This window comes from Vibrio mediterranei (genome assembly GCF_013364395.1).
Classification (GTDB): Bacteria; Pseudomonadota; Gammaproteobacteria; order Enterobacterales; family Vibrionaceae; genus Vibrio; species Vibrio mediterranei.
In genome coordinates this window covers 1,211,101-1,268,771 of record NZ_JABXGK010000008.1, presented here as the reverse complement: position 1 = coordinate 1,268,771, position 57,671 = coordinate 1,211,101, and the positions used below count along the sequence as shown (strand labels likewise).

The window sequence follows — 57,671 nt, the reverse complement described above, 5'->3', positions numbered from 1 at the left end:
GTTTATGGTGGCTCATTAGCAGCAATACTGCTCAATACCCCTGGAACACCAGCATCAGCTGCGACCGCTCTTGATGGCTATAAAATGGCGTCGCGGGGCGAGGCTGGTCGAGCACTTGGAATCTCCACGTTCAGTTCTTTCATTGGTGGTTTAATTAGCTGCATTTTCCTAATTTTGATCGCACCAGTATTAGCTGATTTTGCGCTGAAGTTCAGTGCTCCAGAATTTTTTATGCTGGCCGTATTTGGCCTATGCATTATTTCTTCAATATCAGGTAAATCCATTTTCTTGGGTTTGATCAGTGGCTTTATCGGTATGTTCATCGCCACGATAGGTCTTGATGATATTACGGGTAATATGCGTTTTACTTTTGATAACATTAACTTATATTCAGGCATTAATTTCATACCAGTCATGATTGGACTGTTTGCAATGTCTCAGGCATTTATTGGTGTCGAAGAAATTGGTGTTAAAAGTAAAGCGACAGGAAAAATTAGACGCGTGATCCCAAAAAGTTCAGATTGGAAGGTCATTTTTAAAAATGGTGTTCCATTTGGTAGCTTGGGTGCGTTTATCGGAACCATTCCAGGTGTTGGCGCTGACATCGCGTCATTCATCGCCTATGGACAAGCAAAAAGCATTTCTAAAAAGCCCGAAGAATTTGGAAACGGATCACCAGAAGGTGTGTCTGCTCCAGAAGCGGCAAACAATGGCGTGACGGGGGGAGCGCTCATCCCGATGTTATGTCTTGGCGTTCCAGGGGATGCTGTTGCAGCAATTATGATTGGTTCTTTGACGGTTCAAGGTATTCAGCCTGGCCCGTTACTATTCCAAAATGATGCATCAACGGTCTACGCCATTTTTATAGGTTTATTAATTGCTAACGTGTTCATGCTCATTTTAGGCTTGAGCTCCGTTCGAATTTTCACGAAGGTTCTGTCTGTCCCTAAACCAGTGTTAGTACCAACCATAATGTTGCTGTGTTTTGTGGGTAGTTACGCCTTAAACAACAATATGTTTGATGTTGCTGTGATGCTGTTTTTTGGTGTAGTGGGATACTTTTTCCAAAAACTTGAGATATCCGCTTCCCCTCTAATTTTAGGTTTGATTTTAGGCCCAATGGCAGAAAGTAACTTCAGACGAGCACTACTGATGTCTAGAGGGGACTACTCAACATTTTTATCTACCGGAATTTGTTGGGCTTTCTTCACTCTTATCATCATTTCCCTCCTATTCCCAATAATTAAAAAAAGAATGTTGAAGAAGCAGAATAACAACGTAAATACACATGGCCTTGAGAGAAATTAATGAAAATTATAGACGTAATTCCACACGCAATTTCAGTTCCATTAGACAATCCGTTTTATTTTTCTCAAGGATGGGCTAGCAACCGAAGTGCGGTGATTGTTGAGGTTATCACTGACGAAGGTGTGATTGGCTACGGTGAATCGCTATGCCATGGGCTACAAAGTCCAATGATAGCCGCTTCAATTATTGAACATAGCTATAAGCCTTTGCTAATTGGGCGAGACCCATTCGATGTCGAATGTCTATGGGAAGAAATGTACAACCTTTCTCGACCATTTGGACAAAGTGGTGCAACGGTGAATGCCGTGAGTGGTGTCGACATTGCGCTTTGGGATGTTATCGGTAAGTCACTTAAAAAACCAATTCATAAATTACTAGGTGGTGCCTTTAGAAGTGAAGTTACCCCTTACGCAACAGGGTTCTACCGCATTGCTGATGGACATTACCCACAAGATTCACAAGTAGAAGCAAAACTGCACGTTAAGAATGGGTTTAAAGCATTTAAACTAAAAATCGGCTTTGGTATTGAAGAAGACATCAAACTGATTAAAGCCGTGCGTGCAACTGTGGGAGATGACATTAAAATCATGGCTGACGCCAACGGTGCTTACAATGTTGCTCAGGCGCGTAAGCTTATTAATGAAACTGAAAAGTACAATTTGCACTTCCTTGAAGAGTTGCTTGCTCCAGAAGATATCGACGGTTACAGAGAATTAAAATCAAGTTCACCGACGGCCATTGCGGCGGGCGAGCAAGTCTTTGGCAAGATGGGTTATCGCCCATGGCTTGAAAAGCGTTCGCTAGATATCATCCAGCCTGACTTATGTTCAAGCGGTGGTTTTACTGAATGTAAAAAAATCGCTGCGATGGCACAAGCTAGCCATACTACGTTGATTCCTCATGTTTGGGGCTCAGGGATAGGTATTGCTGCTTCACTGCAATTCATCGCGTCTATTCCATGTAATCCACTATCTCTTAACCCGACTGAGCCGATGCTTGAGTTTGACCAGTCGTCTCACCCATTTAGAAAGGCTCTTATTTGCGATGGTATTCATTACGCGGATGGAAAGGTAACAATCCCGACTAAACCAGGTATTGGTGTGGATGTCGATATCGACATCATCAAGCAATACAAAATTAATTGATTAGTGAGTTCTAACAATATGTTATCAAAAAATGATATTGAGTTTCTTATTGTAGATTGGGGCACAACTAACTTTCGAGCGTTTGCAATTAATCATGAAAATAAAGTCCATACGCATATCGAATTACCATTGGGTTTGAAACAAGTTACCGACAATGAGTTTGCAAATGTGCTGGAGCACGAGCTAAAAGCTTGGATTGTAGATTATCAAGAACTGCCTATCTATATGGCGGGTATGGTGGGCAGTGCTAACGGATGGGTAAATGTGCCTTATGTCAGCACCCCTACGAGTGTAAGCAAATTGGCGAACGAAACGTACCGGTTTACGCTTCCTTGGGGAGCAATGGCCTATATCGTTCCAGGTATTAGCCACCAGACGGGTAATGGTGAATTTGATGTTATGCGAGGGGAGGAAGTACAAGTATTCGGCCTTATCAATAAGCTGAGCAGTGGCTCTTTTACAGCGGTTTTACCAGGCACGCATAGCAAGCATGTTGTTGTTCAAAATGATGAACTTGTGTTGTTCGATTCCTTTATGACAGGGGAGTTGTTTTCGGCGATCAGAGAACACACCATTATTGGGAGAGATCTTCCGGAACAAAAACAATCGCATACTGCATTCGTGAAAGGCGTGCTGTCTGCACAAAATGGCGGTGCGACGAGTCAAATTTTTAAGGCAAGAACTGGAAAAATATTCGCCCAAATAGATGAGACAGAAGTGGATGACTTTCTGTCGGGAGTACTTATTGGAAGCGAATTGAAAGAGCTTACCAGCGAATCAACCTACTTGGTAGGAAATGGAAAACTATGCAACCGCTATCAAATTGCGTGTGAAACCACTCATAAAATGAGTGAGTTCTTTAACGGCGATGAGTGCTTTATTGATGGCATGCTACTAATAAAACAGGAAATTGGAAATGACTCAGCGATTTAATCCAAAAACAGATGTTCCGCTTATTGCGATTTTACGAGGTATAGAACCTAAAGACGCGCTTCGTGTCGGTCACATCCTGATTGATAGTGGTTTTAAAGCCATTGAAGTGCCACTAAATTCACCCGATGCGCTAAAAAGCATTGAGCTAATGGTAAAAGAATTTGGTAACCAGTATTTGATTGGAGCAGGGACAGTAACGACGCCCGAACTTGCCAAGCAAGTCATTGCGACGGGAGCTAAGCTTATTGTTACACCAAACTACAGCGAAGACGTTATCAAACTGGGTATTGAAGCGGGCTGTCAGGTGTACCCAGGTGTGGTTACTCCAACGGAGGCATTTAATGCACTTGAGGCAGGTGCGAGTGGCATTAAGCTGTTTCCAGTCACATTGCTTGGTAACAGTGGAGTCAAAGCATTAAAGTCTGTTTTACCTAAAGAGACACTCTGTTTCGCTGTTGGCGGCATCAACCCTGAGGTTAACAGCATGAAGCCATATCTGGATATTGGCATTGATGGTTTCGGGTTAGGAGCTTCCTTATATTCACCTGATCTTTCAGATGAAGAAATTAGACAAAACGCGCAGATGTTTATCAAATCATATAACGAAGCAAACTTGAAAGAAGGGTAATTATGGCTACTTATTTAATCACAGGTGCAAGTACAGGAATCGGTGCAGAGACAGCGAAGGTGCTCGCTGAAAACAACGATTTAATTCTCACTTATTACCACTCTTCTGATGAGGCTTTCACTTTACAATCGGTTCTATTGCAAGACTATCAAGCTAAGAGCGTTAACTTCGTCAAAGCGAATTTAAGCACAGAAGAAGGGTGTATTGGACTCTTTGAGCAAGTGACTGGCATGACGGATAAACTCGATGCCTTGATCAATAATGCGGGTGGGATGGTGACAAGAGAAAGTATTGATAACTTTAGTTGGCAAACGATGGAGTCGATTTTTAACTTGAACACGTTTAGCCTATTTAAAGTAACCTCTCTGGCTCTTCCGCTATTAAAGAAATCAGACTCCCCTAGTATTGTGAATTTAACCTCGATAGCATCAAGACTTGGCGGCCCTAGTACAACGTTATACGCAGCGGCAAAAGGAGCGGTAGATACATTTACCAGAGGTGCAGCTAAAGAGCTTGCACCAGAGATCAGAGTTAATTCTGTCTCTCCTGGAATCATTGAGACTCCGTTTCATGAAAAGATGAGCACCAATCAGCAAGTTTTAGAATGGCGTGAGAACAATCCACTAAAAAGAAATGGAACCGCTTATGATGTTGCTTCTGCTATAAAATTTTGTGTAGAGAACACATTTGTGAACGGTGAGTCGATTGATGTGAATGGTGGACTTCACACTCGATAAATCTCAATGTTGTGTTTAGTTTAGTGATTAAAGCTAGAGTATAGTCTCTAGCTTACCTGTCTACTTATTTCAATCCTTGTTAACTGCTTTGTTCCAGATAGATAGGAGACAAAGATAAACGATTTTCCACGTCTCCAGTTATTCATTAGTTGCTAATTTAGCTGCGTCATTAACTCAATTTGTCGATTATGTAGCAGATCAAATTATCATCGAACTCTTGTTAATACATATTTACCATCCACAAATATAGTATGTTAGCTAGAGAAATGTTCCCTTTTATATACCATCAGAAAAATACTTTAATCAAATACGTTAGAGGGAAAAACGATTTATGTAAGAGCATACTCGATAGGCGCTAATTCGGTACCAATCAATAAACACAGCTAGGTGCATATCAAAAGCACTGTGTCTGTATAGAAGTGTCAGGTCTGATCTGAAAAATTGATCTTGAACAAGTTATGCTAATGAGATGTTATATCCATGTATTCACATAACAGAGAGTAAAGGTATAAATATGGCACAAGTAACTTTCCAAGGTAACTCTGTAAGTATTGCGGGTTCTATTCCTGTCACTGGTGATTCTGCACCTGAGTTTTCTCTTACAGCGTCTGATTTATCGGACCTTAAATTATCAAGTTTCTCAGGTAAAAACGTAATTCTTAACATCTTCCCAAGTATTGACACTCCAGTGTGTGCGAACAGTGTAAGACGTTTCAATGAAGAAGCTGCGCAGGTGATCTGTATTTCAGCTGATTTACCTTTTGCCGCTGGTCGATTCTGTGAAATTGAAGGTATTGATAATGTTCAGCATGCGTCCACTTTCCGTAGTGCAGATTTTGCAGAAACTTATGGAGTGGCGATTCCTGAAGGTGCTCTGCGAGGTTTGACGGCTCGTGCAATTGTATGTGTGAATAAAGAAGGCGTGGTGACTCACAGTGAATTAGTTTCTGAGATAACTAATGAACCAAATTACGATGCTGCAATTGCGGCGATTCAATAATAAGTCTTAAGAAATAGTACGAGCTGCGAAGAGTATTAGTTTTTTATTGGTACTCTGTTGATTTATAGCTTTAGGTATCGAATCAAAGCGCCTCAGTCTATGGGGCGCTTTTTGATTTAATGAGTCGTGGCTTACTGTTGTAGTGTCACTGTTTAGCCTGCATCTTTAGCAAGAGTTACTTGGCCGTTAACGCTACACCATCAAAGCGAATGCCATCCCAGCCATGCTGGATAAAGTTACGGATATTGGCATGGTCGCTGCCATTTGGATTTTTCAACACGTCATCACGATAGAACTGGCCGAAGCAAGCCAGAGTTGATGGTTTGTCTAATCCTTGTATCTGAGCAAAAGCAAAAATCTTACAAGAGCCATTGTTTTGTCCTGCCTGATTTTCGGTTTCTCCGTTTACAAAGCTTACTGGGCTAAAGTCAAAATGTTCGTCTATAACCTGCATTGTTTGCTCGAAAGTGACTTCATTAGGCTTAGTTGCCAGTAGCTTTAGAAATTTATCCATTTTACTTTATCCTTGATACTTGTTTAGAGTCGCTACTATAACACCCAGCCAACAGAATGTGACGATATCTATATAGAAAAGTACTAGTTTACGGGGAGTTACGGTTCGTTCTTCGCAGTTTGTATGCCTGATGGCAGAGCTTTTAAAGCAGCCCATTGGTCCTTAAAATAAAAAAGCGAACCGATTAAGGTTCGCTTTTGAGTATCACTTGTGGCATAGAACACTAGTCTTCGTAGTTATCAATGCTTGGGCAAGAGCAAATTAGGTTACGGTCGCCGTACACGTTGTCTACGCGGTTAACCGTTGGCCAGTATTTCCAGCTCTTAGTCGCGCTTGACGGGAAGCAGCCTAGTTCGCGAGAGTACGGGCGATCCCATTCTTCTTTTGATAGGTCTACTTGTGTGTGAGGCGCGTTAACAAGCGGGTTGTTATCTAGTGGCCAAACCCCTTCTTTAACTTGTGTCATTTCGTTGCGGATCGCAATCATTGCATCACAGAAACGATCTAGCTCTTCAAGGTCCTCTGACTCTGTTGGCTCTACCATTAGCGTGCCAGCAACTGGGAACGACATCGTTGGTGCGTGGAAACCGTAGTCCATTAGGCGCTTAGCGATGTCTTCTTCACTAATGCCTGTTTCGTCTTTCAGTGGACGAATGTCGATAATACATTCGTGCGCTACGCGGCCGTTAGTGCCACGGTAAAGAACAGGGTAGTGTGGAAGTAGACGTTCCATTACATAGTTCGCGTTTAGAATCGCGACTTTAGTTGCGTCAGTCAGGCCCGCCTCACCCATCATTGCAATGTATGCCCAAGAGATTGGTAGGATAGAAGCACTGCCTAGATCTGCTGCGGATACCGCGTAATCGCTACCTTCAACACCATTTTCAATGTGGCCTGGAAGGAAAGGTGCTAGGTGTGATTTTACACCGATAGGACCCATGCCTGGACCGCCACCACCGTGCGGGATACAGAAGGTTTTATGAAGGTTCAGGTGAGAAACATCAGAGCCGATGAAACCTGGGTTAGTCAGACCAACCTGTGCGTTCATGTTCGCACCATCTAGATAAACCTGACCGCCAGCTTCGTGAACCATTTCGCACACTTCTTTCACATGCTCTTCGTACACACCGTGTGTGGAAGGGTAGGTGATCATAATGCTTGATAGGTTTTCGCGATGTTTTTCAATCTTCGCAGCTAGGTCGTCAGTGTCGATGTTACCGTTGTCGTCACACTTCACTACTACCACTTTCATTGACACCATAGACGCTGTCGCTGGGTTAGTACCGTGTGCGGAGCTTGGAATCAAACAAACGTTACGGTGACCTTCGCCACGGCTTTCATGATAGCGTTGAATCGCAATCAGACCTGCGTACTCACCAGATGCACCTGAGTTAGGTTGCAGTGAGAACTCATCGTAGCCTGTGATTTCACATAGCTTCTTCTTAAGGTCAGTCGCTAGGGCTGTGTAGCCCGCCGCTTGGTCAATTGGAGCGAATGGGTGAATAGAACCAAACTCTGGCCAAGTTACAGGAATCATTTCAGCTGCTGCGTTTAGCTTCATGGTACAGCTGCCTAGTGGAATCATACCGTGCGTCAGTGAGAAGTCTTTGTTCTCAAGCTGTTTTAGGTAGCGCATCATCTGTGTTTCGCTGTGGTGCGTGTTGAACACAGAGTGAGTTAGGTAGCGAGAAGTACGACGGCAGTTCTCTGGAATAGCAGCAAACTCATTACCAGCGATTTCAGCAGATAGAGTTTCTACTTTCTCTTTAACTTCGAAGACGGCAAATAGGACGTTGATATCTTCAATCGTTGTTGTCTCATCGAAGCTGATACCGATTTGACCATCTAGTTGACGTAGGTTGATGTCAGATGCCACGGCTTTTTGAAGCAGCTTATCTGTGTTCTCACCAGTGTTGACTGTGATGGTGTCGAAGAAGCTGTTGTGAGCCAGTTCGTAACCAGATTTAGTTAGACCTGCTGCTAGGATAGCTGTCATGTGGTGTGTACGGCGAGCGATAGTTTTAAGGCCTTCTTCACCGTGGTAAACCGCGTAAAACGCAGCCATGTTAGCAAGCAGTGCCTGAGCAGTACAGATGTTCGATGTCGCTTTCTCGCGGCGGATGTGTTGCTCACGAGTTTGCATTGCCATACGAAGTGCTTGGTTGCCGTTAGTATCGATAGAAACACCGATAACACGACCAGGCATAGTACGCTTATGCTTATCTTTTGTTGCCATGAACGCTGCGTGTGGACCGCCGTAGCCCATCGGTACACCAAAGCGTTGTGCAGAACCGATAACTACGTCTGCACCCATTTCACCCGCAGGCTTAAGTAGAGCAGAAGCAAGAAGGTCGGTGGCTACCGTTACTAGCGTTTTGTTTGCTTGTGCTTTAGCAATGATGTCAGTTAGGTCGCGAACTTCGCCTGTTGTGCCAGGGTACTGTACTAGTGCACCAAACACGTCTTGTTCAGGTAGTGATTCAAGTGAACCAACTTGAACCTCGAAGCCGATGAACTCTGCACGAGTTTTCACAACTTCTAATGTTTGTGGGTGTACATCGTCAGCGACAAAGAAGACTTTGCTCTTACTCTTACCAGCACGCTTACATAGGGTCATCGCTTCTGCCGCTGCAGTTGCTTCATCAAGTAGCGACGCGTTAGCGATTTCCATACCAGTTAGGTCCATGACCATTTGTTGGTAGTTTAGAAGTGACTCAAGACGGCCTTGAGAGATTTCAGGCTGATAAGGTGTGTAGGCTGTGTACCAGCCTGGGTTTTCCAGAACATTTCGCAGAATCACGTTTGGCGTGAAGGTGTTGTAGTAACCCTGACCGATGAATGTGCGTTTAACTTGGTTCAAATCCGCGAACTTTTTCATTTCAACCAGCATGTCCGCTTCGCTCATTGGAGCGTCTAGCGTCATTGGCGTTTCAAGGCGGATTTGCGCTGGGACAGTCTCTTCAATTAACGTATCTAGGTTGAGTACGTTAATCGCGTCCAGCATCTTTTGTTGGTCAGATTTGTTTGGCCCATTGTGGCGTGCAACAAATTCACTTTGCGTGCTTAGGCTTTGAAGTAATTCAGTCATGATTCCTTTACCTTCTCAAAGATCCTCTGCGAGATCTTTAAAATCGTTGCTCGAATTTTTAACGTCATTCTTACTTTTTACGTCATTCCTGCGCAGGCTGAAATCACTAAAAGCATGTGCCCAACTAAAATAAGATCCCTGCCTACGCAGGGATGACGACGCTGTTTTACGGATGCGTCGGTTCAAGTTAGGCGACACTAAAACAGACAAGCAACGTCTGTATATTGCTTACTCGTCTTCGATAGAAGCTTGATACTCTTCTGCACTCTTAAGGTTTTCAAGCTCAGAGGCGTCAGACATTTTCACCTTAACAATCCAGCCGCCTTCGTACGACTCTTCGTTGATAAGCTCAGGGCTGTCTTCAAGCTCTTCGTTGATTTCAACGATTTCACCTGAAACTGGCGCGTAAATGTCGGAAGCTGCTTTCACTGACTCTACTAGAGAGAAGCTTTCGCCCGCTTCGATTTCGTCTTCTACTTCTGGTAGGTCAACGAATACTACGTCACCTAACATCTCTTGAGCGTGCTCTGAAATACCGATAGTCACAGTACCGTCACCGTTGTCACGTACCCATTCGTGGCTGTCAGAAAACTTCAAAGTGTTATCCATTGCTTTATCTCCAAAATTAAGGATGTTTTATTCTTTAAGTGTAAAGTGGGAAGCGAGCACACAGTGCCTTCACTTCTTTACGAACACGTTGTTCGACTTCTGGGTTACCCTCAGGGTTTTCTACCAGACCGTCAAGAACATCGCCAATCCACTCACCGATGAGTTTGAATTCTTCAGTACCGAAACCGCGAGTGGTTCCAGCTGGCGTCCCTAAGCGAATACCAGAAGTAATCATAGGTTTTTCTGTATCAAACGGGATGCCATTTTTGTTACATGTGATCCCCGCACGCTCCAATGCTTCTTCTGTTTTGTTGCCTTTCAGACCCTTAGGTCGTAAGTCAACAAGCATAAGGTGCGTATCTGTACCGCCAGTCACAATGTCACAACCGCGAGTTTGCAATACTTCGGCTAGAACTTTTGCGTTAGCGATCACTGAATCGATATAAGTTGAGAACTGAGGGCCTAAAGCTTCGCCAAATGCCACAGCTTTTGCTGCGATGACGTGCATTAGTGGACCACCTTGAAGACCCGGGAATACAGCAGAGTTAATCTTCTTAATGATGTCTTCGTGGTTAGTCAGGATCATGCCGCCACGAGGGCCGCGTAGTGTTTTGTGTGTTGTCGTAGTGACAACATGCGCATGCGGTAATGGACTAGGGTGAGCACCTGTTGCGATAAGACCTGCGATGTGTGCCATATCTACCATCAGGATTGCACCCACTTCGTCAGCAATTTCACGGAACTTGGCGAAATCAATAACACGTGGAATGGCACTACCACCTGCGATAATCATTTTTGGTTTGTGTTCAACGGCTAAGGCACGAACGTCGTCGTAGTTAATTTCTAATGTATCTTTATCAACGCCGTATTGAACAGCATTAAACCATTTACCAGACAGTGCTGGACGTGCGCCGTGAGTTAAGTGACCACCTGCATCAAGCGACATACCCATAATGGTGTCACCCGGCTGTAAAAGGGCTAGCTTAACTGCGCCGTTTGCTTGTGCGCCAGAGTGAGGTTGAACGTTTGCGTATTCACACTTAAAAAGGGTTTTTGCACGTTCAATAGCAATAGCTTCGACTGTATCTACGTGTTCACAGCCACCGTAGTAGCGACGGTTTGGGTAACCTTCTGCGTATTTGTTGGTTAGGCATGTGCCTTGTGCTTGCATTACCGCTTTAGAAACGATGTTCTCAGAAGCGATAAGCTCGATTTGTTCATTTTGACGGACAAACTCGGCTTGTATTCCGGTGAATACTGCGTCGTCTGTAGCAGACAGGTTGGTTGAGAAGAAGCTTTCTAGGCTGTGATTTTGGTAGCTTTTCAAGTACTGAGCATTCATGGCGGTGAACCTTCCATTGTTCAATCAGTGCCTTTTATTACCTATTGTTGGTACTGACTGAGGCTTGTCTTAGTACTGCTTGGACGAAACAAAAGTCCAATGTTGCAGCGCGAGAATGTCCCAAAAAGTAGGACTAAATCATTCAAAAAAACGGCACAGGTTGGAGTTAACAACGCAACGGACCTGTACTCGCTAATGCATCTCTTCATCTAACAAGCCGATAACATACCTCGCTCGGCACCAACAATCAATCAAAAATTTCCTATAGGAAACACAGTTTCCAAAACTGTTACGGAGAGCACGCTTTATTTTTGTACATGGTCTTTAATAAAGACACAGCTTCATGCAACAATGAAAATGAGTCACAGGAAGTTACTGGTAGAAGAGGGAAAGCATGTCAGAAGACATCTATGATGAATACCCATCGCTGACTTTAGCGAAGGAAGGTGATGAGAACATTGAGCCTCTAAAACTAGGCGAAAGAATTAAAGATATTCGCGCCAAACTAGGACTGACGTTAGAAGAAGCGAGTCAAAGAACTGGCCTTGCACGTTCAACGTTAAGTAAGATTGAAAACGAACAGATATCGCCAACGTTTCAAGCCATGCAAAAACTTGCATTGGGCTTGCATATAGATATGCCGCAACTATTTGAACCGCCTAAGAAAAAGGTGGCAACCGGTCGTCGTGATTTTACTCGTCGAGGTGAAGGTAAACCTCACCCAACACCTACCTACGAGCATGAGTTACTTGCCACTCAGCTATCAAACAAAAAGATGATGCCTTTTAAGAGTACTGTTAGGGCTAGAACCTTCGAAGAATATGGTGACTGGGTACGACATGATGGTGAGGAATTTTTGCTGATTCTCTCAGGGGAAGTGAAGTTCTTTTCTGAGTTTTATGAGCCGATGATAATGTCGGCGGGAGATAGTGTGTATTACGACGCAAATATGGGTCATATGCTGATATCCGTCAGTGAAGAAGATGCCCATATTTTGTGGGTGACGGCGAAATAATCGTCAAACGAGATAGTTTCCTATAATAAAGGCAAACGTTTGCTTTTGTGTTTAAAAGTCGTGAACGAGCGTGGTTTTGATGAAAATGTCGTCGAAACCACGCTTTTTTCATGCCTGTTAATCTGTGAATGGAATGTTAAATGTCACATTTTTGAGTGTTCATATCTTGTTAAAGGTGAAAAATGGGCGCATTCTTGTTTATTATAGGAAACAAGGTTTCCAAATGACGAAAATCTAACTTCGTATAGGCGTCAACTATAAGACGTAAGGTGCGATAACTCATGCTCCGCCATTCCTACTGCAAAGCAGATAAATTAGGGATAGCGGAATTTAGACATCCCCGATTTAGGAGCAGGGCTAATTAATGCAGCCCGACCCAATGGAGAATACAATGGCTCAAGAACAAGCAACCCAAGATTTGTTGAAAACACCACTGCATGCATTACACGTGGAAGTGGGGGCGAAGATGGTTCCTTTTGCTGGCTATGATATGCCAGTTCAGTATCCACTTGGTGTGAAGAAAGAGCACTTGCATTGTCGCGATGCGGCTGGTCTGTTTGATGTGTCTCACATGGGACAAGTGCGTTTATACGGAGAAAACGCAGCGAAGATTTTAGAGTCATTGGTGCCAGTTGATATTATCGATTTACCGGAAGGTAAGCAGCGTTATGCTTTCTTCACTAATGAAGAAGGTGGCATCATGGACGACTTGATGGTTGCGAATCTAGGCGACCACTTGTTTGTAGTCGTAAATGCTGCATGTAAAGAACAAGACATCACTCACTTGGAAGCGCACCTTACTGATGGCGTAGAAATGGAAGTGATTGAAGATCGTGCTCTGCTTGCGCTTCAAGGGCCAAAGGCCGCTGAAGTGTTGGCTCGTGTACAACCTGAAGTAGCAGATATGCTATTTATGGACGTGAGAAAACTCGACATCAATGGCGTTGAGTGCATTGTTAGTCGTTCAGGTTACACTGGAGAAGATGGTTATGAAATTTCGGTACCATCTGCAAATGCAGAAGCACTGGCGAAATCTCTAACAGACTTTGAAGAAGTAGAGTGGATTGGTCTTGGCGCCCGTGACTCACTTCGTCTGGAATGTGGCCTGTGTCTATATGGTCATGATCTGGATACGACGACGACACCAGTTGAAGCGAGCCTGCTATGGGGCATTCAAAAGGTTCGCCGTGCTGACGGTGAGCGTGCTGGTGGCTTCCCGGGTGCAGACATTATCCTAAAGCAAATCGAAACTAAAGATGTAGCACGCAAACGTGTTGGTCTTGTTGGTCAAACCAAAGCACCTGTTCGTGAAGGTGCGAAGTTGTTTGATGCTAATGATAACGAAATCGGTATCGTGACAAGTGGTACTGCTGGTCCTACAGCAGGCAAGCCTGTATCAATGGCTTATGTTGCGACTGAATTCGCGGCAATCGGTACCGAAGTATTTGCTGATGTTCGTGGTAAAAAGCTGGCTATGACAGTAGAGAAAATGCCATTCGTTCCTCAACGCTACTACCGTGGCTAAACACAGTTCTACAACACAGAACTAGATGATAATAAGCATCGCATTAGCGGTGCTTTTTTCATTTTAGGACATTGTTTCTATGAACGATAGAAAAGGCCACAAAATGAAAAAACCGTATGGTATTAAATAATTAGTGAGGTAACCCCACACAAAAGTCATATCTTGTTTGCATGTTTTTGGCGAGAGTGATATCAAAAGAGAATGAATCTCAGTTCGTCGATAGTGTACAAGGAGTAACTGTCTAGTGATTCTATCATTACCTTATAAACGCGCTGCATTTACATCGCTCGCGTATACAGTGCTAGCGTTTTCTATCACTTCACCGGCTAACGCTCAAGTCGAAGTCACACCTTATATTGTTAACGGTAGTACGGCGAATGTTGCCGATTATCCGTCGTTTGTTAGCTTATATTTGGACGGTCAAGAGTATGGAGTGGGTTATTCTTCCTCTCCTTATTGTGGGGGAACACTTCTTAATTCTGAATATGTTTTGACCGCGGCGCATTGTGTTTATGGCAATCGCGACTCGCAGCTACTTACAATGGCTGCACCTAACTTGCAGTATGAGTCAGATTACGTTAACTCGGAAAAAAGACGTGTAGTTGAGATATTTTATCCATCTGACTATGTGGATGATATTAATAAATTATTACCCAACGACATTGCGATACTTAAACTAGAGTCTGCATTAGGAGTGGGGACGGCAATAAACCGTCCAAATAATGAAAGCTATCGCAATCCTGCGAGCGTGTTTACTGCTGTTGGCCATGGCAATACAAGTTATGGTCACGATGCGTTTGATGTACTGCAGAAAGTGAATCTAACGTATGTGAACAATACTGTTTGTGCCGGTGCGTTCTCGGATGGTAGTCATCTATCACCGGAGAAGCAAATTTGCTTCACCGGTGATTACAGCAACGCGACGAAATTGTTAGCAGGTACTTGCCAAGGCGACTCAGGTGGACCTATTTATTGGGATAACAATGGTCAACAAGTTCAGGTTGGTGTTACAAGCTTTGGGCCCGTACCTTGTGGCGACAAAAATCGCTCGGTAACCGCGGTGTTTACCGAAATAGCGGATTATTCTGATTGGATTAATCGTGTCCTTAATGGACAAGAGGTAGCTAAACATGTGTCCAACGATACTGCGAGGCGTAATTATCTGATCAGTAAAGGCTATAACATTGGTTCATCTGGCAATAATGGTTCTTCTTCGAGTTCCTCTTCGGGCTCTGGAGGTGGTGGAGCGGTGCATTTTTCTTTTGTTGTGTTACTGGTTGGTTTGGGCTGGATGAGACGTCGAAAGACAATTCAAGTCTGAGTCTTACTTTCGATACTGCTGCTTAACAACAATTTCTCGAACTCCCTTGGTTGAGCTCTATACTTATTTATGAACGACCGCTCCGATGGCGTCGTCGATAAGTTGGGTTGCAAAGGGAGTTTTTTATGAAATCATGGTTCGCCAACCATTCCGGTTCGTTACTTGCCCTTTTAAGTTCATTAAGTGTTTTGACGTTACCAACTAACGCGGATGAAATTGATATTGCACCTATGATTGTTGGTGGGGAAGACGCTTCAATCAACGACTTTGATTCTTTTGTTAGCTTATACATTGATTCTACGGATTACGATGGTCGCTACTCAAGTGGAGCCTATTGTGGGGGAACGTTCTTAACGTCGGAATATGTGATGACGGCGGCTCATTGTATTGAAGGTGATATGGGAGCGTTACTTTTCACATCCGCTGTTGCCATGTTGGAAAGTGAACGAGATTTCTTGAATGCGGACCGGCGCCGTGTCACCGAAGTATATGTTCATCCTGATTTTAACAACAACATTACCTTACTACTGCCTAATGATATCGCTATTTTGAAACTGGAATCACCCGCGTCTTCAGGGAGTAATGTTAATCGTGTTACGACGCAAAGCTATCGAAACGTCAATGAGACCTTTGTTGCTGTAGGGCATGGCAACACACGCTCCGGTGTAGATGGCACACCGATTTTGCAAAAGGCGAATTTGTTTTGGGTAAGTAATGCGGATTGTGCTTCAAACTTTCAGAATGGCAATAATTTAACAGATAAGCAGGTTTGTTTTAGTGGCGATGTTAGTCAATCAACTGGGCTGAAAGCGGGAACGTGTCAGGGAGATTCCGGTGGTCCTATTTACTGGAACAATAATGGTAGTTACCAGCAGGTTGGTATTACGAGTTTTGGTCCAGCGACGTGTGGTGACCCTCAATCTTTGGTAACGGCTGCATATACAGAAATAGCGGATTATGTGACGTGGATTGATAGTGTGTTAGCCGGATCGGAAACGCCGTTTATTGTTTCCGATGAACAAGCGCGATTGGACTATCTATCAGTTAATGGTCAGGTCATCTACACTGGTGGCACGACTTCCTCCAACACATCCTCAGGTGGCGGTGGTGGGGCACTGACCTGGTTCGCATCGCTAGCGTTACTTATCATCGCGGGATACAGACGTCGCCTTGGCTAAGTTATGAGTCCTTTCTGATTCTTGTGTAAAGTCGAGTCGTTGTACTCGGCTTTTTCTTAGGTGCAAGTTTAATCACACTTTTTTGTAGCATTAGGCTATTTGGATAGGTAATTAAGTTGCCATTGTCGTGCCTAATTAAGACGTGGAACATTCGTATGTCTTGAATAATGCCAGAAATATCCTCGTCTTTATCAACCACCTTAATTCGGTCACCAACACGATAAGGAAAGACGAAAAAGATCAAGAAACTCGCGGTTATGTTGCTCAACATTGACCACTGTGCGACGAGAGCGACACCTAATACTGCAAAAACTGAGGAGAAGAACAGTGATAAGTCGCCGTATCCAACACCCACAGTAATAGAGAATATGGCAATAAATATGAAGGCAAAAGCGATATTGAAAGTTCTCAGGATAAAACTGCTTCTAGCGGCAGATACTTTCTTGGTTTCTGATAACCGTTTAATCCAACCATTTACCAGCTTAGTAAACAGGTAATAACCAAGAAATAGCACGATCGCAAGTAAGATTTGGACCGAGAGGGTATGCGGAATTGAGTTCGCTAGGCGTAGTAAATGTTCCATGGTATTCAGAGTTCGTTAACAAGTCATAAGGAATATGGAGCCCAAAGGGACGGAATACAAGCTAATAGTAAAAACACAAAAAAGCGCTGCGAGGAGCAGCGCTGAAAATGCCTATTTGGGGGTGGCATAGTGCCAAGTGAGTAGGCTCACTTGGACTTTTAAATGGGTTAGGCTGTCGCCACTTCTTTGCTTTCTTCACGACGCTTTAGGAAAGCGTAAGTGAAGCCAGTTACTGCCGTACCTGCCGCGATAGCCACTAGGTACATAAGCACTGGTGAGATTGCACCTGGAATCAGTAGAACAAACAGACCACCGTGTGGCGCCATTAGTTTCGCACCGACTAACATAGATAGAGCACCTGTTAACGCACCACCAATCATACAAGATGGGATAACACGCATTGGGTCTTTTGCTGCGAATGGAATCGCACCTTCAGAGATGAAGCACATACCCAGTACAAAAGATGCTTTACCCGCTTCACGCTCACCTGCTTCGAACTTATCTTTAGCTAGGAACGTTGCCAATCCCATACCTAACGCAGGAACCATACCTGCAGCCATGATTGCTGCCATTGGAGCGTAGGTTTGAGAAGCTAGTAGACCAACACCAAAGGTGTATGCTGCCTTGTTGACTGGACCACCTAGGTCGAAGCACATCATTGCACCAAGGATAATACCCAGCAGTACTGCGTTCGCGCTGCCCATGTTGTTTAGGAAGTCAGTCATTGCTGCCATGATGCCTGCAACTGGACCACCAACGATGTAGATCATGACCAAACCAGTGAACAAACTTGCTAGGAATGGGATGATCAAAATAGGTTTAAGCGCTTCCATTGACTGTGGCAGAGACACTTTGTCAGCAATCAACTTCGCTGAATAACCCGCAATGAAACCTGCTGCGATACCACCAAGGAAACCTGCACCTGTAGAGCTTGCCAGCATACCGCCGATTAAACCCGGAGCTAGACCCGGACGGTCTGCGATTGAGAATGCAATGAAACCCGCTAATACAGGAATCATCAGAGCGAATGCACTGCCACCACCGATGGTCATAAGCGCAGCCGCTAATGTGCCTTCTTCTTTAAATGCTTCGATACCGAATACGAACGACAGAGCGATGATCAAGCCACCTGCTACAACAACAGGTAGCATGTGAGATACGCCAGTCATAAGGTGCTTATAAACGCCTTTTTTCTCTTCTGTTGCGCCTGCTTGATTACTTGCACCTGAGTGAGTGTAAGTAGTCGCTGAAGCGAAGGCCTTATCTATTTCTTGTTCAGTTTTCTTAAGTGCTAGACCTGTACTGGTTTTGTACAAAAGCTTGCCGTCAAAGCGATCAAGAGGCACTTCAATATCAGCGGCAATGATGACTAAGTCAGCATCAGCGATCTCTTGAGCAGTCAGCTGGTTTTTAGCGCCTACTGAGCCGCGAGTTTCCACTTTAATTGTGTGACCTAGACGTTTACCGTGTTCTTCTAGTGCCTCTGCTGCCATGAAGGTGTGTGCAACACCTGTTGGACAGGCCGTGATAGCAACGATTTTCTTCGCGCCACCAGTTTGTTCAACTGCAACTGGAGTAACTGATGTACCTTCGGTTAGCTCAGTCGCTTTTTCGATTGCGTTAGCTAGGAACGCTTTTGGATCCGTTGTGCACTCGGAAATGCTCGCTTGGTAGACTTTCTTACCTACTAGGCGCTGTGTATCCACAGGCGCATTTGCGGCAACAATCACCACTTCCGAGTCAGCAATTTGCGCGTCAGTTAGTGTTTGTGTTTCAACAACACTTGAGTGACATTCGATAGTTGCATCGTATCCAAGTGCTTTAGCCGCTTGATCGAGCAATCCGGCTGCGATAATGCTGTTTGCTACCCCACTAGGGCAGGCTGTAATAATTGAAATTTTCATAGGTTTGACCTTTGTGTCCATAAGTGCCACAAAATCAGAATCAAAGATTCGGATCGATTAGCGGCTCAGCTCTTGTAACAGTATTTGTTGTTGTAGTGATTTAACTTCTTCAATGCTTGGCACTCCAACACCCACTTGACTTACCGCCAAAGCAGACAGTGCAGTTGCAAAGGAGAGTAATTCTTCTTTAGCGAATGATTGCATGTGACCCCAACATAGTCCTGCAACCAGAGTGTCGCCCGCACCAACGGTGCTAACGACATTCATTCTTGGTGGTTTTGCTTGTAGCCATTGGTTGTTTTCAAACCAAAGCACGCCATCGGCACCCATAGAAACAACAATATTGGTAATGCCTTTGTCTGAAATTGACTCTGCTGCTTCTAAACATTGTTCTTGAGTTTCTAAATGACGACCAACGAACTGAGACAGTTCTTCGTCGTTAGGTTTGATTAGCCATGGCTTAGAATCTAGACCTTTGGCGAGCGCTTCGCGGCTGCTATCGAACAGTACGCGTTTGCCTTTTTGCTCTAATCGTTCGATCCAATTTGCACATTGCTCGCTACTAATACCGCGAGGTAAACTCCCCGCGAAGACAAAGTAATTGTGCTCTTGCATCAACTCATCAAGCGTGGCTTCAAATTGACGGATTGCTGCTTCGTCGACTTCTACACCTGGGAAGTTAATGTCGCTCACTGCGCCGTTCTTCTCGACCAGTTTCACGTTGATGCGAGTAGAGCCTGAGACTCGAATAAAGTGGTCTTTGGCACCCATCTGCTCGAAAAGTTGGCAGAACAGCTCTTGGTTGTCGCTGCCTAGGAAACCTGTCACAGTAACGTCTGCGCCTAAATCACTAAGTACTTTCGCTACGTTGACACCTTTTCCCGCAGCATGTAGAGAGCCTTGATTAACCAGACTCACCGAACCTGTGTTTAAGGTATCTAAACTCCCTGTGAGATCTAGTGCGGGGTTAAGTGTAATAGTTACCACTTTATTAGTTTGTGCTGTCATGACGAGCTCCTTAACCTTCACCAAGGCCGGAAGCGATCGCTTTACCAATGGCTTCTAGTGCCTCTGCTGCATCAGGGCCTTCAGCAGAGAACTGCAATTCGTGACCATGTTTTACTCCTAGAGCAATCACTTTCATTAGGCTCTTCGCGTTAACCGCTTTACCTTCACCGTTTAGGTTAGAAACCGTAATGGTTGATTCGAATTTCTTCGCTTCTGCCACTAACATTGCACCTGGACGAGCGTGCAAACCATGCGCATTCTTAATCTTAAATACGGCAACGTTTCCGTCTGTCACATTGGCACTTGCTACTTCTTCGCCAGTGAAGAAACCCAGCACCTGTTCTGCGGATAGTGATAGCAACTTCTCTTGCTCTTGCTTGAATACCACTTCAGTGATTTTGTTGAGCATAGATTGGTGAGCATTGTTACAAGCTGCAAATGCGATCAGAGCGTGTACTGGTGTACCGTCTAACTCACATTGATTGATGGTTGAAACAAACGCCATACCTGTGCGAGTCACCGCCTTGTCGCTGCTCACTAGCCACAAACCTTTACCTAGGTGAGTAGGGGATTTAGTCACTAGGTCTGCAACGAATTCTGTTCCAGCACCGCCAGTATTTTTTAGCAGACCGCCAGCGACTGCTGCCATTTGAACCATGTCGCTTGCAGGGAAGTTAAGTTGGATAAGTGATGCGTCAAAATCTGCTTCAAGCTGAACATCACCATTAAGTAGAGCGATGATTTCGTTTGCTGACTTCGCTTGCTTAAGCTTTTGTTCAACGCCGTCAGCAGACAGTACTTTGGTAAGCTGTTTTAGGATGCCTAAGTGCTCATCTGATTTTGCGGCAATACCAATTGCGACGTAAGCAGTGTTGCCGTCGCCCCAATCAACACCGTTAGGGAAGTGATGAACCGCAACACCAGTTTGTTTTACAAGACCGCGTGTGTCTGTTGTGCCGTGTGGAATGGCAATACCGTTGCCCAAGAAGGTAGAGTTTTGACCTTCACGATTAAGCATACCGTCGACATAACCTTCTTGAACTAAGCCCTTTTCTGTTAGATCAGCAGCAATCACTTTGATTGCGCTTAGTTTGTCGTCCGACGATTGATTTAGTTTGATGTTACTACTGTTTAGTTCAAGCATGTTCGCTCACCCACGTTATTCTTGTTCTTGAATCGATTCTTTGTTCTGCTTTTAGCTCAACTGAATCGATTCAGCAAAATTTTAAAAAAATTCAGCAAAGCGTATTTGCTGTACCGACTTTGCTGTGCTAGTTCCTATGTTCACTGACATTTTTATCTGACAACGTCACTGTAAATATAGGTCAGTTTTCAAAACTGTGAACTTTGCTGAATCCTTTCAGCTTTTATACTGAACCGATTCAGCTTATAATTCAACTTGTCAGTTAGGTTGGAATTCATTTATATGATCCATCGCACAAAAAGGATCGAGTTATGACTTTAGATGAAATAGCGAAGTTAGCGGGGGTCTCAAAGACCACAGCAAGCTATGTAATCAACGGTAAAGCACAGAAATATCGAATTTCTGAAAAAACCCAAAAAAAGGTAATGGCCGTTGTCGAACAGCATAATTACCGTCCAGATCATGCGGCATCATCACTCCGTGCTGGCCATAGTCGTTCATTTGGTTTGATTATTCCTGATTTGGAGAACACCAGTTATGCACGTATTGCAAAACTGCTCGAACAAAACTCTCGTAAAGCAGGGTTCCAAATTCTAATCGGTTGCTCAGATGATGATCCTGAAACGGAAAAACTTGTAGCTGATGCCTTGGTTTCTCGTCGAATTGATGCGTTGTTTGTTGCCAGTGCTATAACAGAAGCCAGTGACTTTTATCTTACGATCCAAAATCGTGGCACCCCTGTGATTGCGATTGACCGTTCGTTGGACGATGAACACTTTAGTTGTGTGATTAGTGAAGATTTTGGTGCAGCGTTTGAACTTACTAACTCGGTTATCGATACCAGCACGCAATCGGTTGGACTTATCGGAGCTCTGCCCGAACTGAATATTTCTCGTGAACGTCAGTTGGGTTTTGAGTCCGCGGCGAAAGATGCGGGTATCGAGTGTTACGTAACGTATGGTGAGCACTTTAATAACGACGAAGGTAAGCGTGTGTTTAGTGACTGGGTTGAGGCGAACTCTATTCCTGATGCTATTGTGACAACGTCTTATACCTTGCTTGAGGGGGTGTTGGATGTCCTTATCGAACAGCCCGAGTTAATGAGCAAGATTAAACTCGCCACATTTGGTGACAACCGTTTATTGGATTTTCTTCCGACCAAAGTAAACTCGTTACCTCAGCAGTTTGAGCTGATTTGCGATAGCGCTTTGGAGCTGGCGTTAAACGCGTCTGCGAAGCGTTATAAGCATGGAGTTGAGCTTATTCCAAGGAAGCTAAAGATGAGGTAGGTAAGCGTAGCCGTTTTTATCTGAAGTCATTGCTTCCCTCTACTTCCCACGACATTTCAAGCAATTAATCGCGGGTTTACTGGAAACCAATCAACCGATTACTAGACTGCTTTCAAACGATATTCTCGGTGGAAGACGGTAAAGGAGTCGCGATGAAAGGTTTGATGCTTTGGGCTACGGTGATGTTGTCTTGGGTGACGTACGCCAACGATATTGTCGTTAACCAATTAGGTTATGAACCTTCCGCAAATAAACGGGCGTATTGGGTCGATCCAGAAAGCAAGCACCTTGATCTGCTTGCCATTCCCAATGACGTTAAGGTCGCTCGGTTTCCCCTGACCTACAATAGCCATTTACCCAACGGCAAACCGGTTTATGTTGCTGATTTTTCTGTTGTCGCCGAACCTGGCTGGTATGTCCTAAAATCAGCAGATAAGCGTTCGGTACCCTTCGAAATAAAAAACAATGTTTACCAAGGGTTGCAAACTGCTTTAGTACACGCGTTGTTTTTGCAGCGCTCTGGTGAGGCCGTGTATTCACCAGTAACAGGCATGGCGAGGCCGCCAAGTCATATCAAAGACGGTGAGATTTTTCGTGGTGATGAATTTAACCCTAAAGGGACAGTTATTGATGCTAGTGGAGGTTGGTATGATGCTGGTGACTTTGGTAAATATATCGCCACGGCGACAATTACCGTAGCGAGAATGCTTGAAGCTTATCGACAGTCACCGAATCAGTTTGATTCTCCTAACGGAGCAATGCCCCCAATCTTAGTTGAAGCGCTATATGAGCTGAACTGGATGATGAAGATGCAGCGCAAAGACGGAGCAGTGTATCGCAAGCTATCTGGTGCGACGTGGCCTGCTAAAATTCCACCTTGGTTGGATACCCAAACTCGATATATCTATGGCGTCAGTACGCCAGATACCGCAAAGTTTGCCGCTACACTAGCGTTCGCATCGCGCATCTATCAACCATTTGATAAAACCTTGTCAAAGCAAATGCTCGCTGCGGCAGAATTGGCATGGCGTTATTTAGAGACTCAACCTGAGCAATATATCGATTGGCAAAAAGAGGACGACAGTGGTTCTGGCCCTTACATTTACAACCAGTTTGATAAAGAAATTGCGCTGGAGACCGACGTCGACGATAGAATTTGGGCGGCAGCAGAACTCTATATCACAGCTAACAAAGAGAGTTATCTGTCCTATGTTGAGTCGCATTATTCCCAGCTTGTTGCCACCGGACGCCCAATGCTCGATTTTTTTGAATGGAAAAATCCAGCGCTTATGGGGGTATGGCACATTATGACTGAAACCAACACCAAGTTGGTTGAATCTATGAAAAGGGATCTAGATAGTGTCGCGCGTGATTATGCTAAGAGCGCTCAGCAATCACCCTTCTATGTTGCCAACCGAAAGTTCATTTGGGGTTCCAACAAAATGGTTGCCGAGATTGGTATCTTGCTTGCTTGGAACGATATTATCTCTGGTAAACGGGATTACCAGTGGTTGGTTCAAGCTCAACTAGACTACTTGCTTGGTGCGAATGGTTTTAATATGAGTTACGTGACCCACTTTGGAACTCATGCGGTAAGACATCTCCATCATTTATATCGAATTGGCACAGGTGTAAGTCTCCCAGGTTTCTTGGTGGGAGGACCAAATATAAAAGGGCAAGCAGGCATCGCGCCTAAAGACTTGGGAATGCTGAGTTATGTTGATGATGAAAAGTCGTACGCTGTGAATGAGTTTGCCATTGACTACAATGCGGCATTAATCGGTTTGCTCGCCGTAATTGACTACTATCAGGAAGAGTAAGATAAGTCACCCTCTTACCGAGCGTAAGAGGGTAGAATTGGTTACTGCTGAGCGCAGTTAATATCGCCTAACGCAGTGCAAATCTCTTTTTCACGCTGAGCGTCTTGCTCCATTTTGTTGCCAATTTCTTGGTTATTGCGATATTCATTTGATGGTGCACAACCTGCGATCACTATAAGAGCGCCCATTGCCAATAGTGCTTGATACTTTTTCATGTTACCACTCCTAATCCTTGGGTCATTTATATTGTAGTTATAAGCAAACACTATAGATTGAAAGAGATGGCTATACAACCATATGAAATTTGGTTGCTGGTGAATTGAGCGGCAGAGGACAGAACGAAGGGCGCTTTGGTATTAAGCGCCCAGTTAGGTAGGATTAACCTTTCACGGCTCCTGCGGTTAAGCCGTCGATAAGCTTACGAGAGCTGATCACAAACATCACCATGAGCGGTAGCACGGCGATAGCGACTCCACTGAAAATTGCGCCGTAAGGAACCAGTCCGGTACTACCTTGCAACGCACGCAACGCGAGCGGAACTGTGTACATTTCCATATCGTTCATAACAACCAGTGGACCCATGAAGTTATTCCATTGACCAATGAATACCACAAGACCCAGCGTACCCAACGCAGGTTTGATCAATGGCACAACAATGCGCCAGTAAATTCCGAACTCGCTACAACCGTCCATTCTCGCCGCTTCAATCAGCTCTCTTGGAATGGCGCTGCCGATATATTGTCTCATCAAGAAGATGCCCATCGCCCCACATGCCATAGGGACATAGAGCGCTTTTGGCGTATTCATCCAACCGAGAATCGACATGATTAAAGCGGTCGGAATCATGCTCAAAAACGCGGGTAGCATGAGTGTGCCCATAATGAACACGAACAACATCTTTTTGTATCGAAACTCAAACATAGCAAATGCATAGCCAGCAAGTGAACAAAACAGCAGGTTCAAGGCTGTTGTGATAGCAGCAATGTAGAAGCTCCAACCTAAGTTTTTCCAAAAGTAGGGTAAGTAATCAATGAGCGCGGTTAAGTTGTTGCCTAACTCGTCACCAAACCACAGTGGAGGCGGCACCGACATAATGGCCGTATTATCGTGAGTCGCAAAAACAAACATAAAGTAGAACGGAGCTAACATAACGATCGCACCAAAGGCGACGAAACTGTAGGCGGTGATTTGTCCTGCGGAGAAATTAGTCTTCATCGTTTGCTCCTCGGTTTTTCTCAGAGAACAGTTTGTTGTTGCCCCAAGATAGAGCGGCAATAATCATAAATAGAATCCAAGAGATCGCGGAGGCAGTACCAAAATCACCTTCTTGGAATGCAGTAATGTACATATGCATAGCCGCAGATTTACCGGCTTGGTCTATACCGCCCGTCCCATTGGTAATGATGAAGGGTTCTTCGAAAATTTGCAGACTACCAATGATCGACAGCGTAATCGCGAAGAACATCATCGGTTTAAGCATTGGCAGCGTAATGTAGAAGAACTGCTTTATTCTGCTTGCCCCATCAATGGTGGCAGCTTCATACAGGTCTTTTGGAATAGTTTGCATCGCTGAGAGGTAGAGAATGGTATTCCAACCCACATAACGCCAAAACACCACGAATGAAATCATGCCTTTAGTATATTCGGGCTGATTCCAGTCGATGTTTTGCGTTGGGAAGATCCATGCAAACGGCTCTATACCGCCAATGGAAATAGTACCTATAGAGGTAAGGACCATATTTACTAAGCCATAGTCTCGTGAAAATAGCGTAGTAAAGATCATCGCCACCGCAACGGTTGAAGTAATGTAAGGCAGAAAGTAGACGCCGATGACTCCATTTCTGGCACGCTTAAAACTGGTATGGATGAAGAAAGCCAGAGGTATGGCGACTAAGTGTTGTGGAACGCCTGATGCCAGTGCCATCCAGAATGTGTTGTAGAGCGATTTGTGGAACCAATCGTCGGTAAGCGCAAATTGGTAGTTTTCCCAACCCACCCATTCCATCGCACTGAGACCAGCCGCTGGCTCCCAATAATGAAAGGAAAGGTAGAGAGAGAACAGCATTGGGAACACACCAAATGCTAAGAAAATAATGAAAAATGGACTAATAAACAGGTAGGGTACCCATTTATGACTCTTGGCTCGCCATTGATGCCAAGTACCAGTATTTTCACTGGGTTTATTGGTAGAGGTTATGCTAACAGACATGTTGGACTCCCTGTAACGATACTCGATTAGGCTGCATGTAAAACTTTGCCTTCGGCATTAAATACATGCGTTCGTTTAACATCGAAAAATAGCTCGATGTCTTCACCTTCAAGTCGAGTGAGGGAGTCTGACGAATCGATTTCGGCAAGAATTTTGTTGTCACCTAACTGGCAGTGTAAGTGATACATAGATCCAAGAAGTTCAGCGTGAATCAAACGTACTTTAACGCTGGCAATGTTGTCTGACTCAATGGCTTGTTTATTAAGATACAAATCGCTTGGACGCACACCATACTCGATGCCTTCATGTGAATTGTGCAGGCAGCGGTCAAGTTCAACAACTTGATTGCTGATATTCAGACCACGTGAGTGAGGCATAGTCGCGGGAATCATGTTCATTTCAGGACTGCCGATAAAGGTGGCGACAAAACGACACGATGGGGCGTCGAAAATCTCTTTAGGTGTGCCAATTTGTGCCACATAGCCATCTTTTAAAATCACGACTCGATCGGCAAGACTCATGGCTTCTACTTGATCATGAGTGACGTATAGCGTTGTCGTTTTTAACTTCTGATGCATCGCTTTGATTTCAGCGCGCATGCTGCCTCTTAATTTGGTATCAAGGTTAGACAGTGGTTCATCAAACAGAAAGACAGAGGGAACACGTACCATCGCTCGCCCCATCGCCACGCGCTGTCTTTGTCCACCGGATAAGGCTTTTGGATAACGTTTGAGTAACGGAGTGAGTTCCAAGGAGTCAGCTACGGCAGCAACTTGTTGTTTGATATCATCTTTGCTGCGACCAGCCATTTTAAGAGGAAATGCGATGTTTTGCTCCACCGTCATATGTGGGTAAAGGGCATAGCTTTGAAAAACCATGGCGGTATCACGATCAGTTGGGTGAAGGTCGTTGACTAAGCGGTCTCCGATATAGATTTCGCCCTCAGAAATCTCTTCTAATCCAGCCAACATGCGTAGCGTCGTGGATTTGCCGCAGCCAGATGGTCCCAGAAATACGACAAACTCACCATCGTTAATATGCAGATCAAACTGCTTAACGACTTCAGTTTTGCCGTAGCGCTTTTTTAAGTTCTTAAATGTTACAGAAGCCATAGTTTTCTACTTACCTAAATCGAGCATCACTCCTAGCAATCGCTAGGAGGATGTCTTAAAAATTGATGAAACGGGATTAACGACGAGCGCGGCGCTTAATTTGACGTGCGGCATCTGATAGCGCCTTATCGATCTCTACATTACGAGTCAGTACCGATTGAAGCGCGTCATCGACGATCTGCTCGGCAATAGGATCATGTCGATGTGCCTTAATTGCAGGGATGTTGGCGGCGGCCAGTTTCCACTGCATGCGAGCTTGAGTTCCACCTAAGTATTCAACAGGTTGTTCCATAAATTCGGAATTTTGCGCTTCGATAAGAGAAGGGAAGATATTGAGCTGCTCGAACACTTCCATTTGAATATCAACACGTTGACTCATGAATTCAATGAACTTCCATGCTTCATCTTTATGGTCCGCGCGTTTTGGAATTGCCAAGAATGAGCCACCCCAGCTTGCAAATGTATTAGCAGGAAGGTCTGCGGTGCGCCAGACGTTTTCTCCCGGAGAGATCCAGCCGTTAAAGTGCCCACCAAGCCAAGAGCCCATCATCTGGCTGGCAATATCACCGCGACGCAGACCTTCGGTCCACTCCGTACTCCATGCTTTTACCTGCGCATCGAGATGAGCATCACGCACTTGTTTTGCGAGTTTGAAAGCTTCTTTAAAACGATCGGACTCGACCATGATTTTGTTGTCTTGATCGAAGTAGATAGATTCGCCATCTTTTAGACCAGAGCGGATAACGATATCTTTAATGTCCACCGCGTCTGCAACAAGGTAGGAGCCGGTTTTCTCTTTGATTTTCTTGCCAGATTCAATGAATGAGTCCCAGTCACGCAGCAGTTCTTCTTGGGTCACACCAGCTTTGGCCAATACTTCACTGTGATAGAAAATCGCACCCGGGCCGATATCAACCGGTAGGCTTGATTGCTCGCCTTTGTTGTTTTGGCCTAAAGGTACTGTAAATGGTGAGAAAGTATCAGCAAATGTGCCTGCGTTGTAAGGTGGTTGATTAAGATCTTCCAAGCCGCCTGCGTTGGCGAATCGGCCGATATAGCCCACTTCAATTGCCATTACATCGGGTACGTTCGCACCCGTCGACAGTGAGGTTGTCATCGCTGTGTGGTGATCATCGAATGCCAAAGAGGTTAGGTTGATTTTGATGTCTGGATTCTCTTTTTCAAACATCGGGATCGCCATACGAATTGCCTGGTCGTAGTTTGCAAATGCTGCCACATTTAGCGTCGTTTGCGCCCATGCCGTGCCAGACAGTGTTGCTAGCGCGATAGCAGAGACAAGTTTGGAGTATTTTAATGCTGTTTTCATTGCTCTATCTCTTTCTTATTAGGGTAAGCGCTCAGTTTTTGTTCTTTAGTGCTGAGTCACTTTGTGGTTGATGCTAGCGACCAATTTGGTCGCTAGGTCAGGTAAGCGTTAGTTTGTTCTAGAGTGCGACTATCGTCATATCCGTGAAGTGCACAGGGCCTAATTGGTTGTAAAAACCTACACCGCCAGACTGATAGGTGTCAGGCATGGTTTCATCAATAGACGTCAGAACTTGTTTGCCGTTAATCGAGCAAGCAAACAAATTGCCGTTCACCGAAAGGTCGAAGTGATAGCGCTCGTGTGGTTGCCATTGGAATGGCTCTATGGCGATAACGACATCTTTGCCAAACTCTCTGCGTATCAATGAGATCTGATCATCCGTATTGAGTTCGACTCGGTAGTAACGTTCCAACCCTTGGTAGCGAACTATAGGACCAAAAGCTTGTTTTATCTGAGGCTTAAGCGCGATGGATAAAGAGTAGTCGTGCCAATCTTTACTGCCGTATACGTAGAGGCCAGGGTGAGACGCGTCGTTATTGACTAAGCGGTAGATATCTTGATTGTCGAACTTGATGCAGGTATCCATAGTATTGATAAAGCTGCTTTCCCATATTTCATGGATTGGGTTGCTATCAATGCCTATGGTTTGCGATGGTGTGCCTTGCCAGTCCAATGAATGCAGCTTGATATATCCAGCATCGTTTCCTGAGTGAGGGTTACTAATTTGCAGTCCAACGGTGGCAATCATTACGTTATCGAGTTTTGGTAGGGTCCATTGATGAGTTTGTGGTTGCGTTGACAAGGTGAATGGTTCACTAAAAATGCGCTCAATGTTCATTTGGCTGTCGTAAGTGTCGACGTAGAAGCTGACACTGGCGTGGTCATAATCGGTTGCACCTGACACGCTCGCTTCGATAGTTTGAGACGGATAGAGTGTAGGACTGCCAACTATGTGGTACGACGATTCGTTTACTTTACTATCAAGTGGCGTATGTGTTGCGGTACTCACTTGCAACGGTACACCACATACCAAATGCGAGAAGTCCAGTCGCAGCGCTTGCTCACTGTTGCTAAGGCGTGCGTTTTGGTTGTAGTTCAAGTCAGGGTTAATAGCAAAACCTTGCAATGACCCTTTAGGCGTAAAGTGGAATCTAGGACGTTTGGGTAGGCGCTCATTATAATGTAATTGATGAGCGATCGCATAGAGCTTATCGGCTTCTTGAACTGCATCGAAAATATGATCTTGAATATTGGCACTTGGAAGAAGAATTCTATCCGCGACTGGTGTGCGCCAATCAAAGCCATCATCAAGAGCGGCTAAGCCTAATCGAATACCGTTGAGACAACCTACGTTCGCCGCGTTACAGTCGGTATCCCAACCTAATGTATTCACAATTTTCATTGATTCGTGGAAGCTTTCACCTCCGTAAAGAAGAGATAAAATGATTAATCCATGGTTGGGAATTACATGACAAGTGCCGTCAAACTTGTCGTAGCCATAGTGAGTTTTAAGCTGCGAAAATGCCCAATTCCAATCACGTGGATTCTCTTCATGCCAGCCACGAACAGCGTTAATGACTTCAGCAATTTTCGATTCTTTGGGGATATAACTCAAGCCGAGGTCGATGAGAGCGTGCAAGTCGGTTTCAATAAACGCTTGAGACTCCATAACGGCAAGTAGAACTGCGGCGTGAACGGCTTCACCGTCGTGGCTAACCTTAGCTGCTTCAGTTGCCATCTGCGCGGCTTTATCTGGCATTGCAGGGTTGATGAGTGCCCAGCCATCAATAAAAATCTGTGCGCCTATTTGTTCTGCGACGGTTTTTCCGTTGGTTTCTATTGAGCCACTATGCGGTGCTTCAAACCCATTTCTTAAATTGAGCCAAGCAGTGTGCTCGGTCGATTGTCCATAGCCACCCCACCAAAGAATGGTTTTTCCTTCGATTAAATTATCAAGCCAAGATTGACCAAGATGCTGGCTAGAAAAGTCAGAGCGATACTCATGATCTTCCAAAGCGTGAGTGAACATAAAGGTGCCGGTAATGTCGTCATCACTGACGATAAGAGGATGGTTAACTTGTTCGTTGACGTAGCGGTTTATCTCACCGAATTGGTCAACGATATGCTCGTTAACCCAACCCTCAAAAGGTCGTCCTGCATACACTCCAATTATCTTGCCTAAGATTCCAGCGTACAGCTTTTCGTAATATGTATTATCTAATTTCATTGTTGCTTAAGGTCTCTATATAAATCCGACTGAATATGGACATGAAAAACATGCAGCGAGTGAATTTCTAAATTCATGCTAACGAACAATAATGAGATGTTTTGTGATCTAATCCACCATGTCTAATTTATAAAACTAACAGGCATGAAATATTTTTCATCATAACTATTTGATTGATACAGTTAAATTGTGAAAAATAAAAAGATATTTCATGGCTTTGTTGTATTTCTAAATATGGTTCATGGTTTCGATATAAATAAAATCTGCAGCAGAAGTAGTGAGACAGATATCACTCAATTAGCACATTAATTTGTTTAGCCTTGAGTGATTACAAAGCAAGCGTGAAGTGTTGTAAGTCACACAAACCAAAGCAGATGAGATTAAGGAGAAACGATGGCTTTCAAAGATGATTTTATTTGGGGGGCTGCTGCCGCCAGTTATCAAATTGAAGGTAATACCCAAGGTGTTGATGGCTGTGCAGATTCCGTCTGGGACATGTGTTCTCGCCGTGATGGATTCGTAAAGGGTGGAAACACAGGATTTATGGCTTGCGATCACTACAATCGCTATGAAGAAGACGTAAAAATCATGCAGTCAATCGCTCTACAAGCGTATCGATTGAGCATTATGTGGCCAAGGGTGATGCCAGAAGGAACTGGTAAAGTGAATACTCAAGGGTTGGATTTTTACGACCGTTTGGTAGATGAGTTGCTTGCTAAAGGCATTTCACCTTGGGTGACGTTATTTCATTGGGACTATCCGATGGCGCTGTTCCACAAAGGTGGATGGTTAAATGACGACTCTAGCGATTGGTTCGCTGAATATACCCGAGTGATTGTCGACCGTTTGTCTGATCGAGTGGAAAACTGGTTTACGTTAAATGAGCAAGCATGTTTCATTGGGCTTGGCCACCAAACCGGAATGCATGCCCCTGGTCTTGAACTCCCTGCGAAGGAAGTGAATCGTGCGTGGCACAATGCACTACTTGCCCACGGTAAAGCGGTACAAGTGATTCGGTCGAATTCGAAACGTCCAGCTAAGGTCGGGGCAGCACCTTGTTTCCGAACCGCTGTACCTATGACCAACAGCCCAGAAGATATTGCAGCTGCAAAAGCGCATACCTTTAATGTTATTAATAAAGAAATGTTTAACGCGAGCTGGTGGATGGATCCTGCATTCAAAGGTGAATATCCAGAGGATGGATTGGCATTATTTGGCGCTGATGCACCTATTGTCAAACCTGGTGATATGGAAACCATTTGTCAGCCTTTGGATTTTGTTGGAATTAATGTCTACAGCTCGGAAATGGTACGTGCAGCAGCCGATGGGACACCAGAAGTTGTGGAGTATCCGAATAACTATCCTAAGACCCATTTCGATTGGCCGATTACACCTGAAGCACTCAAGTGGGGCACTGAATTTTTGTATGAGCGTTACAACAAGCCGATTATTGTCACCGAAAATGGACTTAGCACCAATGATTGGGTCAGTTTAGACGGTAGAGTGCATGATACGACTCGCATCGACTTCTTGCATCGTTACTTATTAGGTTTGAAAGAAGCGGCCGCGAATGGTGTCGACATCATGGGATACTTCCAATGGTCAATACTCGATAACTTTGAATGGGCGGAAGGTTACAAGCAGCGCTTCGGCTTGGTTCACGTTGATTATGAAACGATGAAGAGAACGCCTAAGGAATCTGCACTTTGGTATAAGTCAGTGATCGAATCAAATGGCGCGTCATTAGGAGAGACGAGTGCGTTGCAAGGCTGGATGAAACCGAGCGACTTTAACCGAAATACTTGTTAACGCTCTCGGTTTGACCCTGCCGTTTCGAGTAAGTTATAAAGCGTCTATGTTTAGGCGCTTTTTTTATGGGCGCTGATGTTGGTAGAACCATGAAAAAAGAAAAGGAAAGCAAAGTTACCTTAACCGAGGTAGCAAAACGAGCGGGTGTCTCTCCAAGTACTGTTTCTCGTTACTTAAATCGAACCAGCTTCATTGCTAAAGATAAAGTGCGTGCTATCGAAGAAGCGATGTTTGAGTCTGGGTTCAAGAGTAAACCTCGAAAATCGCAACCTATTACCAAGCGCAGTATGTCGATTGGGGTTGTCGCTGCATCATTTGATAGTCCACATATCGCAAGAATATTAAAGGGCATGGACAGTACTGTGCTCAACCACTCATACCAGATCATTGTTGAAACGAGCCATTGGAATAAAGCCCGCGAAACTGAAATCCTCAAACAGTTTAAGCAGCGAAATGCCGATGCTATTGTGTTAATTGGTAGCTACCTCAATGATGCAGAAGTAAAAACGATCCTTGGCAAAACGCCGGTGTTACTACTGGGAAGTCCGGTCTATCTAGCTCCTACAGATAGCATTACCGGTATTCCTCAAGTCTTAGTCGATAATGAGCTTGGTGGGTATTTAGCGACCAATCATTTGATTCAGTTAGGTCACACCAGAATCCTTCATCTTCGCGGAGCCATCGGTAATAACGATTCTGACGAGCGGGTAGTCGGGTATAAACGCAGTTTGGAAAAAGCGGGAATCGAGGTGCTGGATGAGTTGATTGTTGAAGGTGAATTTAAGTCAGAGCAGTCGCTTGAAGTGGTTAAAGAGACAATAGAGCAAGGGATTGAGTTTACGGCTATCTTCGCGTCTAATGATGAAAGCGCTTATGGAGCAATTCAGGCATTACATCAAAAAGGCTATTCTGTTCCGGATGACATTTCACTCATAGGTTTTGATGATCTGCCATTTTCCAGCTACCTAATTCCACAACTCACCACGGTTAAACAGCCACTCGAAATCATGGGATCTATTGCGATACGTTATGCTCTTGATTTGATTAGTGGAATTAAGCCAAACTACCAAGTCCCTCCTGTGGAGGTAATTGTCCGAAATAGTACACAAAGGAATGCGGTGAAATCGGCCATATGAAAGAGAAAAAAGCCACCATATACGACGTTGCTAGAAAAGCTGGCGTTTCGCCAAGCACCGTCTCACGTTATTTAAATCGAACGACCTTCATCGCTAAAGACAAAGTCGACACCATCGAAAAGGCTATCTTTGACCTTGGTTTTAAACCTAAAGGTCGTAAAGCCCAGCCTAAGACAAAGCGAAACATGAAGATCGGTGTTGTTGCACCTTCATTTGATACCCCTTATGTAAGCCGCATCCTATATGGCATGGATCGTAGAATGCGTAACCACAGTTACGATATTATTATCGAAACCACGAACTGGGAACAAAGCCGTGAACGTCACGAGCTTCAAGATCTGGTTTCACGGCAAGTGGATGGCATTATAGTTGTCGGTGGTGATTTGGCAGAAGAAGATATCGCAGCACTAACAGGAAAGATCCCGACATTATTGATGTGTCGTAGAGGTAAAGGAATTTTGCCTCTCATAAACGTTGATAATGAAATGGGGGGGTATCTTGCCACTAACCATTTGGTTCAGCTAGGTCATAAGAAAATCATGCATTTGACGGGACCAAGTGGCAATATTGATTCTGAGAACCGTATTGCCGGTTATTTGCGCTCGCTGAAAAATGCAGGGTTAGTGGCAGAACCCGGTATGGTTATCGACGGTCACTTTGAATCAAGAAATGCTTTCCAAAATCTTACGACTGCATTAAAGGGCGGTGCCAAGCCCACTGCAATATTTGCAGCTAATGATCATAGTGCGTTTGGCGTAATTCAAGCATTGCATCAGTACGGTTTACGAGTCCCTGAAGATGTTTCGGTAATTGGTTTTGATGACCTTCCTATTGATGAATACTACATTCCTCGTCTAACTACAGTACGCCAACCATTTGCAGAAATGGGTGAGATTGGTGTCAGATATCTACTCGATCTTATCAGTGGCAATAAACCAAATTACGACATCCCCCCAGTGCAAGTTATCATTCGAGACAGCACTCAAGCACACAGTTAATTGGTGCGCCCTTAGTGGATCTGGGCGCATTTTCGTTACCTTCTAAACGTTACTATTGTCCTTTTAGTTATTAAATGAAAATATATTTTTTTGAGATCTTGATCGATGAAGTAAATTTTTATTAATGCAAAAGTAAACTAGGCTGTATGACATGCTAGTGACCATTTTGCGTCACTCAGTTTTTTATTCAGGCCTACTTTGTTGTGATTCAGAGCGTTGTCGAGTCGTTGTCGCAAAGTAACACCATGAGTTAGTTTGGATTTAGACAGAAGGGAACAAATATGGTTTTTAGGAAAAACCGACAAGCACTTTGGCTCGTTATGGCAATAGGTACCGCTCCGCTGGCAAACGCAGAGCTGTTTGATTACATGGCAACAACGGACCCCGTCAAAGATCAGCCAAGTGAACAAGGCTGGATTGCAGATCATAGCCAAAGTGGTAGTGGTGCGCTATCAACAGTAGATGGGGTGACAGCATGGGTCGCTCAAGGTGAAGGCGGACGAGCACAGTGGAAAACGGTGTTATCTGACGCGTTAAAGAGTCAAGCAACGAACTACGGCTGGAGGTTATCGACTGAAATGCGCGTGGTTAGTGGCGGCATGATCACCAACTATTACGCCGATGGCAGTCAGCGTGTGTTGCCAATTTTATCCATAAACAGTGCTGGTGAGCTGGTGGTGGAGTTTGAAGGTCGAAGTGGTACTACTGTACTGGCGACAGGCGCGGCGGCAACGGACTACCATAAGTACGAATTGGTCTTTCACCCGGGGGATAACCCTAATGCGAGCTTTTACTTCGATGGACAGCTAATTCTCGATCAGATATCTCCTTCACCAACGTCACAAAATATGTTGGTGTGGGGTAACGGCTCAACCTATACCGATGGTGTCTCAGCATACAAGAATATAGAGTTCGAAGTGCAAGGCGATGTGATTTTCAACGGCCCCGATCGCATACCATCTCTAGTTGCGAGCACAGAAACACCCGGTGTGGTGACAGCCTTTGCAGAGAAACGAGTGGGGGGAGGTGACCCAGGTTCAACCGCCAACACCAATGATATTATTACTCGCGTCTCTACCGACTCAGGGGTGACATGGAATACTGAATTGAACTTAACCGAGCAGATCAACGCTAACGACGACTATGATTTCTCTGATCCTCGTCCTATTTACGATTCAGCGTCTGACAGTGTTATTGTTTCTTATGTCCGTTGGCCGACTGACGCCGCGCAGAATGGCGATAAGATCAAGTCATGGATGCCAAGTGGGGTCTTCTACAGTACCTACGATATCGCTACTTCAAATTGGCTGGCTCCGGTGGATGTGACTCATCAAGTGAAGGAGCACAGCTATCAAATTGCAGGTTGGGGAGGTTCAGAGCTCTACAGTAAATCAGCCACTCTAAACAGTAATCAGGACTGGCAGTTGAATGCCACACTACGAATCTTTGACGGTGCTGCTAACCGAATACAGGCGGCAGATGGAGCTCGTACTTTTGTGGTGACGTTTGCTGTAGACCCGTCAGGACAGCTTACCGCGCAATTAAATGGTGAGTCTTCGCCTGTTGTTGTCGCGCTAAGTAGTGGTGATGTGTATGGTTTTCATCAATACCAAATTGCCTATTCAGCCCTGAGTAATCAAGCGTCTCTATTGGTCGATGGCAATACTCTGGCTAGTTGGTCAGGTGAAACGTCGAGTAGCAATCTTGTGGAGTTTGGTAACGCAGACAGCAGTGTTGATGGCCGAATTCATCTACAGGATATCGCTCTTGAGCAATCAGGCGTGACCTTGGTTAGCCTAGATGCGGCTTATTTAGCTCAACAAGATCCAGCGAGTACCACGACTGACCTAGAACAATTAGGTTGGAGTAAACAGAAGTCCGGCAATACCATGAGCTTTTACGGACACGCCAGTGTGAACCCTGGGCCTGGTCACGGGATCCAGCTTGAACGACAGCAAGCGATTGCTGGTAGTCATAATGGACGCCTAATATATCCCGCTATTACACTAGACCGATACTTCTTAAACGTCATGTCTGTGTACAGTGACGACGGTGGTCAAAACTGGCAAACAGGGGCAAGCTTACCGCTTCCTTATCGTTGGAAGAGTGCGAGCAGTTTGGAAACGCTTGAGCCGAGTGAATCGGATCTTGTTGAACTAGATAATGGTCATTTGCTCTTAACTGCACGCCTTGATTTTAACAAGACCGTAAGTGGTGTTAATTACGGTCCGCGTCAACAGTTCTTGAGTGAAGATGGCGGTAAAACATGGGCTATGCTCAGCGGTAACAATGCCGATGTTTTCCCAGGTATAAGCTCTGGAACCGTCGACGCTTCAATAACTCGCTTCGAAGAAGCGGATGGTAGTCGATATCTGCTGTTCACCAATCCCCAAGGTAGTCCGTCTGGAGCGAGCAATCGTCAAGACTTAGGTTTATGGTTTAGTTTTGACGAGGGCAACAGCTGGAAAGGTCCAATTCAATTGGTCGAAGGTGCATCGGCTTATTCAGATATTTATCAACTTGATGCTGAAACAGCAATTGTGATTGTCGAAACCAATAGTTCCAATATGCGTATACTGCGAGTGCCTGTCACTTTGCTAAAACAAAAGGCGTTGGCGCTGCTTTAAAAAGCGCGAAAACAAAAGCCAGACGAGTTGTCTGGCTTTTTTCTTTTTGGTTATTCGCTTAGTGATTTACCTTGGGTTTTAATCACTTCTTGATACCAATGGAAGCTTTTTTTACGCTTACGTTCTAGTGTGCCGTTGCCGTCATCATGACGGTCGACATAAATGAAACCGTAACGCTTACTCATTTCTGCGGTGGAGTTCGCTACAAGATCGATAGGACCCCAACTAGTAAATCCCATTAATTCAACACCATCTTCAATCGCTTCTCTCGCTTGTACTAAATGGTCATTTAGGTATTTGATGCGGTAGTCATCTTCAATGTTGCCATTCGCATCAATTTCGTCTCTTGCTCCTAAACCATTTTCTACAATAAACAACGGCTTTTGGTATCGGTCGTGCAGGAAGTTAAGCAAAATGCGCAGTCCTTTCGGATCGATCAACCAACCCCACTGGCTTTTTTCCAGATATGGGTTCGGTACACTGTCAACGATGTTACCTACTTCTTTTTGCTTTGGATCGGCACTTGCACAGCCGCTGGCGTAATAGCTAAACGAAATGAAGTCGACTGACGCTTGTGCGATGGTCTCTAAATCTCCGTCGTGAATATCGAGTTCAATTTGGTTTTCACGGAAGTAACGCAACATGTAGCCTGGGTATTGACCACGAGTTTGTACATCTCCGAAGAAGAGCCATTTGTTATTTTCGTGCATCGCTGCGATCACGTCATCAGGGTTGCACGTGTACGGGTAGTTTAACGCGCCTAACAGCATGTTACCGATCTTGCCATCTGGAACGATCTTTTGGCACAGTTTTACCGCTTTGGCATTGGCGACCAACTGATGATGGATAGCCTGATAGATTTCTTGTTCTGTAGCATCTTCTTGCAAACCTACACCGGTAAAAGGTGCGTGCAATGACATGTTGATTTCGTTGAATGTCAGCCACAGTTTCACTTTGTCTTTGTAACGTTCAAACACCGTTGTAACGTAACGTTCAAACATCTCAATCAGTTTTCGATTACCCCAGCCGCCGTAGTTTTCTACTAACGCGTAAGGCATCTCGTAGTGAGACAAGGTCACGAATGGTGTCATGTTGTACTTCGCTAACTCATCAAATAGACGGTCGTAATAAGCGAGTCCCGCTTCGTTTGGCTGTGTGTCGTCACCATTTGGAAAAATGCGAGTCCAAGCGATAGAAAGTCTCAAGCAGTTAAAGCCCATCTCATCAAAAAGCGCAATGTCTTCGGGATAACGGTTGTAGAAGTCGATAGCAAGATCTTTGATACCAGGAGTACGTTCATCGCGAGTTTGATGAGGACTCAAAATGCCTGAAGGCAGCATGTCTGAGGTCGAGAGTCCTTTGCCATCAAGGTTATAAGAACCTTCAACTTGGTTGGCAGCAATGGCACCACCCCACAGAAAGTTATCCGGAAATTGAGTCATATGAAACCTCTAAGCTTATTTGCTTTATTGATTTGGATTTGTCGCTAATGAGCTTGCTGCAAGCAACAATCTGTAAGTAAAACTACTATAGACCTAGTATTGATTAATATGAGGAATGAAAAAAGAGTGAATGTTTTTGTATAATCTTCCTCAATATGTATTTATTAGCGAATTTTAGTGCTCAATAGAGGTGGCGGGATTTAAATGAGGAAGAAAATGTATCGTAATTTTCCTGATTGTGCTTCGAAATCAGCACTCTTCGGTAATTGAGGGATGAAATGAAAGACCAACGCGCACTGCATTATTATGAACGTTTACTGCCTCTAGGAACCAAATGTGATGTGTTTATTTCTCTGTCTGAGGTGGCAGAAAAACTTTGTACTACGACTCGTCACAGCCGCACCTTGTTGCAAGAGCTTCAACAGCGACAATGGCTTACCTGGCAGCCCAAAGTCGGGCGAAATCAGCGCTCGGTAATACACCTTGCTTTTGAACGTGCCGAAATTCGCCAAGTATTAGCTCGAGTGCAGATTGAAGCTGGATACTATGAAAATGCGATGACGTTCCTCGAAGATGACCAACAGCAGTTTGCCGCTTTACTGCGCCAAACTTCAGGTGCGATCGTTCGTGAAGATCAGCTGCATATTCAACTAACGTATCAACGCGTATTCGATGAACTGTTGCCTCACACTCCATTGAGAAACAGCGAGCGATTCTTAGTAAGGCAGGTTTATGCTTGTTTGACAGGGTGCGACAAAGAAGGGCAGTTAACCCCTCAGCTCTCTCACGCGTGGACCAGCAATGAAGACGCTACCATTTGGCGCTTTTATATTCGCCCGCAACTTAAATTTCACTCCGGTGAGCTTATAACCGCCGCACTCATCAAAGACCTGTTTGAGCAGTTGCGCGGGCTTCCAGAATACCGCGAAGAACTGTCGCATGTGGTGACTATCTCCTTTACAAAGCAAAGTGTGACGTTTGAACTTAGTAGTCCAGATCTAGGCTTTGCAGCGTTGCTCTCTGACTTGCGCTATTCCATTCAACCTCCTAAGCAAATCAGTTCCCCCATAGTAGCAACCATAGACGGTTCTGGAGCTTTCCAAGTCGTTGAGCAATCGGACGAGCGTTTAAGGTTACAAGCGAACGACTTTTATTTTGGTCTGCGTTCTTTGACCGACACTGTGACGATTTGGCAATTAGCCAATACACCAAGTGAACGTATTCAGTTAGGTCATTATGATCAGCCTAATCTTCTAGATCGGCCTGACTATTTAATAGAAAACCGCAGTGATGTTCAGGAAAGTACCCAGACCAGAATCGAAAATGGTTGCCTGTATATGTTGTTCAATACAGCCAGTCAGCAACAGTTAACCCTCGCACAGCGGCGTTGGTTGGCGAGTGTGCTCTCACCTGAAACGATATTACAGCATGATCAATTGTCAGAACTGTTAATGGCGTCGATTCCAGCTCACAACTTTCTACCTAGTTGGACACAGATTAAACCTTGTCAACCAGAGCCGGCATCGCTTCCAAGTTGTCTAGATATAGCAGTCTACGACCATCTGGTAATAAAAGATTGTGCTCAGGTGATGAAACATACTTTGAATCAAATGGGTATAGACTGCACCATCAATGTCTACTCGTTAGAAGAAATGCATAAGTTGTCGCAACACCGTCAGCTCAGTGAGCCTTTAGTGATTGCCAGTTTTAATGTAGATGACAACTTGCCGATTTCTGTGTATCGATGGTTGATGTCAGATTCTATCTTACACCAAGGTTTATCGGACGATGCATCTGCGTGGCTAAGGGCAGAAATGATCAGCCTTCGTGAAAGTAGCCAAGTAACTCAGTATTTAGCGAAGCTAGAGTCTATTGCCACAACGATGCATTATCAGAACTGGCTCACGCCGCTGTTTCACCACAGACAGACACTGCGTTGGAAAGGAGTGTTGCAGGGAGTATCCATTACGGATTGGTCGTGGCCAGATTTTAGAAATGTTTGGATAGAAGATGAGTTAGAGCAATAGAGAAGATGTCATGGAGCTTATTAAAAGGGAGTGCTCCATGACGTATTCGTTATTTCAGAGGGTCATTGTCGGGTAAGGCACTGTGGAGCCAAATAGCGAGTCGTTTTTTGATGTGAGGTCCATCTTCTTTGTCTTCCGGGAGAGGGACGATTTGTTTTACTTCTACGAGAAAGTGATAGAGAGCTTTTGCTTTCGTTGCTGGTGTCGCTGATTGATCCTGAATGGGATATCCCTGCATTGCTGCCATTTTGCAGCCAACTTCCAATGCCTTTTTGAATAACTTGTCTTCGTTCTCAAGTTTGGTTGTTTTTGACATCTGTTTACCTCGTACACTGATAACTGTGCTGTTCTGCGATTAGAATTTACCGCCGTTGACCCACTCATGCTTTGGTGGAACAGGCTCTTCATTGATCCAAATTTCGACTATTTTCGCATTACTCACTCTGAATATCTCAAAGCGCGCATACTCTTGTTTTTGATGGATTACGCGACTGTACGCCACCACCGTATCACCCTGTCCGATGATTTTAAATACTTGGTTGTAAGCGCCGATGAGTTTTGATGGGTGAACCACGTTCGAGGAGGCATGAATAGGAATATCGTCAAAGGTGATGTAGTTGTCTATTGATTCCGTTTGACCAAGAACCATTACATCACAGAGAAAGCGACGTACTAGTTCTTTGTTGGACTCGGTGTGCTCTAAATCAGTGATTTCAGTTGGCCCACTGATCTGGTCGAGTTGGTCATCCGGATTATTTTGATAGGCAGAAATGACGTCCCAATGCTCAACTATCTTGTCGTCTTGGTCGGTGTCGAAAAGGTCAGTTGTGAGCCAATAAGCTTCGCCGTTATTGATATCTTGATAAGCTTGAACAAAAACATATTGTCCGTCGACAACAGAGCGAATGATCTGGATATCTCTGACTCGACAGCGTTCAATGAATGGCTCAAAAAACTCCACGAAACCCTCAATTCCATTTCGGACACCAGTACTGTGCTGGGTATAACGAATTCCTGTATATTTGGTCACAGCTTCTCTTACGTGACCATCGCGAATTCCTTCCATATATAGATTGGTGGCATTTTCCAGCTTCTTGCTCATATCTAACCCCGTCAATAAAGTGTCATTGTTAGAGTATTAAGCGTAGTTGAATCTTATTTAATGAGGAGAGAAACAAAAAGCCTCGCGTTACCGAGAGGCTAGGATAAGACTATTGTCCTTTAATGGTCTTCTTCAAATTTTGCATGAAGGTTTTGAAGTGGGGCATAAAGTCAGAGAATAGCGGATGCTTACGATCTTGCATCATCAAAGGACCTAATAGACGGATACTGACTCCAAGACGAGTCGCCGCTTGCTCATCCAGTCCACTCGACTGCTTCATTTTTTCGACAATGGCAAACATATCTTCTCTATCCTCGATTTCAAACGTCATGGTTTGAAGCTCGCGTTCCGCTTTAGTATTAGTTTCTTCGATAGTGATTCGATAAGTGTTGTGTTTACTATTGAGTGAATTCATAGTGCGCTCCTGTAGGGGGATTATTATTCTAAAGTCTAGCTTTTTAAGAAGGTTTCGATTTTAGGTTTCACTGTCATTGACATAACGACCATGATCGTTAGGCCAACAGGTAGTGCGGCAATAAAGCCCTTGAACCATTCATTGGTGAATACTGTCATATCAGCAAATCCAATGTTGTTGGCTGCGGTAACGAAAGCTAATAGCGATTCCATTACGACCGCCATACTTATCCCAACGATGAGGTTACGAAATGTCGCGCTTATTGACGGTAGCAGTCGATTGGCGAGCTTAGTAAGTAAAGTCATCATCACCATCCCGAAAGGCATCATTACGATAGCGGCTAGGGCAAATGAAGATAACCAATCGCTGTAAAAGGTTTCACCTAAACCGACATTCATGTAAGTCATCACACCTGTCAGAGTTCCTCCAATCACTGTCATCAAACTGACAATGACAAGCACCTTATATAGGATAGGGGTGCTTGCATCATTGGTGACAGGGGAAGCAGGCATTGTTTGTGTCGTCATTTAGGTTCTCCAGTCTTGAAATTGCTTAGAATTAAGTTGATAATGTCAACTATAAGTATGATGGTTGATAATGTCAACTATATTTTTAAGGATCACTATGTCTGAAAACACCTCACTTGAATCGATTTTCCGCCTCGTCCATACGCTGAAGCGTCAAATGAGTGAACAAATTGAAAGCCTTGATTGCGATGTAGCACCGATGCATATCAGAGTAATGAAGATCATTACTAAGCGAGCACCTTGTACATCAATTGATATTGCAAACCTGCTAAGCAGAGATAAAGCTCAGGTTACAAGGCTTATTAATACTTTGATTTCAGAAGGGTTGTTGGAGAAAGCTCCAAACCCTGAAGACAAGCGAAGCCACTTCCTGATATTGACGCCCGCAGGTGAAACCATCATGAGTAAAGTGGCTGAGATTGATAAAGCGATGTTGCTTCAAATGACGGCGGGTATTGATAAGCAAGACTTGGCCAAGTTTGCTGCCGTTGCGGACGCGATGACGGATAACCTAACAAACTAGCGTAGCAGTCCTGATAGTGTGGGTTACCTAAACGGTCCGCAATATAGGAAAAATTGGAAAATTGCTGCAATCTGATTAGAATGCGCGGTTCAATTTGATCGTTAACCAGAGCAACTTACTATGCTTCGTGATTACACCTTTAACTGCCTTGTGACCATGCCTCGTCATGAACTGGAAGAATTCAGCCTTCGAATGATTAGCCGAATGGTGCCAGAAGATGTTATGAGTGAGCTGTTTACCTTTGAACAAGAAGAAGTGGACAGCGAAGAGCGCATGATGTCGGCCCGTCTTGACGCAACGTTGCGAATGACGGCAATTGCTCTGAGCGAGATTCAACAGGCATTTGATGATTCTGAAAATGCAAAACAGAACAGTGAGCGAATGACACGACTTGTTTTGTGGCATTTCTATGCCATCCCATTCAATTTAGAGCAGGCAATTACCCTAGAGGTGCACTGTGAACAGGTCGAAAAACTGCTGATTGATCCGCCACAAGATGCGTTTGGCTGGGTCAAAATACTCACTGAGCTGCTGCACACGTACGCGAAGATAAACACTGAACAGAGTCCGCAACAAGACGCCGAATAATTGCTGGCATTTAGAGTTTAGTTATATATGAATTGAGAAGGTGGTCGCGCCTTCTCAATGCATAGCTAGGTAGAGCTATCGCTCAGAATCGAATGATTACCTAGTTAAAAACTGACTGTTTTGTCCGCCATTAATACCCAATTTGCCAAATCATCCATTGTGGCGAGTTCACAGCCTTCAATAACATCAAGTCCTGATAATCCACGCGCCTGAATGCAAGAGCCGCAGAATTTGACCTCACTATCTTGGGCAATCACTATCTCTAGCATTTGTTGTATGTTGTAGCCTTCGTTCGGGGATTGTCTTGGTAAGACTGCAGTGACAGCATCGGAAAGCAAAAATAGATTCACCTTAACGTTCTGACTGTCTTGCTCATTGAGTTGAATGGCGAGTCGCAAGGCATTAAAGAGCTTCTCGGAACCATAAGGTGCATCATTGACGATAATCAGGACCTGCTGCATTTGAATTTTCCCTCTCGCAAAAAATAACCGTAAGAAGGGTAACATTACCCCACAAATTAAAGGGTTAATGGGATCACGTTATAGGTTCTGTTCGCAAGCTTAGACTGCCACTGTCTTAATATAGTCTCGAGGCGATAAACCAAATTTTCCTTTGAAGCGTTGGCTGAATCGACCCTCGGATTGATATCCACACGATTGGGCTAATAGTGCGACGTTATAAGAGCCGTTTTGGATTAAAAACAGAGCATGGTTTAAACGCACTTCTGCCAGCACTTCTCGATACTGTGTACCTTCTTGTTTTAAGCGACGAATCAGAGTAGCACGACTCATAGCGAAATGTTGTGCGACGGTTTCTAGGGCATGCTCTTCGCTTGGGGAATGAGAAAGATAGCGACTCAGTTTTTGACTAAATCGAGTCTCTGAGTCAGAGAACAACTGATGCAACGCGCCGTATTCCGCTAATTGTTGGTAAAGCCCCATCACCCAGAAATTCTGGGTTGCGTTACTCATGTGGTGTTGTTCAAATGAAAACAAAGCATTGAGTATGTCTTGTAATGCGTTTGTCGCTTCTAAGATTGGTAGGTCGTCTTCTTGGCTACGATTTCTGCTTGTCTCTAACATGGATTGTGTAGGTAAGCAGTGGAAACTGAATACTCTGGAAAGAAATCGTCCTTTCTGTGGTAGGTTTTCAAAGCTGAGTGATGCAGAGGCTTCGCAAAGCAGCAATTGAGAGTGCGACACATCCATGGCATTGTCTTTCCAAAAAAGTCGCTTACTGCCAGAAATGATTTGAATAATACTAGGGGAATGAATCCGCACATTTCTGAGTCGTTGAAGTTGTTCGGCTCGAAATAACGTTACTTGGTATGGATGGTTCATCATTCCCCCTTGAATAAGTTAGCGTGTATAAGTAGCAGTCAGTTTTGCTTTGCCTATCGCCATATTATTAAGCGTAAAGCCGATAACCGCAGATGGTGTGTCCTGATTAAGATCGAGCTTCTCTGTTGGCAACGCCCAGACGGTAAATTGGTAACGATGCATACCATCGGCCTTCGGTGGGCAAGCACCACCAAATCCAACACTACCATAATCGATTCGAGACTCTTGGCCCCCTAGTTTTTTGATGTCCACACCTCGCGGTAACTCGGTCACAGAAGCTGGAATATTAAAGGCGACCCAATGCCAGAAACCACTGCCGGTTGGGGCATCTGGGTCATAGGCGGTGATTGCAAAGCTCTTTGTTCCCTCTGGAACGTCGCTCCATGTCAGTTGCGGTGACTGATTGCCACCATCACAACCCCAACTGTTATATTCAAAGGTTTTAGCCATTGGATGGCCTTCTTGAATATCATTGCTTTTTAATTCAAAGGCGTGTGCTGATCCCATGGCTAACAGGCTTAGCGCTAATACTGACGGAGTAAATACTTTCATTGTGGTGTCCTTTTGTGTGAGTTCGAAGCTAAGTGTATTCCTTCATTCACACTTCAGGTTGTCAAAAAGTATCAAAGTTAACGGTAATTAATAATTTTATGATACTTAATGATAAAGGCAAACACCTCAATAGAGGTTTAAATGAATTGGGGTGCTACTTTTGTTGTATAGGAAAGATATTGTTGTAGTAGGAAGACCCCTAACTCTGAACGGTGACTAGATATTGACGCGCACCAAAAACAGCACGAATAACGTTTCTATGGCATAATCCTGCGCCATCAAAGTACGCTTTTTATTATCTGACAAACCAAGTAGAACCCTATCAATGACAACAGAATCTACCGTCATTATCGGATTACACAATCCGAAGAGCCCAACGAATGTCGGTGCCGTAATGCGAGCAGCAGGGTGCTATAACGCAACCCAAGTTCGTTATAACGGAACCCGTTATAGCCGAGCTGTGAGATTTCAAACGGACACGCAAAACACCCATGAACGGATTGAGTTGGTTGAGATGAATGACTTAACGGCTGACGTCGCAGATAACGTTTCAGTTATTTGTGTCGAGTTCGCCGTCGGCGCGACGTCGCTTCCTTCATTTAATCATCCAGACAATGCCGTTTATGTATTTGGCCCTGAAGATGGCTCATTACCACAAGAACTAGTAGATAAAGCCGACCATGTGGTTTATGTGCCTACCCATGGCTGCATGAATCTTGCGGCAACCGTCAATGTTGTCTTGTATGACCGTTTGGCCAAGTCGTTAGGACCGATCGACGATCATCAACAAGTTATTAGCAATCGAGATAATAAGAATCGTCTAAAGGTGAAAACAGTCGCCGTGTGACGACTTCAAGACCTCAAATAGTTGAGTAAAGCCCACTTTCTAAGGTGGGCTTTGTTTTCACTAATCCTATGTGAAAAACAATTACCTTCCAATCTGTTAGCTTAGGTGTTATACATGTATATAACACCATTTCAGTCAGGGGGCGCTAATGACGCATTGGCATGATCGTCAACCGATTTTCCGTCAGTTGGCTGATCAAATTACTCAACAAATACTCCAAGGTATATGGCAAGAAGGCGAGCCGTTACCGTCAGTTCGTAATGTCTCTGCAGACATGAAGATTAACCATTTAACGGTAATGAAAGGTTATCAGTTGTTGGTAGATGAAGGGCTAGTAGAAAAGAAGCGTGGCCAAGGCATGTTTGTGGCGATAGGGGCTAAAAACAAATTACTGGCTGATGAAAAAGCCCGTTTTCTTGAACAGCAAATCCCTCAAATTGCTGTAACTTTGCAGCGTCTGGATATGTCATTAGACGAGTTTGTCCAGCAAATTAAACCCCATATTAAAGGTGACCAATGAGCGCTTTAGTCAGTGTGCAAAATGCATCCAAGCAATATAGTAAGCAAGGTGAAGGCTTGCACGATATCAGTTTTGAGTTACAGGCTGGTCAGGTACTAGGTTTGCTTGGACACAACGGTGCAGGTAAATCGACACTCATTAACGCCTTACTCGGCGCACACGATTACAACGGAACCATCCGTATTAATGGATTCGAACCGATAACTCAGCGTGACAAGATCATGCAAAGCTTGTCGTACATTTCGGATGTTAATGTGCTTCCTGGTTGGATGACCGTGGCGCAGTTATTGGATTACACCGAAGGGGTGCACACAGGGTTTGACCGCAGTAAAGCGGATGAACTACTGCGCCAAACTGACATCAAACCACGTGCTCGAATCAAAGCTTTGTCTAAAGGTATGAAAGTGCAATTGCACCTAGCGGTAGTCATTGCGACCAATACCCAAATACTGATTTTAGATGAACCAACATTAGGACTCGACTTGGTTTATCGAGATACTTTCTACCGCCACCTTCTAGAGTGGTTCCATGATGGTGATCGAGTACTAATTATCGCCAGCCACGAGGTGAGTGAAATCGAGCATCTACTTACCGATGTGTTGATTCTTAAACAAGGGCGTACAGTGCTGCAAAGCTCAATGGAAGCCATCAGCGAAGATTACTTCATTCTAGATGCTAGCGATGAGTATCGCGCTGAAATTGAAGCTATGAAGCCGCTCTCTTCTCAGAAAGGACTAGGCAGCACCAAGTGGTTGCTGCACTCACAATTTTCAGAACAGGCAGAAACGCTAGGGGCGGTATACGGCGTGAAATTGGCAGACTTATTTTTGGCTTTGCAAAAGGAGGCGGTGTAATGCGTTCTATTATGGCAATGCTACGTAAAGAGTGGATAGAGAACCCGCTTGTAACGCGAGTTCCGTTATTCCTATTTGCTTGTGGTTTACTTTTGTTTATTAGCTTAATGAGCAGTTCGACCTTGCAGCACAATATGTTCTTTCACATGAACTTTAGTGGTGACGTGAGTGACATCCATAAAGAAATGGCTAACGACGTCAACATGCTGATTGCAGGTGGTGCGGGGCTTTTATCAATACTGCTGGGTACTCAGTATTTTCCACGAACACTGCGTAAAGAACGTACTGAAGGCAGCATTATGTTTTGGCGTAGTATGCCAGTCAGTGATGTGAAAACGCACCTAGTTAAGTTAGCTTTTGGATTGCTAGTGATTCCACTGGTGTGTTCAATATTGGTGTTTTTTGCCGATTTTCTGTTGTGGTTGCTCAATACTTCAACCGATCATCAATTGGCATTGTTACATAAACAGTCTTCTTTACTAGCGGTTATGTTTAGTTGGGTAGGCTTCTACTTGAGAATGGTGATTGCCGGAGTACTCTTGCTCCCATTGGCCCTTAGCGCTATGGCAATATCGCAAAAAGTAAACTCTCCATTATTGATTATACTTATTGCAATCTATGTACTGCGCTGGATGCCGATAGCCATGTTTGGGTTTTATGGTGTCGACCAGTTCTTTTCGGACATTTTCTATCTGCCATTACATGCGATCTTGGCACCAAATCCGTTGAGTGCGATTCCAGCCGCCGGTTGGATGAATGTTAGTGTGTACGCAATTATCGGGCTCGCTGCTTGGACATTGAGTTTGAGGTTTAGTAAAACCGTTAGCTAATCGATATCACTCTAACTGACAGCCGTCTCCTGCTTGAACAAGGGACGGCTGTTTTGTATTGAGGTTAAATAGATTGTCCAGCCATCACAATGGCAACAACTCCTAAGCTTGCTCCAAGGCCACGGTTGACCCACAAGAAGTATTTAGGCGATGTCAGTAGCTTATTGAGTGCTGAACCACAGTATGCCCAAATGCACATAGACGACACTCCAATTGCAATGAAAATAGCCATAATCACCGCGTCATCGGATAGAACTCTGTTTTGACCAGGCAGAAACTGCGTCAGTAGAGTTAAAGACGCAATCCAAGCCTTGGGGTTCAGAATTTGAACCAGCGTACCACTGAAAAAGCCAGTTTGTTTGTCCGTCTCACTATCGCTGAGTTTGAGGGTTGAAATCGACCAAGCAAGATAAAGTAGGTAACAGGTCCCTAGTACTTTTAGTGCTGTGTATAACATTGGTTCGGAGTTCAAAAGGTTAGTCAGTCCGAGACTTGAGCCAACAAGAATAATCGAGACGCCTAAAGCACTGCCTGCGATGAAAGGTAACACAGCAACAAAGCCATACCGACTCGACAAACTAAGTAGCGCGATATTACCAGCGCCAGGTGCTATCGATATAGAAAATGAAAAAACGATAAACGCAAAGAGCAATTGTGCACTCATAAAATCCCCTGATAGTGTAATGTTGCAGTCACTATTTAGCTTATCGAAACCACTAGAAATAGAATTGCCATTTACGTTAATATCGAACTCATATTGAGCAGAAAATTTCCAAATTAACTATGAATAAGAAAGAAAGCGCTACATATGAGTTGGATGATATAGATATTGCCATACTGAGGATCATTCAACGTGAAGGTCGAATTAGTAATAATAAACTTGCTGAACGAGTGAATTTGAGTGAAACGCCATGTTGGAGGCGTTGGAAACGACTTGAAGAAGCGGGTTATATCGACAACTACACAACGGTTCTCAATCGACAGAAACTCAACCTACAAGTGTCAGGCTTTACATTGGTAACGCTAGGTAATCACGATGTTGAAAGTACAGAGCCGTTTGAAGAATTTGTGGGTTTGGTAGAGTGGGTGGTTATGTGTAGTTGCATTGCTGGCAGCGCCGATTACATTGTCCAAATAGTTGCCCAAAGCCTTGAGCAATACTACGACAGGCTTAGCGAGTTGCGACGTGTCAAAGGTGTCACGGCGCTACAGTCGAATATGTCGATAAAAGAAATAAAGAGTACCTCCCACTTACCGATTGGTTGAACACAAGCAGTTTCATACTTAAACGTTGACCATTGCCACTTATTTTCTAGAGAAAACTATTAATAGGTTGCTTGGTGGAAACTTCTTACTCTTTGATAAAAATATAAGCAAATTTCGCCTATATGCCTCATTTTATTACCTTGGTCTAGAATTATTCACTTATTGATTTTTCATCGTGAATTAAGATCACGATATCGAAAATCTATACAAAAAGTACATGTATATCATGTGATTAATTTCTTACTTCAATCATATAATTCCTACGGAACTCAATGCGTTGCTGTATCTAAATGCTGAGTGAATCCCGTAATGAAATTGAATGAATAAGAGGTAATATGATGAAGCAAAAAACGCTCTATCTTGCTGTGGCTCTAGGTTTAGGCAGTATTGCGAGTGCAGCATCGGCGAATGAGATGGTGAACCCGGAAGCTGGTGTTGTAGTTGGTTATTGGCATAACTGGTGTGATGGCGCTGGCTATAAAGGTGGTAATTCGCCTTGTATTACGTTGGATGATGTTGACCCCATGTACAACGTTGTTAATGTTTCATTTATGAAGGTGTTTAACACCAGCGAAGGCCGTATTCCCACTTTTAAACTAGACCCCGCTATTGGCCTTTCTGAACCGGAATTTATCGCACAAATTGAGAAGCTTAATCAGCAAAACCGAGCAGTGTTGATCGCGTTAGGTGGTGCTGATGCTCATGTCGAATTAAAGACAGGTGATGAACAAGCATTCGCACAAGAGATCATTCGACTGACTGACAAGTTCGGTTTTGATGGTTTGGACATCGACTTAGAACAGTCGGCGGTAACCGCTTCAGACAACCAAACTGTCATTCCTGCTGCGCTACGTATAGTAAAAGAGCACTACCAGCAGCAAGGTAAGAACTTCCTAATTACGATGGCCCCTGAATTTCCTTACTTAACGGAAGGTGGCAAATATGTTCCGTATATCACCGGACTAGAAGGCTACTACGATTGGATAAACCCACAGTTTTATAACCAAGGTGGGGATGGTATATGGGTGGATGGCGTTGGTTGGATTGCTCAGAACAACGACGCTTTGAAACAAGAATTTATTTATTACATCTCGGATTCTCTTGCTAACGGAACACGAGGTTTCCACAAGATTCCGCACGATAAATTAGTATTTGGTATTCCTGCCAATATTGACGCTGCGGCGACTGGTTTTGTCCAAGATCCTCAAGACCTCTATAACGCGTTTAACCAACTAAAGGCTCAAGGTCAGGCGCTGAGAGGTGTGATGACATGGTCAGTAAACTGGGACATGGGCACCAACGCTTCAGGTCAGGCTTACGGTGAACAGTTTATTAACGACTACGGTGCGTTTATACATGGTCAAACACCGCCACCACCAAGTGAAGGTAAGCCCGTATTTAGTGGTGTATCTGATGTTCGTGTGCGTCATGGTAATGCGTTCGACCCTTATGCAGGTGTGACCGCAAAAGACAAGGAAGATGGAGACTTAACCAATAGCATTTCTGTTGAAGGCTCGGTCGACACTAACACCATCGGTACTTATGTATTGATTTATAGTGTGACAGACAGTGATGGCAACGAGACCAAACAGAGCCGTAATGTGGAAGTGTACAGCTTAGCTCCAGAGTTTGAAGGCGTCGCCGACGTTACCATCAAATTGGGCGACAGCTTTGATCCAATGCAAGGGGTAAAAGCCATTGACGCAGAAGATGGTGACTTAACCTCTCAAGTGCGTGTAGAAGGCAGCGTGGATGTAAACAAACTAGGTAAATACGACTTAGTTTACCGAGTAACAGACAGTGCTAGTCAAACCACTACAGCAAATCGTGTGGTAACCGTCGCTGATGGCAGTTCTTGTGCTAACGCATGGGATGTTAGCGCTACCTACTCTAAGGGAGATCTCGTTTCTCATAATGGCTCAACGTGGCGGGCTGAATGGTGGACTCGTGGTGATGAACCAGGCACTACCGGGGAGTGGGGAGTATGGCGAAAAGTGGATGATAATGGTTGCGGAACACCAGCGCCAGGTTTTGACTTCACTATCGATGGGTTGAGCTCTCAGTACACTTTGACTGGTGGTAGTGTTACTTTAAACCCAGTCATAAAAACCAGTGAATCTGCTTCTGTTGCCGTTACAGTTGAAGATAGCTCTAGCGCTAAGATATACGAGCAAACCCAGCAGGTGAATGGCGAATCGACGTTAACTGTGACATTGTCAGCTATTGAAGCTGGTAACTTTGTATTCAGAGCTACGGCGACAGACGGTGACGGCAATTCGGAAGTGGCGACTCATGGATTTAAAGTGGTGGATGAATCAGTAACACCTCCTCCGGGAGAACATCCGGCTTACGATCCTAACGCGACCTACGCCGAAGGGGATATCGTCACTGGCTCTGATGGCGGCTTATACCAATGTAAACCATGGCCTTATACAGGTTGGTGCTCAAACCCATCATATGCACCGGGTGAAACGGTGCATTGGTCAGATGCTTGGGACAAACTCTAATAGATAACTTCTGAGTTCCAAAGATAAGCCTCTCTGAATATCAGAGGGGCTTTTTTGTTGGAGGTGTGTACTTTGCTCGGAAATGTGTTCTTTTACGTGATTCGTAGACTAAACAGCACTATTTTTGAAAGTGGCTGAATACATCATCAATTGAACATGATACATCGAGTGGATTTTCTTGCCCTTGCACTAACATCATAGCGGAGCTAATTTCGGCTAGCGTACTGTTTCTCGAACTAGCAACCCTCTCTGGAGTCGACATACCAGCATGTGGCCAACCAGCATAGCCACCTTCTCGCCAGTTATCATTCGCACCACCTTCACTACCACTTGGTAATCGAAAGTCATCCTCTTCGGCTTTATCGATGACGACCATAATTAAGTCTTGATCCCTTGGATAGTAACCTGGGTCCATACCCAATAAGCGTTCTATTCTCAGGTGTGACAGGCCTATGCCAAAGCTATCAAATGTACAGCGGTCTGTAACCCAGAAAACACCGTCTTTTCTTCCGAGTGTCCTGTTGGATTTCACATACTGCTCAAAGATATTCCTAGGGAACACGCAGACTGGAATATTAAGCTTATAGTTTGTCATCGGCACGAGAGCGGTAGAGGTTTTGTCGATAACGGCTAAAGCATTACACAGTTGAGTTGGTGTAACTAGGTTTTTAGACTGCTGTAATAACTGTCGAGATAGTAATAAAGGTGATGGAAACATGGTATGACCTCTGTAAATAACTAGTAGTGAAAATGACAGCTCATACTTCGATAGTGCGTTTGAGAGTTAGTATGGCACAACATTCATATCGCGTTGCGTTTTATAGAATAATTTCCACAACGAACAATCTATAGGGCGTTAACGAAGTATGGTCAGAAAAAGTTACTCAAAATGTTGCTATGAAAGGCCGAGAGCACGAAGCTCTGGTCACATGTACTGGCAGTGCTTTAACAAGAATCAATGGGATCGGGTCTTACTTTTCCCACTATTATTTTGGGTATTTCAGAGAATTGTCGCCTGACAATGAACTTTGTGAGCAATTTCTAAGAAGCTTTTGGACAGAAGTTACTTAGAGTAATCACTTAAATTATTGCCAAGCAGATAACTTTTTAGATAAGAATATCGCTTAATAAATTATCCAATTTTACTGGTTCATCCTTCTATTCAACCAGGTAAAAACGTTATCGAATTACTTCCAGTTATGAGGGAGTTAGCCCTAACGAAGACGTTCAAGAACAGCTGTTTGACCGTTTTAATGGAGTGGATGCCTATAAGTTAAGCAAATAGTTCGGCTGTCAATTCAGTTCACCTCATCGCTGCGATAATCTTTCGGCGTCTGGTTAAGGTTCTTCTTGAACACCGAGTACATATATTGAAGTGATGGGTAACCACATAGCTCGGATATCTCGGCAATGGGAAGCGAGGTTGAAATCAGCAGTTGGCAAGCTCTGTTCAATTTGGCGTTGTGGAGCTCTTGGTGAATGGAGTGACCACGTTCGAGTTTAAAGCGATTTTCCATATTTGAGCGAGAAATGCCGACATACGTCAATACTTGATCAACCTTGATGCCTTTACATGCATTGTGCCTAATGTAATGCATTGCTTGGATAACATAAGGGTCTTTGAGTGCTTTGAAATCGCTACTTTGACGCTCATAAACTCGTGTTGGAGGGATTAGTTGTCTGGCTAGGTTGCTTGAATAGCTCTTTTCTCCATCGAGCATTTTATGAAGAAGTTTAGCTGCTCGATATCCCATTTCTTTACAACCCTGCCCAACGGAGCTGAGGGATACACGGGTGAGATACCTTGCCAGCTCTTCGTTATCAATTCCGATGACGGACACCTTGTCAGGTACCATTAGCCCTAGTTGTTCACAAATTTGTAGTATGTGTCTGGCCCTAGAGTCTGTAACCGCAATAATTCCCACTGGAGTCGGAAGCATTTGAAGCCAGTCAGCTAGGCGGTTCATATCATATTGCCAAGTTTTGGAGGAGGTTTCAGCTCCGTGGAAAACAGCCCCTTGATAACCCGCCTTTTGGGCAATCGAAGTGAACGCCATTTCACGCTCTTTAGCCCAGCATTTCCATGAGTTTGATGGAATGCCATAAAAAGCGAAGTTTTCGAGTCCCTTGTCTTTTAGGTGTTGAAAAGCAAGCTCGACCAGTGCGTAGTTGTCTGTGGCAATGTAGGGGATATCGGGGTATTTAGTTTGATCTTGATATGAACCTCCAACCGCAACGATAGGAACATCAACAGAAGCTAACCTTTCAGCGATCTCAGGGTTATCAAAGTCGGCAATAATGCCATCTCCTTCCCACTCGTCAAAGTGCTCTAGGTGGGTGATAAAGTCCTCTTCCAGAAAAATATCCCATTCGCACTGGGAAGCTTGGAGGTATTCACCCACACCTTCTATTACTTGGCGGTCATAAACTTTATTCGCATTAAACAGGAGTGTTATTCGAAAACGTTTGTCCATATCTTAGATAAACCGATTGAATTTCAACTAATTGTATAATTTATAGAGAGTGATGACTTTGACTCGAAACTCAGTTAAAGAAAATGGTTGGGATGGGCTTCACAATAGTAGAGCTCACAAAGGTGGGCTCTACTGTGAGGTAGTGGCGAGAATTATTCGAAAATTACTCGGTTGACGATGTTTTCAAGGTACTCCTGGCGGCCAGACTCGACTGTGGGTTCAATGTCGTTATCTAGCGCGAAGTTTGCTACTGCTTCAAGGCTCATATCACCAGCGAGGATTTTTCTACCCAATCCGTCGTTCCAGCCAGCATAACGTTGAGCAATGTTTTGTGACAGTTTGTCGTTCTCGATCATTCTTGCTGCACGGGTAAGTGAAAGCGCCATCGTATCCATACCACCTATGTGGCCGTGGAACAGATCGACTGAATCTATAGATGGACGACGCAACTTCGCATCGAAGTTCAATCCGCCGGTCGTGAATCCACCCGCTTTAAGGATCTCGTACATGATTAACGTATTCTCTTCGACACTTGAAGGGAACTGGTCTGTATCCCACCCTAGTTGAGGGTCGCCTCGGTTTGCATCAATAGAGCCAAACAGCCCTAGTGACGTCGCCGTAGCTACTTCGTGTTGGAAGCTATGCCCAGCCAACGTTGCGTGGTTGGCCTCAATATTAACTTTGACCTCTTTTTCAAGACCAAACTGTTTAAGGAAACCATAGACAGTTGCAGTGTCGTAGTCGTACTGATGCTTAGTTGGCTCTTGTGGTTTTGGCTCAATTAAGATTGTACCGTTGAATCCAATTTTATGTTTGTGTTCAACAACCATCTGCATCATTCGGCCTAGCTGTTCACGCTCTTGGCGCAAGTCAGTATTGAGTAGCGTTTCATAGCCCTCGCGTCCGCCCCACAATACGTAGTTCTCAGCACCTAAACGTTTTGCTGCACCCATTGCGTTGAAGATCTGAGTTGCCGCGTAAGCAAATACTTTTGGATCAGGGTTGGTCGCTGCACCAGCCATATATCTTGGGTTTGAGAAGGCATTTGCGGTGCTCCACAATAGCTTCATACCTGTTTCTTGCTGTTTCTTTTCCAAGTAGTCAATCATTTCAGCGAAATTATTGACGTACTCTTTAATATTACGACCCTCTGGTGAAACATCTGCGTCGTGGAAACAGTAATAAGGCACGCCTAATTTAGTGAAAAATTCAAATGCAGCGTCTGCTTTCATTCTTGCCATTTCCATCGGGTCGCCACCTTTCATCCATTGACGATCATAGGTGCCGGAACCAAATACATCTGAACCTGGCCAACAGAAGTTATGCCAATAACAAGCGGCAAATCTTAGGTGCTCTTTCATTGATTTGCCGAGCACCATTTTGTCTGCATCATAATATTTAAATGAAAGAGGGTTATCAGAAGCGCTTCCCTCATACTTAATGTTTTCTATACCTTTGAAGTACTGTGTCATAAAGATAACTCCCAATGAATGTATTTAAGCTTTCCATTTCATTCTTTATGTTTTGTTTTATTGGTTCAATTACGATTTTTTGTAATGGTTTTTATCTATTTTGTTTGTGTGAGTTAGATCTCAAACTATTATCTGGTCATATTTTGAAAATATCTTAAGTGTATGAATTTTATATTATTTTATATTTTATCTTCATGTGATTTGATTGTTTTAAGGCTGCCTGGGTCACAAAAATAATAGTTAATGAAAAAACATAAATACGTTATTAAATCTGTCAAAAGAAAGGCTTGGATTCTTATTGTATAGTTTTTCTCAAGTTGTGAATTAAGCAACTAACCCTACATGAACGTGATACAAAGGATAGTGAAATGAAAAAATTAATAACACTTCTATGTACTGCTCTAATAGCACTTAGCGGACCAACTTTTGCAAAGGATATTAAAGTTGGGATGGTAATTGATGATTTACGCCTAGAGCGTTGGCAAAAAGACCGTGACATATTTGTGGATAAGGCAGAGTCATTGGGCGCTAAAGTGTACGTTCAGTCTGCGAATGGTAATGAGCAAACTCAAATCTCGCAGATTGAGAATATGATCTCACGTGGTGTTGATGTATTAGTGATTATTCCGACTAACGGTGAAGTTCTTTCAAACGTTATTAAGGAAGCAAAGCGTGATGGCATTAATGTTTTGGCTTATGACCGATTAATCAGCAATGCGGACATTGACTTCTACTTGTCATTTGATAATGAAAAAGTAGGCGAAATGCAGGCTCAATCTCTAGTTGACGCAAAACCTAGAGGTAAATACTTCCTAATGGGCGGTGCCCCAACCGACAACAATGCCAAGC

Annotated in this window: 52 protein-coding genes (2 of these 52 only partly in view); 26 read left to right on the top strand and 26 right to left on the bottom strand. The window is 44.2% G+C overall.

Annotated features, from left to right (window positions below; translation table 11 throughout):
* The 6 genes from HOP38_RS22765 to tpx all read left to right on the top strand — a co-directional run.
* Positions 1-1,308, top strand: the 3' portion of a protein-coding gene (locus tag HOP38_RS22765) for a tripartite tricarboxylate transporter permease (protein ID WP_423250105.1). 207 nt of this gene lie to the left of the window's left edge; 1,308 of the gene's 1,515 nt are visible here — the last part of the coding sequence; the start codon falls outside the window, past its left edge; its stop codon occupies positions 1,306-1,308.
* On the top strand, positions 1,308-2,453 hold the full coding sequence (locus tag HOP38_RS22760) for a mandelate racemase/muconate lactonizing enzyme family protein (RefSeq protein ID WP_198559068.1): 1,146 nt from the start codon (positions 1,308-1,310) through the stop codon (positions 2,451-2,453). The genes HOP38_RS22765 and HOP38_RS22760 overlap by 1 nt, the downstream gene beginning before the upstream one ends.
* Before the next feature lie 18 nt (positions 2,454-2,471).
* Positions 2,472-3,386, top strand: a complete 915-nt coding sequence (locus HOP38_RS22755) for a 2-dehydro-3-deoxygalactonokinase (protein WP_198559067.1) — start codon at positions 2,472-2,474, stop codon at positions 3,384-3,386.
* Entirely contained in the window at positions 3,370-4,014 is a 645-nt protein-coding gene (locus HOP38_RS22750; protein ID WP_198559066.1) for a 2-dehydro-3-deoxy-6-phosphogalactonate aldolase, read from the top strand. The genes HOP38_RS22755 and HOP38_RS22750 overlap by 17 nt, the downstream gene beginning before the upstream one ends.
* Positions 4,015-4,016: 2 nt before the next feature.
* Entirely contained in the window at positions 4,017-4,751 is a 735-nt protein-coding gene (locus HOP38_RS22745; RefSeq protein WP_198559065.1) for an SDR family NAD(P)-dependent oxidoreductase, read from the top strand.
* A gap of 514 nt (positions 4,752-5,265) precedes the next feature.
* Positions 5,266-5,751, top strand: a complete 486-nt coding sequence (gene tpx / locus HOP38_RS22740; protein ID WP_198559064.1) for a thiol peroxidase — start codon at positions 5,266-5,268, stop codon at positions 5,749-5,751.
* A gap of 175 nt (positions 5,752-5,926) precedes the next feature.
* Here the strand turns inward: tpx and HOP38_RS22735 are convergent, their stop codons facing one another.
* The 4 genes from HOP38_RS22735 to HOP38_RS22720 form a co-directional block, all read right to left on the bottom strand.
* Complete coding sequence (locus tag HOP38_RS22735) at positions 5,927-6,265, bottom strand: HopJ type III effector protein (RefSeq protein ID WP_006069460.1); 339 nt, start codon at positions 6,263-6,265, stop codon at positions 5,927-5,929.
* A gap of 223 nt (positions 6,266-6,488) precedes the next feature.
* Positions 6,489-9,353 (bottom strand): aminomethyl-transferring glycine dehydrogenase, encoded by a 2,865-nt coding sequence (gene gcvP, locus HOP38_RS22730; protein ID WP_198559063.1) that lies wholly within the window; start codon positions 9,351-9,353, stop codon positions 6,489-6,491.
* 228 nt (positions 9,354-9,581) lie between these two features.
* Positions 9,582-9,962, bottom strand: a complete 381-nt coding sequence (gene gcvH / locus HOP38_RS22725) for a glycine cleavage system protein GcvH (protein ID WP_006069462.1) — start codon at positions 9,960-9,962, stop codon at positions 9,582-9,584.
* Between the two features lie 34 nt (positions 9,963-9,996).
* Positions 9,997-11,304 carry a serine hydroxymethyltransferase gene (locus tag HOP38_RS22720; protein WP_006069463.1) on the bottom strand — a complete coding sequence of 436 codons (1,308 nt, stop codon included), beginning with the start codon at positions 11,302-11,304 and terminating at the stop codon, positions 9,997-9,999.
* A 394-nt stretch (positions 11,305-11,698) separates the two neighbouring features.
* On the opposite strand from HOP38_RS22720, the gene HOP38_RS22715 reads away from it, so the two are divergent.
* From HOP38_RS22715 to HOP38_RS22700, 4 genes are all read left to right on the top strand, one after another.
* Entirely contained in the window at positions 11,699-12,319 is a 621-nt protein-coding gene (locus tag HOP38_RS22715) for a helix-turn-helix domain-containing protein (protein WP_006069464.1), read from the top strand.
* Between the two features lie 391 nt (positions 12,320-12,710).
* Positions 12,711-13,844, top strand: coding sequence for a glycine cleavage system aminomethyltransferase GcvT (gene gcvT / locus HOP38_RS22710; protein ID WP_198559062.1), 1,134 nt, complete (start codon positions 12,711-12,713; stop codon positions 13,842-13,844).
* Between the two features lie 244 nt (positions 13,845-14,088).
* Positions 14,089-15,165 (top strand): S1 family peptidase, encoded by a 1,077-nt coding sequence (locus tag HOP38_RS22705; RefSeq protein ID WP_198559061.1) that lies wholly within the window; start codon positions 14,089-14,091, stop codon positions 15,163-15,165.
* A gap of 125 nt (positions 15,166-15,290) precedes the next feature.
* A complete protein-coding gene (locus tag HOP38_RS22700; protein ID WP_198559060.1) occupies positions 15,291-16,343 on the top strand; it encodes a S1 family peptidase in 1,053 nt (350 codons plus the stop codon).
* 1 nt (position 16,344) lies between these two features.
* Here HOP38_RS22700 and HOP38_RS22695 read toward each other — a convergent pair whose 3' ends face one another.
* The 4 genes from HOP38_RS22695 to fruB form a co-directional block, all read right to left on the bottom strand.
* Positions 16,345-16,926, bottom strand: a complete 582-nt coding sequence (locus HOP38_RS22695) for a mechanosensitive ion channel family protein (RefSeq protein WP_006069468.1) — start codon at positions 16,924-16,926, stop codon at positions 16,345-16,347.
* A gap of 167 nt (positions 16,927-17,093) precedes the next feature.
* Positions 17,094-18,830: a PTS fructose transporter subunit IIBC gene (fruA, locus tag HOP38_RS22690; protein ID WP_198559059.1), complete on the bottom strand. Its 1,737-nt coding sequence runs from the start codon at positions 18,828-18,830 to the stop codon at positions 17,094-17,096.
* Positions 18,831-18,887: 57 nt separating this feature from the next.
* Entirely contained in the window at positions 18,888-19,838 is a 951-nt protein-coding gene (pfkB, locus tag HOP38_RS22685) for a 1-phosphofructokinase (protein WP_198559058.1), read from the bottom strand.
* A 10-nt stretch (positions 19,839-19,848) separates the two neighbouring features.
* Positions 19,849-20,982, bottom strand: coding sequence for a fused PTS fructose transporter subunit IIA/HPr protein (gene fruB / locus HOP38_RS22680; RefSeq protein ID WP_198559057.1), 1,134 nt, complete (start codon positions 20,980-20,982; stop codon positions 19,849-19,851).
* A 311-nt stretch (positions 20,983-21,293) separates the two neighbouring features.
* Between fruB and cra the strand changes: the two genes are divergently transcribed.
* Positions 21,294-22,271 (top strand): catabolite repressor/activator, encoded by a 978-nt coding sequence (gene cra, locus HOP38_RS22675; RefSeq protein ID WP_006069473.1) that lies wholly within the window; start codon positions 21,294-21,296, stop codon positions 22,269-22,271.
* A gap of 152 nt (positions 22,272-22,423) precedes the next feature.
* Positions 22,424-24,091 (top strand): glycoside hydrolase family 9 protein, encoded by a 1,668-nt coding sequence (locus tag HOP38_RS22670; protein WP_198559056.1) that lies wholly within the window; start codon positions 22,424-22,426, stop codon positions 24,089-24,091.
* Positions 24,092-24,132: 41 nt separating this feature from the next.
* Here the strand turns inward: HOP38_RS22670 and HOP38_RS22665 are convergent, their stop codons facing one another.
* The 6 genes from HOP38_RS22665 to HOP38_RS22640 form a co-directional block, all read right to left on the bottom strand.
* Positions 24,133-24,306, bottom strand: a complete 174-nt coding sequence (locus HOP38_RS22665; RefSeq protein ID WP_006069475.1) for a hypothetical protein — start codon at positions 24,304-24,306, stop codon at positions 24,133-24,135.
* A 163-nt stretch (positions 24,307-24,469) separates the two neighbouring features.
* Entirely contained in the window at positions 24,470-25,306 is an 837-nt protein-coding gene (locus HOP38_RS22660; protein WP_006069476.1) for a carbohydrate ABC transporter permease, read from the bottom strand.
* The gene (locus tag HOP38_RS22655; protein ID WP_006069477.1) at positions 25,296-26,300 is read right to left on the bottom strand and encodes a carbohydrate ABC transporter permease; all 1,005 of its coding nucleotides are present in this window, start codon (positions 26,298-26,300) and stop codon (positions 25,296-25,298) included. Before HOP38_RS22655 ends, HOP38_RS22660 begins: the two co-directional genes overlap by 11 nt.
* 26 nt (positions 26,301-26,326) lie before the next feature.
* Positions 26,327-27,412 (bottom strand): ABC transporter ATP-binding protein, encoded by a 1,086-nt coding sequence (locus HOP38_RS22650; RefSeq protein WP_006069478.1) that lies wholly within the window; start codon positions 27,410-27,412, stop codon positions 26,327-26,329.
* 76 nt (positions 27,413-27,488) lie between these two features.
* A complete protein-coding gene (locus HOP38_RS22645) occupies positions 27,489-28,739 on the bottom strand; it encodes an ABC transporter substrate-binding protein (protein ID WP_006069479.1) in 1,251 nt (416 codons plus the stop codon).
* A 118-nt stretch (positions 28,740-28,857) separates the two neighbouring features.
* Positions 28,858-30,966, bottom strand: a complete 2,109-nt coding sequence (locus HOP38_RS22640) for an ADP-ribosylglycohydrolase family protein (RefSeq protein ID WP_198559055.1) — start codon at positions 30,964-30,966, stop codon at positions 28,858-28,860.
* A gap of 393 nt (positions 30,967-31,359) precedes the next feature.
* Here HOP38_RS22640 and HOP38_RS22635 point away from each other — a divergent pair, with 393 nt between their 5' ends.
* The 4 genes from HOP38_RS22635 to HOP38_RS22620 all read left to right on the top strand — a co-directional run bounded on the left by HOP38_RS22635 (position 31,360) and on the right by HOP38_RS22620 (position 37,536).
* The gene (locus HOP38_RS22635; protein ID WP_198559054.1) at positions 31,360-32,775 is read left to right on the top strand and encodes a GH1 family beta-glucosidase; all 1,416 of its coding nucleotides are present in this window, start codon (positions 31,360-31,362) and stop codon (positions 32,773-32,775) included.
* Between the two features lie 89 nt (positions 32,776-32,864).
* Positions 32,865-33,911 (top strand): substrate-binding domain-containing protein, encoded by a 1,047-nt coding sequence (locus HOP38_RS22630; RefSeq protein WP_038221737.1) that lies wholly within the window; start codon positions 32,865-32,867, stop codon positions 33,909-33,911.
* On the top strand, positions 33,908-34,909 hold the full coding sequence (locus HOP38_RS22625) for a LacI family DNA-binding transcriptional regulator (protein ID WP_031497171.1): 1,002 nt from the start codon (positions 33,908-33,910) through the stop codon (positions 34,907-34,909). The genes HOP38_RS22630 and HOP38_RS22625 overlap by 4 nt, the downstream gene beginning before the upstream one ends.
* A gap of 281 nt (positions 34,910-35,190) precedes the next feature.
* On the top strand, positions 35,191-37,536 hold the full coding sequence (locus HOP38_RS22620) for an exo-alpha-sialidase (RefSeq protein ID WP_198559053.1): 2,346 nt from the start codon (positions 35,191-35,193) through the stop codon (positions 37,534-37,536).
* 50 nt (positions 37,537-37,586) lie between these two features.
* On the opposite strand, the gene HOP38_RS22615 is transcribed toward HOP38_RS22620, so the two are convergent.
* A complete protein-coding gene (locus tag HOP38_RS22615; protein WP_124941277.1) occupies positions 37,587-38,978 on the bottom strand; it encodes a glycoside hydrolase family 1 protein in 1,392 nt (463 codons plus the stop codon).
* Positions 38,979-39,256: 278 nt separating this feature from the next.
* On the opposite strand from HOP38_RS22615, the gene HOP38_RS22610 reads away from it, so the two are divergent.
* Complete coding sequence (locus HOP38_RS22610; protein ID WP_198559052.1) at positions 39,257-41,005, top strand: SgrR family transcriptional regulator; 1,749 nt, start codon at positions 39,257-39,259, stop codon at positions 41,003-41,005.
* 49 nt (positions 41,006-41,054) lie between these two features.
* Here HOP38_RS22610 and HOP38_RS22605 read toward each other — a convergent pair whose 3' ends face one another.
* The 4 genes from HOP38_RS22605 to HOP38_RS22590 all read right to left on the bottom strand — a co-directional run bounded on the left by HOP38_RS22605 (position 41,055) and on the right by HOP38_RS22590 (position 43,049).
* On the bottom strand, positions 41,055-41,321 hold the full coding sequence (locus HOP38_RS22605) for a DUF5062 family protein (RefSeq protein ID WP_031494115.1): 267 nt from the start codon (positions 41,319-41,321) through the stop codon (positions 41,055-41,057).
* A gap of 39 nt (positions 41,322-41,360) precedes the next feature.
* Positions 41,361-42,107 carry a nuclear transport factor 2 family protein gene (locus HOP38_RS22600; RefSeq protein WP_198559051.1) on the bottom strand — a complete coding sequence of 249 codons (747 nt, stop codon included), beginning with the start codon at positions 42,105-42,107 and terminating at the stop codon, positions 41,361-41,363.
* A 109-nt stretch (positions 42,108-42,216) separates the two neighbouring features.
* Positions 42,217-42,522, bottom strand: a complete 306-nt coding sequence (locus HOP38_RS22595; RefSeq protein WP_006069489.1) for a DUF3861 domain-containing protein — start codon at positions 42,520-42,522, stop codon at positions 42,217-42,219.
* Between the two features lie 35 nt (positions 42,523-42,557).
* Positions 42,558-43,049 carry a DUF2798 domain-containing protein gene (locus HOP38_RS22590; protein ID WP_006069490.1) on the bottom strand — a complete coding sequence of 164 codons (492 nt, stop codon included), beginning with the start codon at positions 43,047-43,049 and terminating at the stop codon, positions 42,558-42,560.
* 97 nt (positions 43,050-43,146) lie between these two features.
* On the opposite strand from HOP38_RS22590, the gene HOP38_RS22585 reads away from it, so the two are divergent.
* Together HOP38_RS22585 and HOP38_RS22580 are read left to right on the top strand one after the other, a co-directional pair.
* The gene (locus HOP38_RS22585) at positions 43,147-43,572 is read left to right on the top strand and encodes a MarR family winged helix-turn-helix transcriptional regulator (protein ID WP_006069491.1); all 426 of its coding nucleotides are present in this window, start codon (positions 43,147-43,149) and stop codon (positions 43,570-43,572) included.
* Positions 43,573-43,692: 120 nt separating this feature from the next.
* Positions 43,693-44,160 carry an exoribonuclease R gene (locus HOP38_RS22580; protein WP_198559050.1) on the top strand — a complete coding sequence of 156 codons (468 nt, stop codon included), beginning with the start codon at positions 43,693-43,695 and terminating at the stop codon, positions 44,158-44,160.
* A 104-nt stretch (positions 44,161-44,264) separates the two neighbouring features.
* Here HOP38_RS22580 and HOP38_RS22575 read toward each other — a convergent pair whose 3' ends face one another.
* The 3 genes from HOP38_RS22575 to HOP38_RS22565 all read right to left on the bottom strand — a co-directional run bounded on the left by HOP38_RS22575 (position 44,265) and on the right by HOP38_RS22565 (position 46,052).
* Positions 44,265-44,621 carry a DsrE/DsrF/TusD sulfur relay family protein gene (locus tag HOP38_RS22575; RefSeq protein ID WP_038227068.1) on the bottom strand — a complete coding sequence of 119 codons (357 nt, stop codon included), beginning with the start codon at positions 44,619-44,621 and terminating at the stop codon, positions 44,265-44,267.
* A 99-nt stretch (positions 44,622-44,720) separates the two neighbouring features.
* Positions 44,721-45,500 (bottom strand): helix-turn-helix transcriptional regulator, encoded by a 780-nt coding sequence (locus tag HOP38_RS22570; protein ID WP_171391019.1) that lies wholly within the window; start codon positions 45,498-45,500, stop codon positions 44,721-44,723.
* Positions 45,501-45,518: 18 nt separating this feature from the next.
* Complete coding sequence (locus HOP38_RS22565; protein ID WP_006069495.1) at positions 45,519-46,052, bottom strand: YbhB/YbcL family Raf kinase inhibitor-like protein; 534 nt, start codon at positions 46,050-46,052, stop codon at positions 45,519-45,521.
* A gap of 325 nt (positions 46,053-46,377) precedes the next feature.
* Between HOP38_RS22565 and HOP38_RS22560 the strand changes: the two genes are divergently transcribed.
* From HOP38_RS22560 to HOP38_RS22545, 4 genes are all read left to right on the top strand, one after another.
* Positions 46,378-46,899 (top strand): RNA methyltransferase, encoded by a 522-nt coding sequence (locus HOP38_RS22560; protein WP_198559049.1) that lies wholly within the window; start codon positions 46,378-46,380, stop codon positions 46,897-46,899.
* A 148-nt stretch (positions 46,900-47,047) separates the two neighbouring features.
* Positions 47,048-47,419: a GntR family transcriptional regulator gene (locus tag HOP38_RS22555; RefSeq protein ID WP_006069497.1), complete on the top strand. Its 372-nt coding sequence runs from the start codon at positions 47,048-47,050 to the stop codon at positions 47,417-47,419.
* Complete coding sequence (locus HOP38_RS22550; protein WP_198559048.1) at positions 47,416-48,273, top strand: ABC transporter ATP-binding protein; 858 nt, start codon at positions 47,416-47,418, stop codon at positions 48,271-48,273. Before HOP38_RS22555 ends, HOP38_RS22550 begins: the two co-directional genes overlap by 4 nt.
* Positions 48,273-49,103: a hypothetical protein gene (locus HOP38_RS22545; RefSeq protein WP_198559047.1), complete on the top strand. Its 831-nt coding sequence runs from the start codon at positions 48,273-48,275 to the stop codon at positions 49,101-49,103. The genes HOP38_RS22550 and HOP38_RS22545 overlap by 1 nt, the downstream gene beginning before the upstream one ends.
* Positions 49,104-49,167: 64 nt before the next feature.
* Here the strand turns inward: HOP38_RS22545 and HOP38_RS22540 are convergent, their stop codons facing one another.
* On the bottom strand, positions 49,168-49,767 hold the full coding sequence (locus HOP38_RS22540; protein ID WP_198559046.1) for a LysE family translocator: 600 nt from the start codon (positions 49,765-49,767) through the stop codon (positions 49,168-49,170).
* Between the two features lie 119 nt (positions 49,768-49,886).
* Between HOP38_RS22540 and HOP38_RS22535 the strand changes: the two genes are divergently transcribed.
* Together HOP38_RS22535 and HOP38_RS22530 are read left to right on the top strand one after the other, a co-directional pair.
* Entirely contained in the window at positions 49,887-50,369 is a 483-nt protein-coding gene (locus HOP38_RS22535; RefSeq protein ID WP_031494763.1) for an Lrp/AsnC family transcriptional regulator, read from the top strand.
* A gap of 335 nt (positions 50,370-50,704) precedes the next feature.
* Positions 50,705-52,876 carry an immunoglobulin-like domain-containing protein gene (locus tag HOP38_RS22530; protein WP_198559045.1) on the top strand — a complete coding sequence of 724 codons (2,172 nt, stop codon included), beginning with the start codon at positions 50,705-50,707 and terminating at the stop codon, positions 52,874-52,876.
* A gap of 118 nt (positions 52,877-52,994) precedes the next feature.
* Here HOP38_RS22530 and HOP38_RS22525 read toward each other — a convergent pair whose 3' ends face one another.
* The 3 genes from HOP38_RS22525 to xylA form a co-directional block, all read right to left on the bottom strand.
* On the bottom strand, positions 52,995-53,594 hold the full coding sequence (locus HOP38_RS22525; RefSeq protein ID WP_198559044.1) for a hypothetical protein: 600 nt from the start codon (positions 53,592-53,594) through the stop codon (positions 52,995-52,997).
* A gap of 580 nt (positions 53,595-54,174) precedes the next feature.
* Positions 54,175-55,350, bottom strand: coding sequence for a XylR family transcriptional regulator (locus tag HOP38_RS22520; RefSeq protein ID WP_198559043.1), 1,176 nt, complete (start codon positions 55,348-55,350; stop codon positions 54,175-54,177).
* 152 nt (positions 55,351-55,502) lie between these two features.
* Positions 55,503-56,822, bottom strand: a complete 1,320-nt coding sequence (gene xylA / locus HOP38_RS22515; RefSeq protein ID WP_198559042.1) for a xylose isomerase — start codon at positions 56,820-56,822, stop codon at positions 55,503-55,505.
* Between the two features lie 368 nt (positions 56,823-57,190).
* On the opposite strand from xylA, the gene xylF reads away from it, so the two are divergent.
* Positions 57,191-57,671: the 5' end (the start) of a D-xylose ABC transporter substrate-binding protein gene (gene xylF, locus HOP38_RS22510; RefSeq protein WP_198559041.1), read on the top strand. The gene runs 512 nt beyond the window's last position; the window shows 481 of its 993 coding nt (coding positions 1-481); it begins with the start codon at positions 57,191-57,193; its stop codon lies off the right edge, out of view.

What these genes read in the sequence shown, in the direction of transcription:
- HOP38_RS22545 (WP_198559047.1), top strand. Translation starts at nt 48,273, where the DNA reads ATGCGTTCTATTATGGCAATGCTACGTAAAGAGTGGATAGAGAACCCG.
- HOP38_RS22595 (WP_006069489.1), bottom strand. Translation starts at nt 42,522, where the DNA reads ATGAATTCACTCAATAGTAAACACAACACTTATCGAATCACTATCGAA.
- HOP38_RS22550 (WP_198559048.1), top strand. Translation starts at nt 47,416, where the DNA reads ATGAGCGCTTTAGTCAGTGTGCAAAATGCATCCAAGCAATATAGTAAG.
- HOP38_RS22665 (WP_006069475.1), bottom strand. Translation starts at nt 24,306, where the DNA reads ATGAAAAAGTATCAAGCACTATTGGCAATGGGCGCTCTTATAGTGATC.
- HOP38_RS22735 (WP_006069460.1), bottom strand. Translation starts at nt 6,265, where the DNA reads ATGGATAAATTTCTAAAGCTACTGGCAACTAAGCCTAATGAAGTCACT.
- HOP38_RS22620 (WP_198559053.1), top strand. Translation starts at nt 35,191, where the DNA reads ATGGTTTTTAGGAAAAACCGACAAGCACTTTGGCTCGTTATGGCAATA.
- HOP38_RS22635 (WP_198559054.1), top strand. Translation starts at nt 31,360, where the DNA reads ATGGCTTTCAAAGATGATTTTATTTGGGGGGCTGCTGCCGCCAGTTAT.
- HOP38_RS22755 (WP_198559067.1), top strand. Translation starts at nt 2,472, where the DNA reads ATGTTATCAAAAAATGATATTGAGTTTCTTATTGTAGATTGGGGCACA.
- HOP38_RS22565 (WP_006069495.1), bottom strand. Translation starts at nt 46,052, where the DNA reads ATGAAAGTATTTACTCCGTCAGTATTAGCGCTAAGCCTGTTAGCCATG.
- HOP38_RS22570 (WP_171391019.1), bottom strand. Translation starts at nt 45,500, where the DNA reads ATGAACCATCCATACCAAGTAACGTTATTTCGAGCCGAACAACTTCAA.
- cra (WP_006069473.1), top strand. Translation starts at nt 21,294, where the DNA reads ATGACTTTAGATGAAATAGCGAAGTTAGCGGGGGTCTCAAAGACCACA.
- HOP38_RS22645 (WP_006069479.1), bottom strand. Translation starts at nt 28,739, where the DNA reads ATGAAAACAGCATTAAAATACTCCAAACTTGTCTCTGCTATCGCGCTA.
- tpx (WP_198559064.1), top strand. Translation starts at nt 5,266, where the DNA reads ATGGCACAAGTAACTTTCCAAGGTAACTCTGTAAGTATTGCGGGTTCT.
- HOP38_RS22720 (WP_006069463.1), bottom strand. Translation starts at nt 11,304, where the DNA reads ATGAATGCTCAGTACTTGAAAAGCTACCAAAATCACAGCCTAGAAAGC.
- HOP38_RS22700 (WP_198559060.1), top strand. Translation starts at nt 15,291, where the DNA reads ATGAAATCATGGTTCGCCAACCATTCCGGTTCGTTACTTGCCCTTTTA.
- HOP38_RS22625 (WP_031497171.1), top strand. Translation starts at nt 33,908, where the DNA reads ATGAAAGAGAAAAAAGCCACCATATACGACGTTGCTAGAAAAGCTGGC.
- HOP38_RS22575 (WP_038227068.1), bottom strand. Translation starts at nt 44,621, where the DNA reads ATGCAGCAGGTCCTGATTATCGTCAATGATGCACCTTATGGTTCCGAG.
- HOP38_RS22590 (WP_006069490.1), bottom strand. Translation starts at nt 43,049, where the DNA reads ATGACGACACAAACAATGCCTGCTTCCCCTGTCACCAATGATGCAAGC.
- HOP38_RS22615 (WP_124941277.1), bottom strand. Translation starts at nt 38,978, where the DNA reads ATGACTCAATTTCCGGATAACTTTCTGTGGGGTGGTGCCATTGCTGCC.
- xylA (WP_198559042.1), bottom strand. Translation starts at nt 56,822, where the DNA reads ATGACACAGTACTTCAAAGGTATAGAAAACATTAAGTATGAGGGAAGC.
- HOP38_RS22525 (WP_198559044.1), bottom strand. Translation starts at nt 53,594, where the DNA reads ATGTTTCCATCACCTTTATTACTATCTCGACAGTTATTACAGCAGTCT.
- HOP38_RS22660 (WP_006069476.1), bottom strand. Translation starts at nt 25,306, where the DNA reads ATGAAGACTAATTTCTCCGCAGGACAAATCACCGCCTACAGTTTCGTC.
- HOP38_RS22670 (WP_198559056.1), top strand. Translation starts at nt 22,424, where the DNA reads ATGAAAGGTTTGATGCTTTGGGCTACGGTGATGTTGTCTTGGGTGACG.
- HOP38_RS22585 (WP_006069491.1), top strand. Translation starts at nt 43,147, where the DNA reads ATGTCTGAAAACACCTCACTTGAATCGATTTTCCGCCTCGTCCATACG.
- gcvP (WP_198559063.1), bottom strand. Translation starts at nt 9,353, where the DNA reads ATGACTGAATTACTTCAAAGCCTAAGCACGCAAAGTGAATTTGTTGCA.
- HOP38_RS22650 (WP_006069478.1), bottom strand. Translation starts at nt 27,412, where the DNA reads ATGGCTTCTGTAACATTTAAGAACTTAAAAAAGCGCTACGGCAAAACT.
- HOP38_RS22750 (WP_198559066.1), top strand. Translation starts at nt 3,370, where the DNA reads ATGACTCAGCGATTTAATCCAAAAACAGATGTTCCGCTTATTGCGATT.
- pfkB (WP_198559058.1), bottom strand. Translation starts at nt 19,838, where the DNA reads ATGACAGCACAAACTAATAAAGTGGTAACTATTACACTTAACCCCGCA.
- HOP38_RS22610 (WP_198559052.1), top strand. Translation starts at nt 39,257, where the DNA reads ATGAAAGACCAACGCGCACTGCATTATTATGAACGTTTACTGCCTCTA.
- HOP38_RS22760 (WP_198559068.1), top strand. Translation starts at nt 1,308, where the DNA reads ATGAAAATTATAGACGTAATTCCACACGCAATTTCAGTTCCATTAGAC.
- HOP38_RS22535 (WP_031494763.1), top strand. Translation starts at nt 49,887, where the DNA reads ATGAATAAGAAAGAAAGCGCTACATATGAGTTGGATGATATAGATATT.
- HOP38_RS22640 (WP_198559055.1), bottom strand. Translation starts at nt 30,966, where the DNA reads ATGAAATTAGATAATACATATTACGAAAAGCTGTACGCTGGAATCTTA.
- HOP38_RS22520 (WP_198559043.1), bottom strand. Translation starts at nt 55,350, where the DNA reads ATGGACAAACGTTTTCGAATAACACTCCTGTTTAATGCGAATAAAGTT.
- HOP38_RS22560 (WP_198559049.1), top strand. Translation starts at nt 46,378, where the DNA reads ATGACAACAGAATCTACCGTCATTATCGGATTACACAATCCGAAGAGC.
- HOP38_RS22600 (WP_198559051.1), bottom strand. Translation starts at nt 42,107, where the DNA reads ATGAGCAAGAAGCTGGAAAATGCCACCAATCTATATATGGAAGGAATT.
- HOP38_RS22530 (WP_198559045.1), top strand. Translation starts at nt 50,705, where the DNA reads ATGATGAAGCAAAAAACGCTCTATCTTGCTGTGGCTCTAGGTTTAGGC.
- fruB (WP_198559057.1), bottom strand. Translation starts at nt 20,982, where the DNA reads ATGCTTGAACTAAACAGTAGTAACATCAAACTAAATCAATCGTCGGAC.
- HOP38_RS22630 (WP_038221737.1), top strand. Translation starts at nt 32,865, where the DNA reads ATGAAAAAAGAAAAGGAAAGCAAAGTTACCTTAACCGAGGTAGCAAAA.
- HOP38_RS22605 (WP_031494115.1), bottom strand. Translation starts at nt 41,321, where the DNA reads ATGTCAAAAACAACCAAACTTGAGAACGAAGACAAGTTATTCAAAAAG.
- HOP38_RS22745 (WP_198559065.1), top strand. Translation starts at nt 4,017, where the DNA reads ATGGCTACTTATTTAATCACAGGTGCAAGTACAGGAATCGGTGCAGAG.
- HOP38_RS22715 (WP_006069464.1), top strand. Translation starts at nt 11,699, where the DNA reads ATGTCAGAAGACATCTATGATGAATACCCATCGCTGACTTTAGCGAAG.
- HOP38_RS22540 (WP_198559046.1), bottom strand. Translation starts at nt 49,767, where the DNA reads ATGAGTGCACAATTGCTCTTTGCGTTTATCGTTTTTTCATTTTCTATA.
- HOP38_RS22655 (WP_006069477.1), bottom strand. Translation starts at nt 26,300, where the DNA reads ATGTCTGTTAGCATAACCTCTACCAATAAACCCAGTGAAAATACTGGT.
- HOP38_RS22555 (WP_006069497.1), top strand. Translation starts at nt 47,048, where the DNA reads ATGACGCATTGGCATGATCGTCAACCGATTTTCCGTCAGTTGGCTGAT.
- fruA (WP_198559059.1), bottom strand. Translation starts at nt 18,830, where the DNA reads ATGAAAATTTCAATTATTACAGCCTGCCCTAGTGGGGTAGCAAACAGC.
- HOP38_RS22695 (WP_006069468.1), bottom strand. Translation starts at nt 16,926, where the DNA reads ATGGAACATTTACTACGCCTAGCGAACTCAATTCCGCATACCCTCTCG.
- gcvH (WP_006069462.1), bottom strand. Translation starts at nt 9,962, where the DNA reads ATGGATAACACTTTGAAGTTTTCTGACAGCCACGAATGGGTACGTGAC.
- HOP38_RS22580 (WP_198559050.1), top strand. Translation starts at nt 43,693, where the DNA reads ATGCTTCGTGATTACACCTTTAACTGCCTTGTGACCATGCCTCGTCAT.
- gcvT (WP_198559062.1), top strand. Translation starts at nt 12,711, where the DNA reads ATGGCTCAAGAACAAGCAACCCAAGATTTGTTGAAAACACCACTGCAT.